The sequence below is a fragment of the Microbacterium aureliae genome (genome assembly GCF_054780155.1).
In genome coordinates this window covers 57,672-101,764 of the sequence record NZ_BAAGWW010000006.1, presented here as the reverse complement: position 1 = coordinate 101,764, position 44,093 = coordinate 57,672, and the positions used below count along the sequence as shown (strand labels likewise).

The 44,093-nt window shown below is 67.7% G+C and carries 36 protein-coding genes and 2 pseudogenes (1 of these 38 only partly in view); 29 read left to right on the top strand and 9 right to left on the bottom strand.

The features are described from left to right. Nucleotides 1-671: 671 nt before the first annotated feature. Genes ACYVF4_RS13525 through ACYVF4_RS13510 form a run of 4 tightly spaced genes read right to left on the bottom strand, consistent with a single transcriptional unit; the run spans nt 672 to nt 5,804 of the window. Entirely contained in the window at nt 672-1,514 is an 843-nt protein-coding gene (locus tag ACYVF4_RS13525) for a DUF6671 family protein (RefSeq protein ID WP_251449792.1), read from the bottom strand. Further along, nucleotides 1,511-1,828, bottom strand: a complete 318-nt coding sequence (locus ACYVF4_RS13520) for a P-II family nitrogen regulator (RefSeq protein ID WP_028495566.1) — start codon at nt 1,826-1,828, stop codon at nt 1,511-1,513. Before ACYVF4_RS13520 ends, ACYVF4_RS13525 begins: the two co-directional genes overlap by 4 nt. Continuing rightward, entirely contained in the window at nt 1,816-4,290 is a 2,475-nt protein-coding gene (locus ACYVF4_RS13515; RefSeq protein ID WP_460723644.1) for a DUF2309 domain-containing protein, read from the bottom strand. Before ACYVF4_RS13515 ends, ACYVF4_RS13520 begins: the two co-directional genes overlap by 13 nt. Then, nucleotides 4,290-5,804, bottom strand: coding sequence for a proton-conducting transporter transmembrane domain-containing protein (locus tag ACYVF4_RS13510; protein WP_155947952.1), 1,515 nt, complete (start codon nt 5,802-5,804; stop codon nt 4,290-4,292). Before ACYVF4_RS13510 ends, ACYVF4_RS13515 begins: the two co-directional genes overlap by 1 nt. Before the next feature lie 119 nt (nt 5,805-5,923). On the opposite strand from ACYVF4_RS13510, the gene ACYVF4_RS13505 reads away from it, so the two are divergent. Then, nucleotides 5,924-6,229, top strand: coding sequence for a helix-turn-helix transcriptional regulator (locus ACYVF4_RS13505; RefSeq protein ID WP_036272261.1), 306 nt, complete (start codon nt 5,924-5,926; stop codon nt 6,227-6,229). A gap of 58 nt (nt 6,230-6,287) precedes the next feature. After that, on the top strand, nt 6,288-6,566 hold the full coding sequence (locus ACYVF4_RS13500; protein ID WP_251449788.1) for a helix-turn-helix transcriptional regulator: 279 nt from the start codon (nt 6,288-6,290) through the stop codon (nt 6,564-6,566). A gap of 42 nt (nt 6,567-6,608) precedes the next feature. Here ACYVF4_RS13500 and ACYVF4_RS13495 read toward each other — a convergent pair whose 3' ends face one another. Beyond that, a complete protein-coding gene (locus ACYVF4_RS13495; protein WP_460723640.1) occupies nt 6,609-7,151 on the bottom strand; it encodes a hypothetical protein in 543 nt (180 codons plus the stop codon). A gap of 245 nt (nt 7,152-7,396) precedes the next feature. Here ACYVF4_RS13495 and ACYVF4_RS13490 point away from each other — a divergent pair, with 245 nt between their 5' ends. The 8 genes from ACYVF4_RS13490 (at nt 7,397) to ACYVF4_RS13455 (ending at nt 14,654) form a co-directional block, all read left to right on the top strand. Then, nucleotides 7,397-8,440, top strand: a complete 1,044-nt coding sequence (locus tag ACYVF4_RS13490; RefSeq protein WP_460723649.1) for a TerC family protein — start codon at nt 7,397-7,399, stop codon at nt 8,438-8,440. A 67-nt stretch (nt 8,441-8,507) separates the two neighbouring features. Continuing rightward, a complete protein-coding gene (locus ACYVF4_RS13485) occupies nt 8,508-8,894 on the top strand; it encodes a hypothetical protein (protein ID WP_251449784.1) in 387 nt (128 codons plus the stop codon). Between the two features lie 2 nt (nt 8,895-8,896). Beyond that, the gene (locus tag ACYVF4_RS13480) at nt 8,897-9,370 is read left to right on the top strand and encodes a hypothetical protein (protein ID WP_460723638.1); all 474 of its coding nucleotides are present in this window, start codon (nt 8,897-8,899) and stop codon (nt 9,368-9,370) included. A 111-nt stretch (nt 9,371-9,481) separates the two neighbouring features. Beyond that, nucleotides 9,482-10,408, top strand: coding sequence for a cation-transporting ATPase (locus ACYVF4_RS13475; RefSeq protein WP_435909511.1), 927 nt, complete (start codon nt 9,482-9,484; stop codon nt 10,406-10,408). A gap of 291 nt (nt 10,409-10,699) precedes the next feature. Next, nucleotides 10,700-11,716 carry a magnesium and cobalt transport protein CorA gene (locus ACYVF4_RS13470; protein ID WP_251451442.1) on the top strand — a complete coding sequence of 339 codons (1,017 nt, stop codon included), beginning with the start codon at nt 10,700-10,702 and terminating at the stop codon, nt 11,714-11,716. A 151-nt stretch (nt 11,717-11,867) separates the two neighbouring features. Continuing rightward, nucleotides 11,868-12,762, top strand: a protein-coding gene (locus tag ACYVF4_RS13465; RefSeq protein WP_460723635.1) for an IS5 family transposase whose coding sequence is annotated in 2 segments (ribosomal slippage) — nt 11,868-12,253 and nt 12,252-12,762 — 897 coding nt in all. Because the reading frame shifts where the segments join, the coding sequence is not laid out codon by codon here. A gap of 226 nt (nt 12,763-12,988) precedes the next feature. Next, the gene (locus tag ACYVF4_RS13460) at nt 12,989-13,744 is read left to right on the top strand and encodes a hypothetical protein (RefSeq protein WP_460723633.1); all 756 of its coding nucleotides are present in this window, start codon (nt 12,989-12,991) and stop codon (nt 13,742-13,744) included. A gap of 37 nt (nt 13,745-13,781) precedes the next feature. Further along, nucleotides 13,782-14,654, top strand: coding sequence for a tetratricopeptide repeat protein (locus ACYVF4_RS13455; protein WP_460723631.1), 873 nt, complete (start codon nt 13,782-13,784; stop codon nt 14,652-14,654). 378 nt (nt 14,655-15,032) lie between these two features. On the opposite strand, the gene ACYVF4_RS13450 is transcribed toward ACYVF4_RS13455, so the two are convergent. Further along, nucleotides 15,033-15,344 (bottom strand): hypothetical protein, encoded by a 312-nt coding sequence (locus tag ACYVF4_RS13450; RefSeq protein ID WP_460723629.1) that lies wholly within the window; start codon nt 15,342-15,344, stop codon nt 15,033-15,035. A 16-nt stretch (nt 15,345-15,360) separates the two neighbouring features. On the opposite strand from ACYVF4_RS13450, the pseudogene ACYVF4_RS13445 reads away from it, so the two are divergent. The 5 genes and pseudogenes from ACYVF4_RS13445 to lacZ form a co-directional block, all read left to right on the top strand. Continuing rightward, nucleotides 15,361-16,095, top strand: a pseudogene (locus tag ACYVF4_RS13445) (citrate/2-methylcitrate synthase); the annotation flags it as partial. Nucleotides 16,096-16,414: 319 nt separating this feature from the next. Beyond that, nucleotides 16,415-17,710: an ABC transporter substrate-binding protein gene (locus tag ACYVF4_RS13440; RefSeq protein ID WP_460723627.1), complete on the top strand. Its 1,296-nt coding sequence runs from the start codon at nt 16,415-16,417 to the stop codon at nt 17,708-17,710. 75 nt (nt 17,711-17,785) lie between these two features. Further along, nucleotides 17,786-18,754, top strand: a complete 969-nt coding sequence (locus ACYVF4_RS13435; RefSeq protein WP_375096136.1) for a carbohydrate ABC transporter permease — start codon at nt 17,786-17,788, stop codon at nt 18,752-18,754. A gap of 22 nt (nt 18,755-18,776) precedes the next feature. Next, nucleotides 18,777-19,565: a carbohydrate ABC transporter permease gene (locus ACYVF4_RS13430; RefSeq protein ID WP_253035370.1), complete on the top strand. Its 789-nt coding sequence runs from the start codon at nt 18,777-18,779 to the stop codon at nt 19,563-19,565. After that, nucleotides 19,562-22,618, top strand: a complete 3,057-nt coding sequence (gene lacZ, locus ACYVF4_RS13425) for a beta-galactosidase, LacZ type (RefSeq protein ID WP_288969875.1) — start codon at nt 19,562-19,564, stop codon at nt 22,616-22,618. Before ACYVF4_RS13430 ends, lacZ begins: the two co-directional genes overlap by 4 nt. 43 nt (nt 22,619-22,661) lie before the next feature. On the opposite strand, the gene ACYVF4_RS13420 is transcribed toward lacZ, so the two are convergent. Further along, nucleotides 22,662-23,711 carry a LacI family DNA-binding transcriptional regulator gene (locus ACYVF4_RS13420; protein ID WP_460723624.1) on the bottom strand — a complete coding sequence of 350 codons (1,050 nt, stop codon included), beginning with the start codon at nt 23,709-23,711 and terminating at the stop codon, nt 22,662-22,664. 313 nt (nt 23,712-24,024) lie between these two features. Between ACYVF4_RS13420 and ACYVF4_RS13415 the strand changes: the two genes are divergently transcribed. The 9 genes and pseudogenes from ACYVF4_RS13415 to ACYVF4_RS13375 all read left to right on the top strand — a co-directional run bounded on the left by ACYVF4_RS13415 (nt 24,025) and on the right by ACYVF4_RS13375 (nt 33,777). Then, nucleotides 24,025-24,525 carry an alcohol dehydrogenase catalytic domain-containing protein gene (locus ACYVF4_RS13415; RefSeq protein ID WP_460723622.1) on the top strand — a complete coding sequence of 167 codons (501 nt, stop codon included), beginning with the start codon at nt 24,025-24,027 and terminating at the stop codon, nt 24,523-24,525. 200 nt (nt 24,526-24,725) lie between these two features. Next, on the top strand, nt 24,726-25,670 hold the full coding sequence (locus ACYVF4_RS13410; protein WP_053546735.1) for an alpha/beta fold hydrolase: 945 nt from the start codon (nt 24,726-24,728) through the stop codon (nt 25,668-25,670). Between the two features lie 47 nt (nt 25,671-25,717). Then, nucleotides 25,718-25,909, top strand: a pseudogene (locus ACYVF4_RS13405) (integrase core domain-containing protein); the annotation flags it as partial. A gap of 834 nt (nt 25,910-26,743) precedes the next feature. Further along, nucleotides 26,744-28,216 (top strand): family 43 glycosylhydrolase, encoded by a 1,473-nt coding sequence (locus ACYVF4_RS13400; RefSeq protein WP_460723619.1) that lies wholly within the window; start codon nt 26,744-26,746, stop codon nt 28,214-28,216. Nucleotides 28,217-28,285: 69 nt separating this feature from the next. Then, nucleotides 28,286-29,623 (top strand): ABC transporter substrate-binding protein, encoded by a 1,338-nt coding sequence (locus ACYVF4_RS13395; RefSeq protein WP_460723617.1) that lies wholly within the window; start codon nt 28,286-28,288, stop codon nt 29,621-29,623. Nucleotides 29,624-29,693: 70 nt separating this feature from the next. After that, entirely contained in the window at nt 29,694-30,575 is an 882-nt protein-coding gene (locus tag ACYVF4_RS13390) for a carbohydrate ABC transporter permease (RefSeq protein ID WP_460723647.1), read from the top strand. Then, a complete protein-coding gene (locus ACYVF4_RS13385; protein ID WP_460723615.1) occupies nt 30,572-31,483 on the top strand; it encodes a carbohydrate ABC transporter permease in 912 nt (303 codons plus the stop codon). The genes ACYVF4_RS13390 and ACYVF4_RS13385 overlap by 4 nt, the downstream gene beginning before the upstream one ends. Continuing rightward, complete coding sequence (locus ACYVF4_RS13380; RefSeq protein WP_460723613.1) at nt 31,480-32,499, top strand: LacI family DNA-binding transcriptional regulator; 1,020 nt, start codon at nt 31,480-31,482, stop codon at nt 32,497-32,499. Before ACYVF4_RS13385 ends, ACYVF4_RS13380 begins: the two co-directional genes overlap by 4 nt. 39 nt (nt 32,500-32,538) lie before the next feature. Then, nucleotides 32,539-33,777 carry a glycoside hydrolase family 32 protein gene (locus tag ACYVF4_RS13375; RefSeq protein ID WP_460723611.1) on the top strand — a complete coding sequence of 413 codons (1,239 nt, stop codon included), beginning with the start codon at nt 32,539-32,541 and terminating at the stop codon, nt 33,775-33,777. A 471-nt stretch (nt 33,778-34,248) separates the two neighbouring features. On the opposite strand, the gene ACYVF4_RS13370 is transcribed toward ACYVF4_RS13375, so the two are convergent. After that, a complete protein-coding gene (locus tag ACYVF4_RS13370; RefSeq protein WP_460723609.1) occupies nt 34,249-35,019 on the bottom strand; it encodes an IclR family transcriptional regulator in 771 nt (256 codons plus the stop codon). 112 nt (nt 35,020-35,131) lie between these two features. On the opposite strand from ACYVF4_RS13370, the gene ACYVF4_RS13365 reads away from it, so the two are divergent. Beyond that, a complete protein-coding gene (locus ACYVF4_RS13365) occupies nt 35,132-36,511 on the top strand; it encodes an FAD-binding oxidoreductase (protein ID WP_460723607.1) in 1,380 nt (459 codons plus the stop codon). A 9-nt stretch (nt 36,512-36,520) separates the two neighbouring features. Next, nucleotides 36,521-38,728 carry a malate synthase G gene (locus ACYVF4_RS13360; protein ID WP_460723605.1) on the top strand — a complete coding sequence of 736 codons (2,208 nt, stop codon included), beginning with the start codon at nt 36,521-36,523 and terminating at the stop codon, nt 38,726-38,728. Nucleotides 38,729-38,756: 28 nt separating this feature from the next. Here the strand turns inward: ACYVF4_RS13360 and ACYVF4_RS13355 are convergent, their stop codons facing one another. Then, the gene (locus ACYVF4_RS13355) at nt 38,757-39,476 is read right to left on the bottom strand and encodes a FadR/GntR family transcriptional regulator (RefSeq protein WP_460723603.1); all 720 of its coding nucleotides are present in this window, start codon (nt 39,474-39,476) and stop codon (nt 38,757-38,759) included. Nucleotides 39,477-39,649: 173 nt separating this feature from the next. On the opposite strand from ACYVF4_RS13355, the gene ACYVF4_RS13350 reads away from it, so the two are divergent. From ACYVF4_RS13350 to ACYVF4_RS13340, 3 genes are all read left to right on the top strand, one after another. Beyond that, the gene (locus ACYVF4_RS13350) at nt 39,650-41,209 is read left to right on the top strand and encodes an ABC transporter substrate-binding protein (RefSeq protein WP_460723600.1); all 1,560 of its coding nucleotides are present in this window, start codon (nt 39,650-39,652) and stop codon (nt 41,207-41,209) included. A 67-nt stretch (nt 41,210-41,276) separates the two neighbouring features. Next, a complete protein-coding gene (locus tag ACYVF4_RS13345; protein ID WP_460723598.1) occupies nt 41,277-42,233 on the top strand; it encodes an ABC transporter permease in 957 nt (318 codons plus the stop codon). Nucleotide 42,234: 1 nt separating this feature from the next. After that, nucleotides 42,235-44,093 carry the 5' portion of a dipeptide/oligopeptide/nickel ABC transporter permease/ATP-binding protein gene (locus tag ACYVF4_RS13340; protein WP_460723596.1) on the top strand. The gene runs 226 nt beyond the window's last position, so the window shows 1,859 of its 2,085 coding nt (coding positions 1-1,859); it begins with the start codon at nt 42,235-42,237; its stop codon lies off the right edge, out of view.

The window sequence follows — 44,093 nt, the reverse complement described above, 5'->3', positions numbered from 1 at the left end:
GGCCCGACGAGACGCAGACGCATCCGTCACACCGACAACCAACTTCTCATTCATGTTGCACTCCTTCTCATCGAACGGGTTCTCAGCCCTGCGTCAACGGCAGATCGGCCCGACGCCGCATCCTCCGTCACGTCGGGCTCCGGGCTGGACAAAGAGGCTGCTGCGCGGTCGAAATGAAGAATCGGGGCGCCGCCGAGGCTGCGGAGCACTGTGTGCAGCGGGCCTCTGTGGAGCTGACCCGAGACACGAGTGGACGGATCCTTCGCGCGAATCTCGCCGACCAGCCGGCAAAGCTGCTCCCTGGCCTGGGAGGCGTGGCAATTCCGTTCGGCGATGGTCTCCCATGCTCGGTCTTCGACGACGCGAATGATACGGACGCCACCGCTTGTGCGAGCAGCGCCAGCCCAGGCGTCCCGAACGGTCTCCGGCGGTTCGCTCTCTCCGGTCAACAGCACGACGGCCCCGGCATCCATGGGACGAGTCGGACAGCCATCTTCAGAACGCGATCGGAGGGGTTGTCCGTGTGCAGTGCTCATGGGTCTCTGCCTCCTTCTTCTACTATCCGGGGGCCAGCCCGGCGCACGTAGGGCCGGAGGTCCTGTTGGCGGGGCCTCCAGCTGTTCCGGTCGAGCACGGCCGGCGGGCGGGATCGAGGTTGGGCTGCGAGGTGGTCAAGGATTGCAGGTCTCGCACCATTGCGGGTCGGCGAGGGTTGAGGTGCGTGGTCGGGTGTGGGTGGTGTCGCAGGTGCTGCAGGCGTGGATGTCGGCGGCGGGCAGATGCGTGGGTTGACCGCACGTGCCGCAGGGGAGTCCGGGGATGGTCTTTACTCGCCCGTATCCGGGGCTGCGGCAGCCGGGGCAAGGGGTGGAGAGGCGCCTGGCCATGCGGGAGCAGAGATCTCGGAGGATGTCGGCGCGGGCGGGTGAGCGATGCGCACGATAGTCCGGCAGCACCGACACGGGCACGTTCTGGTCGAGGAGCCGGTTGACGGTGATCTCAAGTTCGGCCGGGCTGTGGGTGTCTTTGTGGGCGTGGGATCCGTGGTCGTGGTGGGCTTGCACGATGACGCCTTGGTGGGGAAAGCCGAGGCTGGTGGCGTAGGAGAGGGCTTGCGCGCTGGTGAGGATGTGCCGGCCCGGGGGCAGGGGGAAGCTGGCGGTGCGGGATTCGACAACCTCGATCCCGCGGTCCTCGTCGAGGAAGAGGACGAGTTCGTTGTGTCGGGTACTCCACCCGTATTCGGTGGTGAAGCTGCCTTCGCTGGCCAAGCCTGCTGTGAGGCCTGCGGTGCGGATTCCGAGGCGCGCTTTGGCGCGCGCGGTTTCTCGTGGGGGGAGGGTGCGAGGAATGTCGCCGGCGAAGGTTCCGAACTGGTCAGTGTCGATTCCGGCCACGCCGAGAACTGTGGCGCCGAGGATTGTGTGGAACGGGCCACGGGCGAGATGTTCTTTGCCGTGCATGGTGGCGAACGCGATGACGGCACCGCGGTAGGGGTGCGGGGTGGGTGTCATTGGAAGTAGTCAGGTCGGCTGACGTAGGTGTCGGTGGCGAACATGACGCCGCTGCAGCTGGTGAACAATTCCCGTGCTGCGGTGATGAGCTCTTCGGCGCGGTCGGTGGGGAGGACGGTGATCAGCATGGTGAGGGTGTCGTAGTCGTTGAACAGCAGCGCACCGGAGTGTTGGCCGTGGTGGCCGATGCCGGAGACGCCGGAGACGGCGGTGTAACCGGTGGCGCCGGCAGCGGTGATCAGGGCGCGGACCGAGGGGGCGTCGCGGCCGGGGACGACGAACTCCACCTTCGTCATTTGGGTCAGTCCGTGCATGAGCGGTTCTCCTTGTTGTGTGTGTGGGCGGGTGGGCTCGACCAGCCGTAGCGGGTGTACCGGTGCCAGGGGGTGTTGGGGGAGGGGCGGGCAGTGAGGGTGATCCAGTCGTTGTCGAACAGGTCGCGCAGGACCTGGTTGCCGGAGATGATGTCGCCGATCCTTTCCAGCGGGGCTTGGATGATCACGCTCAGGCGCAACGGTTCGTGCAGGTAGTTGTCGCCGACGGCGACGGATTGCCAGGGCAGTCCGCGGCGCAGGTCGCCGCTGTGGCCGGCGAGGACGCCGATGCCGCCGATGGCGTTGTGGATGGTTTTGGTGCCGGCGGAGAGCAGGTCGGGGTTGAGGGTGGAGAAGTAGTACTGGTGGTTGATCCACTGCGCCACGATCATCGGGGCGGTCAGGATGGTTTCCAGCCCCGTCCCGCCGGGGTCCATCTCGGCGCGGTAGGAATGCAGGAACACCCGGCGATGCAGGTTCACACTGGCGGTCATTTCCCGGGGTCCGATGATCATGGCGGCGTTGCCGGCCAGTCCCAGCTCTGGGTAGACCTCTGCCCAGTCGTGTGCGCGGGCTCTCAGCCGCGCCAGGGACTGGTGCGGGTGTGCGCCGGGGAGGCCAGTGGCTCGCTCGCGGACGAGGAGATCGGCGGCGTCACGTGCGCGCGTGCTGAACTTGGCCAGTTCGGCGGCGTGGGTGCTCGGGACCAGGTGCGGGTCCAGCACGGTGATGGTGTCGGCGACGGTGTTGTGCAGTGCGGCGACGAAGATGGTGTCCTGCGGGATTGTGATCCCGCGGGGGGCGAGCGCTGCCCGGACGGTGGGGTCGTTGAAGATCGCTGCGGCTGCTCGGGCGTTGACTGCGCCTGGGTTTCCGCCGCAGGCGCCGCAGTCCAACGCTGATTGGTAGAGGTTGTTGGTGCTGGTGGATCCGTGTCCGGTGAGGACGATGAGCGGCGCGAACTGGTGCAGTCCCATCATCGTGACCGCAGCTTCGGCCAGCGTCGCACGCTCTTCGAGGCTGAAGGCATCCGAAACGGTGACCTCGCTGGAGGAGGGCGGCGCGATGAGGGTCCGCCACGTGCGGGTGAGGGTGTGGTGCAGGCCGGGGGTGAGGGTGCGGGTGAAGGTGGCGGCGCCGTAGAACCAGCCTGCGGTTTCGGCCAGCGCGAACGGGGTCGCTGTTGCGTTCTCGGTGGTGTGCAGGGCGTGTGCGGCGGCGTCGATGAATCGGAGCCCCTGGCCGCGTCGGTGGGCGCGTTGGGGGCTCGTGGGTGATTCGGTGACGGCGTGGCGGGGACGCAACAGGGCGGGAAGCGAGTCCACCGCCCCGCGGCCCTGGTGGGACGTGAACCGGACGGGGACGCCGAAGAACCCGGCGAAGCCGAGCGTCTCCACCCCCGGTTGCGTTTCCAAGTGACGGCGTACCCCTTCGGAGCGCGGGTCGATACACATCACCACCTGCACCGCCGGCCGGTCCGGTGCGGTGCTGCTCTGGGTGATCGACTGAAGCAATGCGGCCCGATAGTGGCCGTCGTAGGCGGCTTGCCAGGTGAACGGATGATCGGTAGGGGCATGCAGGATCAGGATCCGGGCCACCATCGCCACCTCGGCACGGGTGGGCGCGGTCGCCAGGGTGGCGGAGATCTGTTCGGCGCGCTCCCACAATTCCCTCCCCGGGGCTGGGGTCTCCTCGCCTGCCGGTGTGGGGTGGGCCGCGGAGGGTGACAGGGGCAGGTCGAGGGCATGGCGGAGGGCGAGGCGGACGGCGAGATATTCGGTCAAGTCGATGTCGCTGTTGTGCTCGGACCGCCATTTCAGGTAGCTGGTCCACCCCGGAAGCGCAGCCAGCTCTGCTGTGAGGGTCTCCACGGTGGTCGTGTCTCCGACCCCGAGATGAGTGAGGGTTGCCGTCAGCGCGGGCAGAGCCCGGTCGGGGAGGGAGCGGATCCGCCGTCGTGCCAGCCTGGTCAGGTGCGGGTCGTGGACGGCCAGGGCGTGCCAGGCGCGGTAGAACCCGTGCTGCCGTCCGGGTATCGGCCACTGCGGGTCGGGGTCCACGAATGCGGCCACCCACTTTGTGATGTGCTGCTCGAGCGGATCCGCCGGCGGCGATGTCCTCGGAGTCGGCGGGCGGGTGTCGGGACGGAGCAATTCCGCGACCAGGATCTCTTCTGCCGACCAGGCCATCCCGCCGAGCTCGATGACAGGTAGCCCGGCGAGTTCCCCGATCCGCTCCCGCAGAGCGGTGATCAGGTCGGCGCGCGTGATGCGGCCTGACGCGAACTGGGCGTGGTACCGCGGGAGAGTCTGGGTGAGCGCGACTCCGGGTTCGGCGATGTTCTCGAATCGGGTGCTCTCGTGTGCAGCGAGCGGGTTGAGCGCGATGAACGATCCGATCGGCCAGCTGGCCATGACGTCGTGGGCGGCTTGGGCGACATGGGCCTGGACCAGCAGACTCATCACACGGCCTCCTTCTGACGGGCACGGGCAGGGCCGATCCGGGTGGGCGCGGAGACCGTCGATTCGGCGAGGGTCCGCGCATACAGGGCGCTGTGCATCCGGCTGGCCGTGCGCGGGGAGTTAACGAGCAGCTCCAGACCAAGCAATAGGGCGGCGGGGATCAGCAGCCACCAAGGCGATGCCGGCTGGATTGACGCAGCGGGAGTGATCAGGTGTTCGAAAATGCCGAGGAAGGCGACGTACGAGAATCCCAGGACAGTGAGTCCGATCGCCGCGGCCGTGAGAGTGGCCGCTGTCATCGAGCGGCGCAGCCCGGCTGCGACGGCAACGGCGGCGGTAAAGGCGACGAATCCGAGCAGGGCCAGGCTCGCGGGGGTTGCCTGGGGGGCGAGCATTCCCTTCGCTGCCACGAGCACCGCCACAGGCAGGGCGGTGGCGAGCAGGACCGCTGCGACCGTTCGGGAGCGGGGGGATGGTTCCGGGGCGGGCCAGGTCCGCTGCTCGGCGTGGTTGGCCACTCCGGTGCCGGCGGAAAGGAACAGGGCGGACTTGTAAAGCGCGTGGGCGATCAGGTGGAAGATGGCCGCAGCGAACGCGCCCAGCCCGACAGCCATCATCATGAAGCCCATTTGACCGGCGGTGGAGAACACCAGCCGGCCCTTCACGTCAGGTTTGACCAGCCGAACCGCCGTGGCGTACACCAGCGTCGCCGCGCCGGCTGCGAAGATGACCAGCATCGCCGCAGCCACGGGCGCGATCAGCGGGGAGAACCGGATGACCAGGATGGCGCCGGCGTTCACGACCCCGGCGTGCAGCAGCGCAGAGACGGGGGTCGGGGCCGACAGTGTCGCGGGAAGCCACCGGTGGAAGGGGATCTGGGCGGACCGGCCAAGTGCCGCGACCACCAACAGCAGAGCCACCGCGACGACGATGCCCTCCGGCAGTGTCGCTGACACCGATCCCACCTCTGCGAGGCGAATATCTCTCCCGGCGGCCAGCGTCAGGACCAACACCGCCACCACCAGGGGGGCGTCCGCGATCAGGAAGCTCAGCCCAGTCCGCCGGACCCCTTGACGGGCCTGTGGCAGCGACCCATAGGTGTGCAACAGGAAGACCAGGGAAACGCCCGCCGCGATCCAGCCGATGGTGAAGGTGACCACCGTCCCCGCACACACCATCACCACGGTGCTGCCCGTCAACGCGTTCGCCCACACTGCGAACCATCGTTGCCGTAGGTCGCCGCGCAGGTAGCGGAGCGCGAACATCTGGATCACCGCGCTCAACCACAAGACCAGCGTCAGCATCAGCACCGCCACCGCGTCGCCGGCCCAGAGGCCCCCGGACGGCGGCTGCTGCCCAGCTAGTACCGCCAGCAGCCGGGCGGCGATAGCAGCGAGGGCGCCTGTTCCCGTCGCCCATGCAGCGGCCCGCGCCACGGTCCCGGCCGATGCCGGGAGCAAGGCGGCGACCACGACACCGACCCACGGTGCCGCTATCGCGATCGTGAAGACCACACTCCCCATCAACCACACCCGCTTTCACCTGTCACTGGAAACACGAAAAACATAGCACGTATTGTGATTCGGTAAATGCGTATGCGGAAACAAGTGGGGTGGAACGGTAAGATGGGGTGATGGCGCAGTGGACCTTTCTCACCAATCACGCCCATGTTCTGCTGTGCGTGGCAGCCAACCCGCAGATTCTGTTGCGGGACGTCGCGAGCCTGGTGGGGGTGACCGAGCGTGCGGCGCAACGCATCGTCAGTGAGCTTGAGCAGGAGGGGTACCTGACCCGGGAGAGGGTCGGGCGGCGCAACACCTACCGGCTCAACCCGGACCGTCCGTTGCGGCACCCCCTGGATCGGGGCCATCACATCGGCGAACTCCTGGCCGTCTTCTCGGCGTCGGATGCATCAGAACACGCGCCCAGCGCAGCCTGATCTCAGCCGCGCGTTCGCAAGGGCTCGCCGGTAGGCGCTACGCAGGAGGAGGGGAGCGATGGCCGAGTGGACGTTCTTGACGCATCACGCGCACGTATTGCTCGCGATTGAGGGTAACCCAGACGCGACCGTCCGTGATATCGCTGCGGTGGTCGGAATCTCTACACGCTCGGCGCTCACGATCCTCAACGATCTCGAGAACGCTGGGTATCTGGAGCGGGAGAAGCGCGGACGACGCAACCACTACGTCCTGTATCAGGACCGTCCGCTGCGGCATCCCGCGAACGCCGCGCATACCGTGGACGACCTGATCCGCGCACTGCTGGACATCCACTAGACCCGCTCGTTGTCGCTCGGCTGAACGGGCACCCGGACGCGGTCAGTGCACGAGTGCCTTGAGGGCGATCAGAGCGAGTCCCATTCCTGCCGTTGCGGCGGCGGTTGCCACCTTCACCACCGTGGAGGCATTGCGTTGCCGGGCCGCCCACCATCCCAATATGGCGAGGCTGACGACACCTCCCCACAGAGAAATGTCCACGGCGACATTCATCGAGAGTCCGAGGAACACGGCTACGGTCAGACAGGCGACCGGGACGATGAGTGCCCACAGGAGTCCTGCGGAGCGCTGCAGTCCTTCGCGGACCGCTTCCCGCCAGCTCATCGCACGGTTTCCGACGATCTCGGCGTAGACGTGTGCACCCCAGAACACGAGGACGGTCCCGATGGTGCGGGCGATGAGGACCGGCAGTGTCGGGTTGTAGAGAGAGTACGCGGAAATGAGACCCGCGGTCAGCACGGTCCCGTAAACGGCCTCCGCGTTCATTGCCCGAGACACCCACGGGTAGCGTCGGAGCCCCGCATCGAGGTCGAATCCTGAACCCTTCACCCACCCACCGTATTTCGCCGCGTAGCTGACGAGCAACCGGGATTCAGCGTAGTCGCGTCAGACGGCCGTCACGGCGGCCGGAACTCGTCCATGTGCAGAGCGTGGCTCCGGACCTGTTTCGCGAGCAGACTTGACATGAAGCATACTTCTCCTGTTTGATGGCTCGAGAAGGGGAGTAATCCTCGCTCCGCATCGTCAATACGTTCCCTCCGCGGGATCCGGTGCGCAGGGGCCCGCCAGGCCGATGAGACCTTCACGAATCTTTCGTGGAGGTCTTTGTCATGACTGTCCCTTTGTGGGCCTGGTTCGCCGTTCTGGGTGTGATCCTGGTCATGCTCGCCGTTGATCTGGTCGCGCACCGTAAGGCGCATGTGATCGGGGTGCGGGAAGCCGCGGTTTGGTCGATCGTCTGGGTGACGCTCGGTGTCGCGTTCGGTGTGCTGGTCTGGTCGCTGTGGGGGGCGGAGTACGGGCAGCAGTACTTCGCCGGCTACCTGATCGAGAAATCCCTCGCGGTGGACAACGTGTTCGTCTGGGCGATCATCTTCGCCGCGTTCGCCGTGCCCCGCGAGTTCCAGCACCGGGTACTGTTCCTCGGTGTCCTGGGTGCGCTGATCTTCCGCGGCATCTTCATCGCCGCCGGTGCCGCGCTGATCGAGAACTTCTCCTGGATCCTTTACGTGTTCGCCGCGTTCCTGATCTACACCGGATGGCGGATGTTCCGCTCCCGCAACGACCACATTCACCCGGAGAAGTCCAAGATTCTGAAGGTGTTCCGCCGGTTCGTGCCGATGACCGACGCGTACCACGGGCAGAAGTTCCTTATCCGCAAGGCCGGGATCGTCGTGGCCACCCCGCTGCTAGCAGTGCTGGTGCTGGTGGAGATCACCGACATCATCTTCGCCGTCGACTCCATCCCCGCGATCTTCGCCGTCACGTCCGAACCGTTCCTGGTCTTCACTGCCAACGCGTTCGCGATCCTGGGGCTGAGGGCCATGTACTTCCTCCTCGCCGACCTCATCCACCGGTTCATCTACCTCAAGGTCGGACTCGCGTTCGTCCTGATCTGGGTCGGGATCAAGATGTTGCTTCTGGACGTGCTCTACATCCCCACCACCATCAGTCTCGCCGTGGTCGCCACCATCATCACCGTCTCGATTATCGCGAGCCTCCGCGCTACCCGCGGTCAAGGCCGCCGGGAGGTGCAGACCGAAGCTGCCGGAGCGTTCCGGCTCGCCAGCGACGAGGAGCTCGCTGCGGCCGAGCCGGTCTTCCGCCGCCGGGGCAGAGTGCGCGCAGATGGGAAGGTGAGTTCCGATGACTGACCGTGACCCCTCGGCGGCCCTGGCCCCCGATTCCCAGCCGGTGAGGAGGGGTCGCCGAGGTTCGACGGTGGCAGTGGTTGTGTTGCCGCTGCTCGCGGTGACCGGGATCCTCGTAGTCGCGTGGACTGTCGGTGTCGGTGACCGCTGCGGCGGACCTCTGCCGGGGTGCGGGAGTCTGCGCAACGCGGGAGACAATCCGGTTACCTTGCGTGAGGTCACTGATCAATCAGTGACCGAAGTTGTCGTCGCGGCGGGGCAGCGGGTCTTGCTAGGCGGCAAGAGCAACGAGCTGCACGTGGGTGCTGGGCAGTGCCTCATCGTCGAGGGAGGTCCATTCTGGGACGCCCGGACAGTGATCGACCGGACTGCTGCGGCCACCGGTGTGCTGCATCCGATTGATGACTGGGGCGCGCGCGTGCAGCTACACGACGATGCCTGCCCGGATCGGAGCTGATCGTGATTACGAAAGAACACGATCTGTGCTTGCTGCGTCACGGTCAGCTCACCACCCCGATCGACCGCGTCATCGTCGAAGCGCCCGTATGGCCCAATGATTTCCGCTCGTTCGTCGGGGACTGTGATCTGTGCGTGCACATCGCCCTGCCGCGCCAAAGAGTCCGGTGGAACGGACTGTTCACCGCGGTACGGCTCCTCGCAGAGCGCACCGCCCATGTGGGAGTACACGTGCAGCCGGAGCGGGCAGGGTTCAGCCTCGACCCGGCGGTCCTGCTGCATTCTCGCGCTCGACGGCACAGCGAGATTCTCACCGCGGTGCTCGCGGATGCCGCCGCCGCGGGGGTTGAGCTGACCCCCGAGCAGGTGCGCGTCGAAGCCTACTCAGCCACACGTTCTTCCCTCCGCCTCCCACCATCCGCTGGTCGGGCCCAGGCGTGGGGAGTGATGTCCGTAGCCTGGCTCCCGCTCGCCTGACCTGCCACAGGATCGACCAACGTTCGTGAAGCAGGAGGGACGACCACCCGCCCGGAAGAGGCGCAATCACGTTCCACAGCACCCCAGCACCCACACAGAAGGAAGACGCTCATGACCATGTTTGACCGCCTCACCGGCCTGGCCCAACGGGCACTCAACAAGACCCCAGCGCCTGCGAAGACCACCGGCAGCGCACCCCGCGACTGGAAAAGCACACTGCGTGGTGCGGTGGGCCCCATCACCGGCGCCGCGCCCACCCCGCCTGCCCCGGTCAGCGGACCGGCGACACCCGTCCCGCCACCGGGACCCGAGCATCCGCTCACCCCACCTGCCGGCGCACCCGCCGGTACTGCACCCTCGAACACCGTCGGGCTGACCCCACCCCCGGCAAACGATCACGCGCCCGAGCGTGCCGCAGTGGCCCGTTACGAATACCTCCTTCATGCCGCCGAGCCTGCCCAGCTGGAGCGGATCCACGCCGCTGCGTTCCGCCGACTCACTCCCGCAGAACGAAACCAGATCCAGGCGCGACTGCGGACCGAACTCCCCCTCGCAGAGCAGCCCCGCACATCCCAACCGGCTGATCTTGCCCGCACTGCCACCCGCGCCGAGGCAGCTCGGCCGGGTGTTCTGGCAAGGATCCTCGCTCGAACCCCTCGAACAGGAAACGCCACCACCGGGCAGAAGGCCGGCGCGGCCGCCGCCGGTGCTGCCGGTGGGCTCTTGGTTGTCGTCGCCACCGGAGCGATCGGAAGTGCCCTTGCCACGCCCCTTCTTGCCGAAGCGCTCACCGCGGGCGTCGATTTCGATGCGCTTGCCGGTGCGGTCGACCTTTCCGCGCTTGCCACGGGACTGGAGGACGTCACCGCCACGGCCACCGACATTGCCGGCGGGGCGAGCGATCTAGCTGGTGGGGCGAGCGACCTCGCTGCCGGAGCCACAGACAATTTCGCGGGCTGGGGAGAGAACATCAGTGGCTTCGGGGAGCAACTCTCCAACATCGACATCCCGGGCTGGGGAAACCTCTTCGGCAGATGACTAACTACCCCGAAACGGGGCACTCGCGCCACTGAGATTGATGCCACACGGGAGCGGGCGGGTCTTTCGCGCAATCTCACGGTGACTTGGAGTCGGCATGGTCTGCCACTCTTGCTCGCAGGTTGCTAGTCGCCCTGAGCGATGTCCCACGGCTTCGCTGTGCTCGATCTCCACGTCAACTTGGCTCGTTCCTGTGGTGCCATGCTGGCTTGACCTGCATCAGCGGTGCACACTTCCAGCTCGCAGCGCAATTCGGCGCTGTGCTCAGTCTTGGACGAAGGGGGAATGATGATGGCGTTAGTTGACAACGAAGTGTACGTGAACGGCGTTCGTACAGAGAGCCCGGCGAACCTGGATGAGACCTTTGAAACGATGCGATCTCGTGGCGGGATGGCATGGATCGGGTTGTATCGGCCGAACGAGGCCGAGGTGCGCGCAGTCGCCGAGGAGTTTTCGCTGCATCCGCTCGCGGTCCAGGACGCGCTGACCTGGCATCAGCGGTCCAAACTGGAACGCTACGGTGACACCCTGTTCGTGGTTCTGCGCCCGGCCCGCTACCTCGATGCTGTGGAAAAGGTTGAGTTCGGCGAACTGCATCTGTTTGTCGGCCCGGACTTCATTGCCACTATTCGGCACGCCGAGTCCCCAAACCTGGCTCAGGTCCGTCACCGCCTGGAGAGCACGCCCGAACTGCTGTCGATGGGGCCGGAGGCGGTGCTCTACGCCATTATCGATGAAGTCGTCGATGAGTACGGACCAGTTATCGCCGGTCTGGAAAACGACATCGATGAGATTGAGAATCAGCTGTTTGCTGACGAAGACGGCGTGTCACGGCGCATCTATGAGCTCTCCCGCGAGGTGATTGACTTCCAACGCGCCTCACAGCCGCTGGTCGGCATGCTCGAGGCGCTGTTGCGCGGCTCAGAAAAGTACCAGGTTGATAGTGAACTGCAGCGCTACTTGCGGGGCGTGCTTGACCACGCCCTCCGCATCGTCGAGCGATCGGCGTCGTTCCGAACCATCCTCGAGAACGCGCTCACCGTTGACGTCACGCTGCTCGCGCAACGGCAGAACGACGAGATGCGGCGGATGACAGAACTCAACCTCGCGCAGAATGAGGAAATCAAGAAGATCTCTTCGTGGGCGGCGATCATCTTCGCCCCAACCCTGGTCGGCACCGTCTACGGGATGAACTTCGAGTACATGCCCGAACTCGGGTGGGAACTGGGCTACCCCTTCTCGCTCGTTCTGATGGTCGGTGTCGCCACCGGGCTGTACGGCGTCTTCAGGTGGAAGCGGTGGCTTTGATCGGATCATGCCGGTAGCGTTGAGTCGGCCGCAGATTGGGTATCCGCTTCGCGTAATGTCCTGGCCCAATCCTAGGAGGACCCTTGCCGGACGTCAGACCTAGGCCGTGTTGATCAAGATGTTTCGGCGTCTCGTGGGCGAGTCTTGACGGGTGACGCGACAAGAGATCTCTGACGAGGTGTGGGCTGTGCTGGAGCCGTTGATGCCGACGGTGACGGGCCGGTCTCGGCCGTGGACGGATCACCGTCTCGCCGTTGAGGGGATGGCGTGGAAGTTCCGCGCCGGCGCGCCGTGGCGGGACGTGCCCGAGCGGTTCGGGAAGTGGAACTCGATCTACAAGCGTTTCAACCGGTGGGCCGAGGACGGCACATGGGAGAAGCTGCTGGCCGAGGTGCAGAAGCAGGCGGACGCTGCCGGGAAGATCGACTGGGTGGTCTCGATTGACTCCACGATCGCGCGCGTGCATCAGCACGGTGCGACCCTCCCTCGGGACACAGGGGACTCCACCGAATCACAAGAATCCGCCGGTCGAGCCGCCTGATCACGCGATCGGGCGCTCCCGCGGCGGGCTGACAACGAAGGTGCATCTGGTCGCCGATGGGCGCGGCAGGCCGTTGGGCATGGTGCTCACCGGCGGCAACACCGCCGACACCACGATGCTCGCGGCCACGCTCGATGACATCTGCGTGCCCCGCGCGTCACGAGGGCGCCCGCGCACGCGACCTGATCGGGTACTCGCTGACAAGGGATACCCATCGAAGGCGAACCGGGCCTGGCTACGCGCGCACGGCATCGCGACGACCATCCCCGAACGCGACGATCAGATCGCGCACCGCCGGAAGAAGCCGGGCCGGCCGATCGACTTCGGCACCGATCAGAGAGAACGCTACAAAGGCCGCAACGTCGTCGAACGATGCTTCAACCGCCTCAAGCAGTGGCGCGGCATCGCAATGCGATCAGACAAACTCGCCCGAAACTACCGCGCTGCCATCTGCCTCTCCTCGACCCTCATCTGGATCAAGACCGACTTAATCAACACGCCCTAATTGCGCGCCGGCGGGCTACCGACCCGACCAGCACGCGAGTCGCAAGCGGCATTCGCGCGCGGGGAGGCGTGCGGGTGTCCGGGGCAAAGGTGAGTTCTTCGCGCGACGGTCGATCCGTCGAACTCGCGACTGACATCAGATCGGGGAAGGATGTCGACATTGAGAACATTGAGAGCCACGACGAGTGAGTGACTTTCTCGTGAATTGGGTGAAGGAGAGTACGCGCGTGCGTACCTTCGTCACCGACAAGTCTGGTGTGCTGCATGTCATTGGAGACGGCCAGTCGCGCGCAACCACCTTCATTGGACACATCATCGACATGATCGATTCGATGCAGGGCGGGTACAAGACGTGCGTAGTGGATCCTCACTACCTCGGGACAGCAAGCCCAGTCGGGGCGCTCCGAACTCTTGCCCGTGAATTGGATGTGCTTGCGCGAGCGAGAGAGCAAGGAGCAGCCGGTCGCGTCGAGTTCATCAAGAACATTCGGTCCATATTCGGAGATGTCCGAGTCGACGGAAACACCCTCGGAGCGAACTACAGCGAAGAGGAAGAGGTCACCGCCCTTATTTCTGCCTTGCAGGACGAGATTGACTCTGGCCGCAGCTTCGAGGAGGTGGTCATCGTCTTCCGGGAACTTGACGGAATGGACGCCGCCATGCGTCGGCGCTTCTACTCGACCATGTGGAAGCCAGTCATCGAGTCGATGGCCGAACAGGGCGCGTCCGTTCTCTTTCAATTCGCCGACGATCAACTTGCGGGGATCGACGGCGCTATCCCACCGCAGGCGCGGATGGCAGTTAGGCTCCCTCAGTCGTTTGCTGAGGAGGTTGTGGAGGAAATAGCGCAGTTGGCCATCGACCGTGGATGGGAAGCCAACAGAGACGCCGCGCTTGGACTCGCGCGGACAGTGATTCGCACTAGTTCGACGATCGAGGAAGCATACGCACAGATGGCCCGCCTTGAGGAGAGTGTTGCCTGAGCTAAGCGCACTTGAGGAGCTGGCGCAGCATCCAGAGGTGGTGCTGCTCGCGGCAGGCCGCGCCCACACCGACGAGTCGGCGGAGCGTGCCATCAGCGCACTCGGCTACGACGGCCGGATGATCGAGACGCTCCGCCGCTTTGGGTACCTCGTCAGGACCGGGCCGGAGTGGAGGCTCGAGTCGTCCCTGCGTGAGGCCGTGCTATCACACCACGCCGCCAGTGAGCGCGCCGCGGATCCGCTGTGGGTGAGCGCTCATCAGCACTACTTCTCGGTGGCGAGGACTGGTGGCTCGGAAGATCCTCTCCTCTTCCTGCGCGGCATGACCTACTACCGCCAGGGAAGGGTAGTTGAAGCGGTCGAGTTGTTGAGGCGGGTGAGTCGGGCTGACGACCAGACCGCAGAGGTGGCGATTGCGCAGCATCTCGTAGCGAGGATGGACTGCGAGCGCGGAGGGGCGGACGAAGTCGCGGAAGCTCGCAAGATGTTCAAGCTTAGCCTCGCGAATGCGAGGTCCCGCGGGGACAAGATCCATCAATCGCATGCCGAGCATTCACTCGCGATCTGCCTTCTATCGCAACGGCGCCCCGACACCGAGCGAGCCGTGCAGTTGCTGGAAAGCGCGCTGGCGCTGACACGAGAGACAGGGGACGAGTGGGGACAGGCCAAGGTGCTCCACACCCTTGGACAGGTGCTGTCACGCTATCCGAAGTCGCGGGGGCAGGCCTTGCAGTACCTCCAGCGAAGTCGGGACATCGGCACGCAGCTGGGCTTCACCAGGCATGTAGGTAAGGTCGACGAATCGATCGCCAGGGCGAAGGGGGTCGCGGCAGCGAGCGGGGCCGCAGAAGGCAAACTCAAGTCAAAGTCGGCTCCGAGAAGGCGTGCCCGACGCCAGAGAAGGAGCTAACTGCCTGCGAAGAAATTGCGAACAACTGAACACCCGCCATCGCTCGCGAACGTCCACGAGCACTACCGCGAACCCCGGCAAACCAGGGCAAACTCGGCTGAAGCCATGCGAGCGTCGGCGTGTGGGCGGGGTTCAAATCCCTCCGTCTCCGCCGCGAGTTCTGGCCCTCGATCCCCTGGAAACACTGGGATCGCGGGCCATAGCTTTCTCATAGGAACAGCCCCGCGAGAAAGGTGCGAGAAAACTCTGCGCGGTCCGCTACCCGCAGATCACGGATTGAGCCGCGGAACCCCGGCGTAACCGTGACGCGCCTCCGCCTGCGAGCGATACTCGGAGCGACCTCGAAGCCGCCCGGGTGAACTCAGTCGCGTGGCCGATTCACTTCATCCAAGTCGGCGGAGGAGTGAGCACCCGCACGACCAGCAGCCCGATCGAGGGCGCTGGCGACATGGTGCGAACGCCGATGAACTCGAAGCCGCCCTCGCGACGACCCTGGGTGCCCACCTGCTCCCGCCGCAGCTCGCCCTCGAGGAAGGAGTCAGCGTCGACGACGATTTTGGCCGGTGCCTCGGGAGGTGCCTCGGGCGAGCTGTACAGCTGCCCACCGTCGCCGATCACGAGGTAGCGGAAGTGGATGCCGTGCTCGAGGATCTCTTCGTCCGCGTCGTCTGGGCGGGCCGGTCGAGCCAATACCGACTTGGCGATCGCGGCCGTGCTGCCGGCGATCGTGTCGTACGGCCAGCGCCGTCGCCGCGGGCAGGAGGCGATCGAGTCGCGGGACCACCTCGACTACGCGGCGAACTTCCTCTGGCTGACCTTCGGCGACGAGCCCGAGCCCGCCGTCGTCGACGCGTTCAACCGCTCGATGATCCTGTACGCCGAGCACTCCTTCAACGCCTCGACGTTCACCGCACGCGTGATCGCGTCGACCACGGCCGACCTGTATTCGGCCGTCGTGGGTGCGATCGGCGCGCTCAAGGGGCCGCTGCACGGCGGCGCGAACGAGGCCGTGATGCACATCTTCGACGAGATCGGAGAGGCGTCGAACGTCGGGCCGTGGCTGGATGCCGCGCTCGCCGAGAAGCGCAAGATCATGGGCTTCGGTCACCGCGTGTACAAGAACGGCGACTCCCGCGTGCCCACCATGAAGGCCGCGCTCGACGTGCTTCTCGAGGAATCGGGTCGTGACGACATGGCCGAGCTGTACGACACCCTGGAGCGCGAGTTCGTCGAGCGCAAGGGCATCCACCCGAACCTCGACTACCCATCGGGACCGGCGTACAACCTGCTCGGGTTCGACACCGAGATCTTCACGCCGCTGTTCGTCGCATCACGGGTGACCGGCTGGACCGCGCACATCATGGAGCAGGCCGCATCCAATGCCCTGATCCGCCCGCTCTCGGCCTACAACGGCGTCGACGAGCGGCACGTCGCGGGCTGAGCCCCCGACCTCGCGGAGAGCGCAGAACAGCGGGCGGAACACGCGGCCGCATGGCCGGCATCCGCGTTTGCGAACCCGACCGCTCCCGCCGCCCGCACCGGCGCGGCCTCCCATCGCGGAGCCGCGGCGCAGCCGGCGGCGGGAGCGGTTCTGATCGACCCGCTGACCCGCGCCGGTAAGGTCACGATTGCGTAACAGGACTTGCCTAACGCAAAATGTTTACGTGATCATCTTGGTGATTGCCAGTGACGCCAACGTCGTGGCAGGGCCGAGGAGTCGTTCCGTGGCCACCTGAATCCCCCCGAGAGGACATGCTTCGATGAAGCGCATGACAAAGGCTGCGGCGATGGCCGCCGCGGCGATCCTTCCCCTGTTCGCGCTGACCGCATGCGGCAGCGGTGGCGACGCCGAGGGCTCCGGCGACGGCAACACCCTGACCGTCTGGGCCTGGGACCCCTCCTTCAACATCTATGCGATGAAGGAGGCCGAGAAGGTCTACCAGAAGGACCACCCCGACTTCGAGCTGAAGATCGTGGAGACGCCCTGGGACGACCTGCAGGCCAAGCTCACCACTATCGCCCAGTCGCAGCAGTTCGACGAGCTGCCCGACATCTTCCTCATGCAGAACAGCGCGTTCCAGAAGAACGTCATCAACTATCCCGACCTGTTCGGCGACTACGCCGACGCCGACATCGACTTCTCGGAGTTCCCCCAGAGCGTCACCGCCTACTCCACGATCGACGACGTCAACTACGGTGTGCCCTTCGACTCGGGCACCGCGGTCTCGGCCCTGCGCACCGACGTGCTGGAGCAGGCCGGATACACCATCGACGACTTCACCAGCACCACCTGGGACGACTTCATCACGAAGGGCAAGGACGTGCTGGCCAAGACCGGCAAGCCGCTGCTCTCCGGCATCGCCGGCTCGTCCGACCTGCTGTCGATCATCCTGCAGTCCGCCGGGGGGAGCCTGTTCGACAAGGACGGTCAGCCCACGATCGCCGGCAACGATGTGCTGATCGACGCCATCGAGGTGTACACCGAGCTGGTCGAGTCCGGCGTGTTCGTCGAGGTCAACTCGTGGGACGAGTACATCAGCAGCTTCGTCAACGGCTCTGTCGCCGGCACCATCAACGGCATCTGGATCGCCGGGTCGATCCAGACCGCTGAGGACCAGGCGGGGAAGTGGGCCGTCACCGACCTGCCGAAGCTCGACGGCGTGCCCGACGCCACGAACTACTCGGCCAACGGCGGTTCGTCCTGGGCGATCAGCTCCACCGGCGACGCGACGCTCGCCGCCGACTTCCTGGCATCCACCTTCGCGGGATCGACCGACTTCTACGACACGATCCTGCCGAAGGCCGGCGCGGTCGCGAACTGGATCCCCGCCGGCGAGAGCAGCGTGTACGCCGAGCCGAGCGCGTTCTTCAGCGGGCAGCCGATCTTCCAGAAGGTCGTCGAGTTCGGCGCCAAGGTGCCCAGCAGCAACACCGGCGTCTACTTCTTCGAAGGTCGTGACGCGGTCAGCGCGGCGATGACCAAGGTCATCGGCGGCACCAGCATCGAGGATGCGCTCGACGAGGCACAGGCCAACGTCGAGTTCGCGATGAACTGACCCTCTCCGCTCGGGCGGGGCACGACGCCCCGCCCGAGCGTCCTATTCCGAAGCAATGGAAAGCGAGTACGCATCGTGGCGACCCAGGCGATCGTGACCTCCGACGGCTCCCGCCGGCGGGGGCGGAGCACCCCTCCGCCGGACTTCACCCCGCGCGGACCGTGGCTGAACACCGCACGGCGACGCAACCTCACCGGGTGGGGGTTCCTTCTGCCGGCAGCCCTCCTGATCACGCTGCTGAGCTTCGTGCCGATGATCCAGGCATTCGTCCTCTCGTTGCAGACCGGCCGGGGATCACGGCTGAACTGGGCGGAGCCGCTGTGGTCGAACTTCGCCCGGCTGCTCGACGACGAGATCTTCAAGCTCACCATGTTCAACACGGTGTTCTACCTGGTGGTCCAGGTGCCGATCATGCTGATCCTGGCGATGGTGCTGGCCAACCTGCTGAACGACCCGAAGCTGAGGGGCAAGGCCCTCTGGCGCACGATGATCTTCCTGCCGTGCGCCGTCTCGCTGGTCTCGTACTCGCTGGTTTTCCGCACCATGTTCGCCACGGACGGACTGGTCAACGACGCCCTCATGGCGGTCGGCCTCATGCACGACCCGCTCAACTGGCTCGGCGAGCCGTGGACCGCGCGGTTCGTGATCATCATCGGCCTGCTGTGGCGGTGGACCGGCTACAACATGATCTTCTTCCTGGCGGCGCTGCAGAACGTCGACCACTCCACCCTCGAGGCCGCGCGAATCGACGGCGCCGGAGCGTTCAAGACGTTCTGGTTCGTGACCGTGCCGCAGCTGCGGCCGATGATCGTGCTCACCGCGATCATGTCGATCAACGGCACGCTGCAGCTGTTCGACGAGTCCTGGGCGCTCACCAAGGGCGGGCCGTCATACAACTCGATGTCGATGTCGCACTACCTCTACGAGCTCGCATTCCTGAAGAACCCCAACGTCGGCTACGCCTCCGCGATCTCGTACGTGATCCTGATCATGGTCGCGGTGCTGGCTCTCATCCAGATGAAGGTGGGTGACAAGCGTGACTAGTCGACGCTTTCCCTGGCGACGCGTGCCCGGCTACGCGTTCCTGACCGTGTTCGCCCTGTTCTCGGTCTTCCCGCTGTACTTCATGCTGGTCTCATCGACCAACTCGACCCGAGAGGTCCTCGGATCCCGGCTGACCCCGGGCGGCCACTTCATCGACAATCTGGTGGCGCTGACCACGCAGCAGGATCTCGGCGCCGCCATGATCAGCTCGTCCCTCATCGCCATCGGCACGACGGTGCTGTCGCTGATCGTCTGCGCGATCGCGGGCTACGGCTTCGAGATCTACCACTCCCGCGGCAAGGACGTCGTGATGGCGATCCTCATGCTGGCGATGATGATCCCGTTCGCGGCCATCATGATCCCGCTGTTCCGCATCTTCGCGCAGTTCGACATGGTCAACTCGCTGTTCGCGGTGATCATCCCCTCGATCGCCACGCCACTGCTGATCCTGCTGTTCCGGCAGGCGTCGCGCTCGTTCCCGTATGAGGTCATCGAGGCCGCCCGGATCGACGGGCTGAAGGAGCTCTCCATCTTCGCGCGCATCTACGTGCCGACGATGAAGTCCACTTTCGCCGCCGCGGCCGTCATCACCTTCATGGCCTCGTGGAACAACTTCCTCTGGCCGCGTGTGATCCTGCTCGACAACGCGGTGCAGACGATGCCCATGCTCATCGCCAACCTCACGGCCGGATACGTCACCGACTACGGCGTGCTCATGCTCGCCGTGCTGCTGACATCCCTCCCGACCATCCTCATCTTCCTCATCCTGCAGCGCGCCTTCGCACAGGGCATCACCGGAGCCATCAAGTGACATTCGATCCCGTCTTCGCCATCGACCGCATCGCCGACCCGACCTTCGTCTCGGAGAACCGCCGCCCGGCGCACTCGGACCACCGCTGGTTCGCCGACCTCGACGAGGCGCGATCGGGGGTCAGCGCGTTCGAGCAGTCGCTGAACGGCTTGTGGAAGTTCTTCTGCGCCCGCAACCAGGGGCAGGTGCTGCCCGACTTCGCCGATCCGTCGCGGGATGTGTCGGGGTGGGACGACATCCGCGTGCCTTCGCACCTGCAGCTGGAGGGCTACGACCGACCGCAGTACGTCAACGTCGGCTACGCATGGGACGGCCAGGAGGACATCGAGCCGGGGCAGGTCCCCGAGCGCGACAACCCGATCGGATGCTATGTGCGCACCTTCGCGCTCGATTGCCCGCTCGCCGAGGGCGAGCGGCTCAGCGTCACCTTCCACGGCGCGGAGAGCGCGATCGCGCTGTGGGTGAACGGCCGCTACATCGGCTACAGCACCGACAGCTTCACCCCCGCCGAGTTCGATCTCACCGACGCGCTGGTCGAGGGCGAGAACCGCATCGCCGCGCAGGTGTTCAGCTACAGCGCCGGCTCGTGGCTCGAGGACCAGGACTTCTTCCGGTTCTCGGGCATCTTCCGCGACGTCACCCTGTACCGGCGCCCCGGGGTGCACGCCGAGGACATCCGCGTGACCACCGCGGTCGCCGATGACCTGGCATCCGCCCAGGTGCGGGTCCGCGTGGAGCTCGACGGGGCGGGCGGCGCCGTCTCGGCCCGCATCGAGGGCGTCGGCGAGCTCGCGCGGGATGCCGACGGAGCCTTCGTCGTGCAGGTGGAGGAGCCCCGGCTGTGGAGCCCCGAGCATCCGCACCTGTACGACCTCGTGATCGAGGTGCGCGACGCCGCCGGAGCGCTGACCGAGGTCGTCCCGCAGCGAGTCGGCATCCGCCGGTTCGGCATCGAGAACGGCGTGCTGTCGCTCAACGGTGACCGGGTCGTCTTCAACGGCATCAACCGTCACGAGTTCGGCCTGAACGGGCGGGTGCCGTCGCGAGAGCTCACCGAGTCCGACATCCGGATGCTGAAGGCGCACAACGTCAACGCCGTGCGCACCAGCCACTACCCGAACGACTCGGCGTTCTACGCGCTCGCCGACGAGTACGGCCTGATGGTCATCGACGAGATGAACCTCGAGACGCACGCCCGGTGGAGCCGCATCCGCCTGCACGGCGAATCGCTCGACACCGCCCTGCCCGGCGACCACGACGAATGGCGCCCGGCGGCGCTGGATCGTGCCCGCAGCATGCTCGAGCGCGACAAGAACCACGCCAGCGTGGTGATCTGGTCCTGCGGCAACGAGTCCTTCGGCGGCACGGTGCTGCGCGATGTGGCCGACTGGTTCCGGTCGGTCGACGATCGCCCGGTGCACTACGAGGGCGTGCACTGGGACCCGAGGTACCCCGAGACGACCGACATCGCGAGCCAGATGTACACTCCCGCCGCGGCGGTGGAGGACTATCTGCGCACCAACCGCGACAAGCCGTTCATCGTGTGCGAGTACGCGCACGCGATGGGCAACTCCTTCGGCGGGGTCGGCGAGTACATCGAGCTCGCGTATCGTGACGAGCTGTTCCAGGGCGGATTCATCTGGGACTTCGCCGATCAGGCGATCCTCATGCGCGATCGCTACGGCCGCGAGTACTTCGGCTACGGCGGCGACAACGGCGAGGCGCCGCACGATCAGGACTTCAGCGGCAACGGCATCTTCTTCGCCGACCACACCCCCTCGCCGAAGGCGCAGGAGATGAAGCGGCTGTATCAGGGCTTCGTCGTCGACGTGTCGGAGTCGTCGTTCGCGCTGACGAACCGGCTGATGTCGACCTCGTCGGCCGAATACGAGACGCGCGTCTCGATCTCGCGGGAGGGCCGCATCCTGACCGCCGGCGTCGTCGACACGGACGTCGCGCCGGGCGGGTCGGCGGTGTACCCGCTGCCGGTCGCGATTCCCGCGGCGGCGGGCGAGTACGCGATCGTCGTCTCGCTGCACCTGCGGACCGAGACGGCGTGGGCACCCGCCGGGCACGAGGTCGCCTTCGGCGAGCACGTGCTCAGGGTCGGCGAGCCGGCCGCAGGCGCGACGGCACCGGCCGCGCAGGTCGCGGCGCCCGCGCCGCGCCTGGTCGAGGGCACGCTGAGCATCGGCGTGCACGGGCCCGGCTTCCACGTGACGTTCTCGCGGATCTTCAACGGGCTGACCTCGTACCGCTTCGGCGAGACGCGCACGGGCGGCCGCGAGCTGCTCTCGGGCGCGGTCACCCCGAACTTCTGGCATGCGCCGACCGCGAACGAGCGGGGCTGGGGCGGCCCGTTCGAAGAGGGGCAGTGGCTGCTCGCCAGCCGTTACGGCCGCGCCAGCGGGTTTCACGAGCCGGCCGACATCTCGGTCGAGCAGGTCGACGGCGGGGTGCGCATCGGCTACCGCTACGAGCTGCCGACGACGCCCGTGACGCACTGCGATCTCAGTTATCTCGTCGACGGCGCTGGCCGGGTGGAGGTCACCCAGCGGATGCACGTGCCCGAGGGTCTGCCGCAGATGCCCGAGTTCGCCACGATGCTGGCGATGCCCGCGGATTACGACCGGGTGCGCTGGTACGGCGACGGTCCCGAGGAGTGCTACGTGGACCGGCGGGAGGGTGCCCGGCTGGGCGTCTACGACCGTCACGTCCCCGACATGCTCACCCCGTACATCCGTCCGCAGGAGGCCGGCAACCGCACCGGCGTGCGCTGGGCGGAGATCACGGATGCCCGGGGCGCGGGTCTGCGCTTCGAGGGAGACCCGATCATGGAGTTCTCGGCGCTGAGCTGGACGCCGGCCGAGATCGAGAGCGCACTGCATCCGCACGAGCTGCCGCCGATCCACCGCACGATCGTGCGCCCGGCGCTGATGCGCCGGGGGGTGGCGGGAGACGACTCCTGGGGTTCGCGTCCGCTCGACCGGTACCTGCTGCCGACCGGCGACCTCGAGTTCCGGTTCGCCTTCCGGGGGATCCAGACGCGCTGATTCCGGCGAGCTGGATTCCGCCCCGGCGAGATTCCGCCCCGGGCTAGATTCCGGCCTGCGCCGCCCTAGGAACCGGGGGCGGCGCAGTGCTCGCGCGGATGATCAGCTCGGTGGGCACCGGGTCGGCGACCGTGTGGCGGTTGTGCTCGATCCGGTCGATGAGCATGCCGACCGCTGCCACCGCGACGCGGTCGAAGTACTGGTGCACGGTGGTCAGCGGCGGCTGGAAATCGGCCGAGAGCTCCATGTCGTCGAAGCCGACGACGCTCACCGATCCCGGCACGTCGCGGCCGGCTTCATGGAATGCGCGCATGGCGCCCAGGGCCATTCCGTCGTTGGATGCGAACACGGCGGTCACGCTCGGATCAGCGGCGAGTCGCCGACCGGCGGCGTAACCCGACGCCGCGCTCCAGTCGCCCGGCATGATCGGCGGCACGACCCGGCCGTGCGCGCGGAGGGTGTCGGCCCATGACTGCGCCCGGTCACGGGCGCCGTGAGAGCTCTCGGGGCCGCGGATGTGCCAGACCGTCTCGTGGCCGAGTGAGAGAAGGTGCTCGGTGGCAAGGCGCGCTCCCTGGGCCTGGTCGGTGTCGATGGCCAGGTAGGGGTGCGAGCGACCCGCGGTGACGACGACGGTCGGGATCTTGGCCACCCGCACGAGATCCGATTCCAGGAGCTCGTGCTCCTCGAGGACGACGATCAGCCCGTCGACCGGTTGATCTGCCATTCGCGTGAGCGCTCCCGTGAGGCCCGCCTGCGCGATCGTCCACAGTGGTGTCAGCGCCAGCGAGTATCCCGACCTCGACGCCGCGGTCGCGAAGCCCTCGAGCGTCCGGGTGTTCCCATAGCTGGAGAGTTCGGACATGATGACGCCCAGCGTCCGGAATCTGCCGCTCTTCAGGGCTCGCCCGGCGGAGTTCGGCCGGTAGCCCATTCTGTCCATGACGGCGAGCACCCTGTCGCGGGTGACCGGCCGGACGATGTCCATCCCGTTGGCGACGCGTGAGACGGTCTGCGCCGAGACTCCGGCTTCGCGGGCGACATCGATGATCGACGGCGCGCGCCACACGCGCGCGTCCTCCGGCTGCTCCACCACTGACCCTCCCGGCGTCCCCATGAACGATACCAATCCGCGGTCGCGCCCCCGTCCCCGGCCTTCCCTCCGGCCCTCACCCACCCACCTCCGGGTTTCGAATCGCTCATATTGCTGTGTTCTGGCCGGAAACACAGCAATATGAGCGATTCGAAACCGGTGGGGTGGTGGACAGCGGTGGGGTGGGGTGAGGGCGGGCGGCGAGGTGCACATCTGAGCACAGCCACCCCGCAAAGCGAGCGCTTCACTAGCGTGAGAAGGACGGCGACTCGGCCGTGACCCGGAGGTGAACATGTCGAACCTGGCTGCTGTGATGCCCGAACTCGGGCGCATCGAGGTGCAGGAGGTGCCGTTGCGCGAACCGGGGCCGCGCGAGGTGCGCGTGCGCGTGCGCGCCGTCGGCGTCTGCGGTTCGGACACCGCCTACTACCGCATCGGGCGCATCGGCGACTGGATCGTCGACGTGCCGATCATCCTCGGCCACGAAGCGGCCGGCGAGGTCGTCGCCGTGGGCGAGGCGGTCACCCGGGTGCAGGTCGGCGACCGCGTGGCGATCGAGCCCGGCACGCCCTGCCGGGACTGCGCGGACTGCCACGCCGGCGACTACCACCTCTGCCCCGGCCTCACCTTCCTTAGCCGCGATGCCGAGGCCTGGTCCACTTCCTTAGCCGCGATGCCGAGGCCTGGTCCACGTTCTGCGGGCCGTCCGGGCGTGGACGGGCACGCCCGGCGCCGGCACAGAGCGTCCGAAGTGCCACGGGGCGGGCCGGCAGGCATGATCCGGGCGGGACGCGGCCCCCCCCACCGGGGGTGACCCTGCCGGGCCGCCGGGTCCGGACCCGGTCACGCGGCTCTCGGGACGGGCTGGGCGCGTACCTGCCGCTCTCAGCGCCCGCGACAGGGAGTTCCGCGAGTGGGCGACGGAGGTCGGGGGCCGCACATCCCGTTGTCGGCAGGAACGGTAGGGTCATACCGTCGAGCTCCCCGCCCGAGGGGCATGACGAGGAGGTCAGCATGGCTCTGCGCGAACTCGAGTTCACGTCGCACAACGGCACCGACACCATCCAGGCCTGGGTGTACGAACCGGCGGTCACGCCGGTGGCGGTGGTCCAGCTCATCCACGGTCTCGGCGAGCACTCCCGCCGGTACCTGCACATGACGGCCGCGCTGGTGGATGCGGGGTTCGTCGTGGTCGCGGACGATCACGCGGGTCACGGTCGGACGGCGATGCAGTCGGGGACGTGGGGTGACGCCGGTGACGAGTCGGCGACGGTCATCGTGCAGGACGAGGTGACGCTGTACCGGAAGGCCAAGGAGCTGTTCCCCGACCTGCCGTACGTGGTGTTCGGCCACAGCCTGGGGTCGATGATCGCGCGGGCGCTGGTGCTGCAGCCGGGTGTCGAGGTCGACGGGCTCGCGCTGGGCGGTATCGCCGTGGGCATGCGCGGTGTCGAGTCGACGCTGGATCGCGAGGCCCTGAAGGCTGCCGTGGCGGCCGACGGTTCCGCCCCCGCTGCGGATGCGTTGGTGGGCCAGCTGTTCGACGGCTTCTACGACCGCCTCGGCCCGGACTTCGGCCCGACGGACTGGGTGGCGCGCAACGCGGACGTCGTCCGTGATCACGGCCGCGACCCCTTCAACAACTTCGGCGCCCCCTTGAGCAACCGGTTCCTGCAGGGCTTCGTCGACGTGTACGACCAGGCCAACGGCGACGACTTCTTCGACCGCCTTCCGCAGGTTCCCGTCGCGATCTTCGCGGGCGCGGAGGACCCGGTGACCAACTACGGCGAGGGTGCGCGCGAGGTCGCCCGGCGCCTGGAGGAGAAGGGCCACGACGTCGAACTCCACATCTACCCCGACGTCCGCCACGAGGTTCACAACGAGCCCGCGACCCGCGCCGAGATGGAGAACTCCCTCATCGAGTTCGTCCACCGCGCCGCCGGGCGGGACGACGCCTGACCCCCGAGGCGCACCCGGCCGCTCGCGCCCAAGCACCGTGACGGGGCTGTCCCTGGCAGAACGGCAAGGTCGAGCGCTTCAACCGCACCCTGCAGACCGAATGGGCCTACCGGCAGGTCTTCCTCACCAACGCCGACCGGACAGCCGCGCTTGCCCCCTGGCTCGAGCACTACAACACTGGACGACGCCACTCAGCCCTCGGAGGCCACCCGCCGATCACCCGACTGGCACCAACGTGATGACCCGGTACATCTAGCCGCAGTCCGTGCCTAGGTCGAAGCGTGAGGCGATGCCGTGGCGGTCCGCTCTCCTTTGTAGAACAGGTCAGTGGTGGGTTCCCTGGCGGTCTACTCGGCCCAATCCTGGAAGCGATCGTCACCTCGGCCTGACCCCGACTGAAGCTTCGCGTCTCGAACGGTAGTCGCGGCAATAGTTCCGCGCGCGGTTCGCCTCTTGATCAGTCCGACGATCAGCACCGCCACGCCTCCAAAGAGGGCAAGGACGGCTCCGGCGCCCGCTATCCACACCCATAGAGGCGCGGGTGCGATTACAGTCACCGCAATCTCGTTCTCCACAGGGGAACCGTTCTCACTGAGTCCGCTCACGACGATGTGGTGCTGGCCCCCGGGTATATCGTCCGGCACGAGGAGCGTCGCGACGACGTCGCCGTTCTGGTCGGCGATGGCGCTACCGAGGACGATCGGGTCCGAGTGGAGTGTGAAGGTGACGGGGCTACCCGCCTGGAATCCCTCCCCCTGCGGTCGGTCGCGGCCCGTCCGATCGCGCAGCCGATGCAGCTGCACGGCCTGACGCTGACGATGGCTCGGTGTTGTTCTGACGCCGGTGGAGAGGCCGGCATCGTGACCTCGCGCGCCGGGTGACACTCCGCGTCGCCGGTGATGGGCGGATCACGCCCGGGGCACCGACATGCGCGGTCTTCGAGCGAACGAGGTCCGAGAGAGATGCGAGATGATCGAACTTTGATTAACCGCTTGACCACCTGATCCTCTGGCTGTTACGGTCCTGAGTAACCGGTTAATCATCCGGTGAGGGCCGTCAGCGAAGAGGTGTTCATGGATCAGCGAGGCTTGTATCGACCGCGGAACGCGTGGGTGGGCGATGTCATCCCGTGGCAGGAGGACGGGGTGTTCCACCTCTTCTATCTGCACGAGACCCGCCGTGTGCCGAAGGAAGGTATGCCGTGGCGCCGTGTGGTGTCCGACGACCTCGTCACGTTCCGCGAGCAGGGTGTCGCGATCGACTCGGCCGGCCACGCTGCCGCGGACTTCAACATCTACACGGGCAGCATCGTCCGCGACGACCGAGGCACGCATCACGCGTTCTACACCGGGCAGAATCCTGATCGGCGCGGCGCCGACGGCAGTCCGCTGCAGGTGGTGATGCACGCCATCAGCGACGACGGCATGGGGTCCTGGACCCGGCATCCGGAAGACGCCTTCGGCGCGAGCAAAGGGTACGAGACCGGCGATTGGCGCGACCCATACGTCTTCTGGGACGGGGAGGCCGGACTGTGGCGCATGCTGATCACCGCCCGTCACGCAGACGGACCGTACCGACGCCGTGGCGTGATCGCGCAGTGCACGTCGACGGACCTGCACTCCTGGACGCCGGTCGAGCCGTTCTGGGATCCGCGTCGCTACGTCGCCCACGAGTGTCCCGAGGTGTTCGAGTGGAACGGATGGTGGTATCTCGTCTACTCCGAGTTCAGCGAGTCGTTCACCACCCGCTATCGCATGTCGCGGAGCCTCCACGGGCCCTGGACAGTGCCGGAGCACGACTCGCTCGACGGTCGGGCGTACTACGCGGCGAAGTCGGCCGCCCGCGACGGACGCCGGTTCTTCTTCGGGTGGATCGCCTCTCGCGAGGGGTCGACCGACGACGGCGCGTGGCAGTGGGCCGGAACGCTTTCCGTACTAGAGGCCGAGCAGCGTGGCGACGGCACGCTGCGCTTCCACCCGCCCCGCGAGTTCGCCGACTCTTTCGATGAGGCCGAGACCGCACTCGCCGACGGCACGGTCCTCTCGGCTCCGGACGGCTACGCCGACGCCCTCGTCCCGGTCGTGGCGCCGCCCGCATTCCGCCTTCGTGCGCGGATCCAGATCGCTCCCCAGACGACGGAGTGCGGTGTCCTGCTCCGCGCGAGCGACGACGGCGATGAAGGCTACTTTCTGCGGTTGGAGCCCCGCCGCGGTCGCATGGTCTTCGACCGGTGGCCGCGAAGGCGAACAGGAACGGAGCAGTGGCAGATCTCCGGTGACGTGCCGTTCGCCGTCGAACTGGAGCGCGCCGCCCGCATCGACCCTGGCGAGCACACTCTCGAGGTGATCGTCGACGGCGACCTCTGCGTCGCGACGCTCGACGAGTCCGTCGTCCTCAGCACGCGGCTGTACGACCGCCCGAGCGGGCGCGTCGGCGCCTTCGTCGGCGAAGGGTCGATCGTCGTCGACGAGTTCACCGTCCACTCACGACCGGAGACCGGGGCGTCGGCATCTGTGTCCTCAGAGCTCGCCGCGATCAGCCGCTGACCGCCCACCGTCGTTCCCGCCTGTTCCTCTTCCTCACCCGCCCGCGACACAATCAATGGAGATACGCACATGAACATCCCACAGCGCACCACCGCTCTCGCCGCCTTCGCTCTCGCCGCATCCCTCGTCATGACGGGGTGCTCCGGATCCTCGAGCGGCGGCGACCCGACCGACGTCAATCCTGAGGGGGAGATCACGCCTCGCGAGATCTCCTGGCTGCTCTCGCGACCGGCCGATGGCGGCGTCATCACCGCGATGCAGCAGATCGCCGACGAGTATGCCGCCGATCACCCCGGCTTCAAGCTGAACCTGATCACGACGCCCGATCGGCCGTCCTACGTCCAGAAGTACGAGACGCTCGCCGCCGCGAACAAGCTCCCCGAGCTGTTCGACACCGATGCGACACCGTTCGCGCAGAAGCTCGCGACGCAGGGCAAGATGGTCGATGTCGACCTGCTGCTCGAGGATCTGGGACTCGCCGACGACTATCGCGAGGCCGCGCTGAACTACCAGCGCTTCGACGACGGCTCCCTCTACATGGTGCCGTTCGAGTTCCAGCTGGAATTCTTCTGGTACAACAAGGCGCTGTTCGAGCAGGCCGGCGTGTCGATCCCGGCGACCCTCGACGACTTCGCCGCGACGTGCGAAGCTCTGCGCGCGGAGGGGGTCACCCCGATCGCTCTGGACGGTCAGGATCAGTGGCCGCTCGAGCGGTACATGGCCTACTACCCGTTCCGTCTCGCCGGTCCCGAGTACGTGAAGAAGCTCAAGACGGGCGACGCGTCGTTCGGAGACGAGCCCGGACGCGCGGCCGCGGAGTGGCTGTACGGCCTCGGCCAGGCGGGCTGCTTCCAGGAGGGCTTCTCGTCGACCGGTTACGCCGACGCGCAGGCCCTGTTCACCTCGGGGAAGGCGGCGATGTACAACATCGGAACGTGGGAGCTCGGCAACCTCGCTACCGATGCACTCGACGAAGGTGTGCGCGACGACGTCGACTACTTCACCCTCCCCACGATCGACGGAGCCGTCACCGCCGACAACGAGTACGTCACGCCGTCCGGCATCGGCATGGCCGTGAACGCCCAGACGTACGACCCGCTCGTGCGCGACTTCCTCGCCTACGCCCTGGAGCGCTACCCCGAGGTGTACACCGCCTCCGGAGCCCTGTCGCCGACGAACGGCGTCGATCCCGTCATCCCGGACAACGCGACCCCCTTGTATTCCCGAGCAGTGGAGCAGTCCGCCGGGGTCGGTCCGGCGATCGCGATGCCGTGGGACACGCAGCTGGACCCGGCGACCAACACCCGTCTCCAGCAGGAGCTGACGCTGCTGGTGCAGGGAGACATCACCCCCGACGAGTTCATCGAGACGATGGATGCCGCCCTGGCGGAGAACGTCGGTGACTGACATCGCCGAAGCCGGGGTGCGTGCGGACAGCCCGCGCGCCCCCCGGCGCCGCCCGCCGATGAGGTCGTCGATGCTGCCGCGCCGGTCTGCGCTGTCGGTGATCGTCTTCCTCGTCCCACCGCTCGTGCTCTACGGCGTCGCGGTGCTGCTCCCGATCCTGCAGTCGCTGGTGCTCAGTGTGTTCCGATGGGACGGCATCACCGACATGGTCTTCGTCGGGCTGGACAACTACATCAAGATGTTCACGCGCGACGACGTGTTCTGGACGGCCTTCCGCAACGCGCTCGGCTACCTTGCGATCTGCCTGGTGCTGCAGCTGGGCGGCGCGCTCGCGGTCGCCGGCCTGCTGACCGCGCTGCCGCGGGCCCGCGAACTCGTCAAGACGCTGTACCTCCTGCCGGCGGTCATCTCCACGGTCGCGATCGCGTTCCTCTTCGTGCGCATCTACTCGCTGGAACCTGTAGGCCTGCTCAATCAACTGCTGGCGTGGGTCGGACTCGAGGGCCTCCAGACGGCGTGGCTGTCGAATGTGCAGACCGTGCTCGCGGCCGTCTCTATCCCGGAGGGATGGCGCTTCACCGGGCTCTACATGCTCATCATCTACGCCGCACTGATCGCCGTGCCCTATGAGCTCGAGGAGGCCGCCCGACTGGACGGCGCATCCTGGTGGCAGACGTTCTGGCGGATCAGGTTCCCCTACATCCGCTCGGTCTGGATCACCACCACGATCATGGCCACCACCTTCGCGCTCCGCGGATTCGACATCCCGTACCTCCTCACCAACGGCGGACCCGGTCAGTCGTCGGAGCTGCTGACCACCTACATGTACAAGACCGCGTTCGTGCACACCGACTACGGCTACGCCAGCGCGATCTCGGTCTTCATCGTCGTCGAGTGCCTCGTCGCCGTCGGCCTGATCATCGCGCTCCTTCGTCGAAGGGACGAATCGTGACCGCCCCCGTCCTGGACCGCCCGACCGTGACCGACAGCGTCGGAACCCCCGCACGCCCGCCACGCGCGACCGGCTCTCATCGCCTCCGCGTGCAGCGGACGCTCCTCACCGTCACGATCGTGCTGATCGTCATCGTGCAGGTGTACCCGCTCCTGTGGCTGTTCATCACGAGCTTCCGCACGGCATCCGACTTCGCCGGGGGCAATCCGTTCGCCCTTCCCACCGAATTCACGCTCGACAACTACGTCCGCGCGTTCGCGACCGGCAATCTCGGGCTGAACATCCTCAACAGCCTGATCGTCACGCTCGGTGCGAGCGCGCTCATCGTGATCGCGGGGATGATGGCCGCCTACGCACTGCAGGTGCTCGGGTTCCGCTTCAGCAATCTCGTCCGAGCTGTGTTCCTTCTCGGCATCATCGTGCCGGTGCAGATCGCGCTCGTCCCCCTGTTCATCGACTACGCCCAGGTCGGGCTGCTCGACACCCACCTGTCGATGATCGTTCCGCTCGCCGCGTTCTCGCTGCCGATGGCGATCTACCTGTTCTCGTCGTTCTACCAGTACATCCCCCGCGAGATGTACGAGGCGGCGTCGCTCGACGGAGCCGGCCCCTACCGGATCTTCGCCCAGATCACGTTCCCGCTCTCGGCGAACACGATCATCACGGTCGTGCTGGTGAACAGCATCTTCATCTGGAACGACTTCATCTTCGCCAACACCTTCGTGCTGTCGGACGGATTGAAGACCATCCCGCTCGGCCTGCAAAACTACATCGGAGCGATGGGCAACACGGACTGGACAGCGACGTTCGCCGCCGTCTGCGTGACGGTGACACCGCTGCTGCTGGTGTTCCTCGTGCTGAACAAGGCCATGATCAACGGACTGGAGAGCGGGGCCACCAAGGGATGAGCTCGACCGGGCACGGCAGGAACGGACCTGCCGTCACCATGCGCGACGTCGCGAAGGCCGCCGGCGTCTCGGTGGCCACCGTCTCGCACGTCGTCAACGACAAGCCCGGCGCGCGGATCGGCGAAGACGCCCGCAGGCGCGTGCACGAAGCCGTGGCGAGACTCGGATACCGGCCGAACGCGCTGGCGAAGACTCTGTCCGAGGGCGGCTCGCGCTTCATCGGCCTGGTCGCCGACGCGATCGCGACGACCCCGTTCGCCGGCCAGATCATCCACGGCGCACAGGACGAGGCGTGGAAGCACGGCTACGTCCTTCTGGTCGCCAACACGGAAGGCGACCCCGCGGTGGAGAGCGATGTGATCGCGATGATGCTCGAGCACCAGGTGCGCGGCATCCTCTACTCCACCTGGTACCACCGCGAGATCGCCGTGCCGGAGATCCTGCAGCAGACCGACACCGTTCTGGTGGACTGCTTCGCACCCGACCCGACCTTTCCCGCCGTGGTCCCGGACGAGAGGCAGGGGGGTCGTACGGCGACGGAGCTGCTCATCGAGGCCGGTCATCGCCGCATCGCGTTCATCAACACCACGACACCCTCGCCGGCGCGGACCGACCGCCTCGCCGGATATCGAGACGCCCTCTCGTCCGCCGGCATCGCGTTTGACGAGTCGCTCGTGTTCTCGGCCGAACCGCAGCAGGAGGGCGGGTACGCGACAGTCGATGAGCTCGTGCGCGCAGATGTCACCGCGGTCTTCTGCCACAACGACCGCGTCGCGATGGGACTCTACGACGGACTGCGCGAACACGGTCTTCACGTGCCCGACGACATCGCCGTCGTGGGGTTCGACAACCAGGAGGTGATCGCAGCCCACCTGCGGCCACCCTTGTCCACGGTCGCTCTGCCGCACTACGAGCTCGGCGCTGCGGGGGTACGTGTCCTCCTCGGAATCGATGCCCCTCAAACCGGACCGACGCTCGTCTCGTGCCCGCCCGTTCTGCGGGCCTCGATCACCTGATCCGCCGCACGGCACCCCCCCCACCCAAGAAGGACTCGGATGCGCCCGCAGTTCCACTTCACGCCGCAGTCCGGCTGGATAAACGACCCGCACGGCATCACGTACCGTGACGGCGGGTACGACACGTTCTTCCAGTTCGTGCCGGGTCAGACCGTGTGGGGGCCGGACTGCCGTTGGGGTCATGCCCGGGGTCGCGACCTTTTCTCCCTCGAGGAGCTGCCGGTCGCGATCGCGCCGGGCGAGGGCGATGGCGGTATCTGGACCGGCTCGTTGGTCGCCGGCGTCGCTGGGGGCGCGCGTGTGTTCTACACGTCGACCTCCGAGCCGGACGTCGGGATCGGGCGGGTGCGGGTGGCGACCCCGGATGACGGGGAGTGGGTCTCGTGGACCAAGGGGGCGTTCGTCGTGGATGCTCCGGCGGGACTGCACCTGATCGCCTATCGCGACCCGTTCCTGCGGCAGGACCCCGACGGGTGGCGGATGTTCGTCGGAGCGGGTGACCGCGACGGCACGGCGATGGCCCTCAGCTACCGCTCCGACGATCTGGAGGAATGGGCGTACGAGGGGGTCGCTCTCGACCGCTCCACGAACGAGACGGCGGACGTGTGGATGGGGGCGCTGTGGGAGTGCCCGCAGATCATCGACGTCGACGGTCACGCCGTCATGATCTCCTCCGTCTGGGACGCGGACGTGCTCTACTACGCCGGCTACGCGATCGGCGGGTACGAGCGGGGCCGGTTCGTCGCCGAGCGGTGGGGGCGGCTCACGTGGGGTGACAGCTACTACGCCCCGTCGTTCTTCCGCGACGATCAGGGTCGACCCTGCCTGGTGTTCTGGATGCGGGCGATCGCGGACCTGGATGCCGGATGGGCAGGTGCCCACAGCATCCCGTTCGTCCTGTCCGTCGCCGACGGGAAGCTGGTCGCGTCGCCGCATCCGGATCTGGACAGGTACCGGGCCGGTGCCGCAGCTGCTCGGGTCGACGGGCTTGCAGCCCACCTCACCTGGACACCGAACCCGGAGCACCTCATCGTCGCCTCCGGGGGTGAGAACGTCTTCGAGCTCGCCCAGAGCGGTCCGGGGGAGCTGAGCATCATGGTGCAGGGGGCGGGAGCGGTCGTCCCGGTGGCCGGGCCGGTTCGCGTCATCGTGGACGGCCCCGTTCTCGAGGTGGTGAGCGACGCCGGTCTGTTCGGAGCAGCCATCGCCCCCTCGGGCGACGCGATCGAGATAGCGAGCGGCGCCGAGCACACCACCCTGCACCCACTTCACCGCTGACAGATCGCCCTCCTGCGACCGCCATCCCGCCGCGTAAGAATCGCGTAAACCGGAACGACTCTCAGCCTTGCCGAGCGCGACCCAGCGGAACCCCGAACCGCGCCGAATCAACGCCAACGCAACACGCCGCACCCGGGTGGTCGCCCAGATCCGGGGTTCAAATCCCTCCGTCTCCGCCATGAACCCCCGGGTCATCCGGGGGTTTTCGCGTTCCGCGCCACTCCCTCACTGGTCATCATCGAAGCCATCGACCCGTGAGAAGCCACGCGATGGTTGCGGGAGAACATGCGCGAGAAGCGTGCGGCCGCGTCTGACGCTGTGGCGCGAACGGCGCCGGGGCGCGTTTTCGCGGTGGATGCCGGTCGCCTGGCCGTGCTCGCCGTCGTGGTCGGTGCGCCACCGGATCCGAGTTCGTCGCCGACGGCGGCGTCACCGCCGGCTGACCCGACCCGAACCCCGCCGCTCGGCGCCTCAGGCGTCGTCGGCGGGGTTCGCCAGTTCTTCGGATGCCCGCGCCAGCGCCGGCACCATCCATTCCGCCGAGCCGAGCGTGACGCGGGTGTCGGGGCCCGACACCGACACGGCGGTCGGCGTCGCCGCGCCGGTGAGGGCGACGGCGAAGCAGCGGACGCCGACCTCTTGCTCGCCCTCGTCGATCGCGTACCCGCGCTGACGGATCGTCGCGAGGTCGGCCAGGAGCGACTCCTCGGTGGTGTGGGTGGAGTCGGTGAAGCGCGGCATCCCGGCTCTGCGGACGATCGCGAGGACCTCGGCGTCCGGCAGCTGCGCCAGCATCGCCTTGCCGACACCGGTGGAGTGCGCGTAGACCCGGCGCCCGACCTCGGTGAACATCCGCATCTGGTGGCGGGAGGGGACCTGCGCGACGTAGACGACCTTGTCGCCGTCGAGGATCGCCAGGTTCGCCGTCTCTTGCGAGGTCTCCTCGAGCTCCTCGAGGCTCGGTCTCGCCCACGCGGCCATGAGTCGCGTCGCCTGGTCGCCGAGGGGGATGAGGCCGGTGCCCAGCGCGTAGCGGCGGGACGGCAGCTGGCGCACGTAGCCGAGCGTCATGAGCGTGCGTACGAGCCGGTGCGCGGTGGGCAGCGCGAGCCCCATCGCCTCGGCGACCTCGCTCAGGGTCGCGCGGCCGCCGCGCTGCCCGAGGATCTCGAGGATCGCGAACGCGCGCGCGACGGACTGCACCGCGTTCTTCGGATCCGTCTCCACCGCATCGCGATTCATGCGACTCCATTTCCACTATCCGGAACAACCTACCGCACAATCCGTGACAGCCCGCCCTCGACTTTGCATCCGTTCCGAATCGTGGAACACTCGTCGCAACGAGGAGGTCCGCATGCACGCTCCCGACACTGTCGTCGAGGAACTGGCCGCCGCGCTGCCCGACGGGTCCGTCATCGTCGACCCGTCGTCGATGGACGCGTACCGCTGGGATCGTGCGCTCGACCCGGATGCCGGCATCCCGCTCGCCGTCGTCAGACCGCAGACGACCGACGAGGTCCAAGAGATCGTCCGCGCGGCCGCCCGCGCCGGCATCCCGCTGATCCCGCGTGGCGCCGGCTCGGGCCTGTCGGGCGGAAGCTCCGCGGTCGCCGGCGCCATCGTGGTGTCGCTCGACCGGATGCGGCGGATCGACATCGACCCCGCGACCCGCATGGCCACGGTCCAGCCCGGCGCCTTCAACGCCGAGGTCAAGCGCGCCGCGGCCGCCGAGGGCCTGTGGTACCCGCCGGACCCCTCCTCGTACGAGTTCTGCTCGATCGGCGGCAACGTCGCCACGAACGCCGGCGGCCTGTGCTGCGTGAAGTACGGCGTGACCACCGACTACGTCCTCGGCATGACCGTCGTCCTCGCCGACGGGCGGGCGGTGCGGCTCGGCGGCCCCCGGCTCAAGGACGTCGCGGGGCTGTCGCTGTCCAAGCTCTTCGTCGGCAGCGAGGGGACGCTCGGCATCATCACCGAGGTCATCCTGCGGCTGATCCCCGCCCAGCGCCGCCCGTCGACGCTCGTCGCGACGTTCCCGACGCTGTCGGGGGCGACGGATGCCGTGCTCGCGATCACCCGCACCATGCGGCCGTCGATGCTCGAGTTCATGGACAAGGCCTCCATCAAGGCCGTCGAGGACGAGACGCGCATGGGGCTGGACCGCGACGCCGAGGCGATGCTCATCGTCCAGTCCGACGAATCGCCCGCGGCCGCCGCGGCCGAGATCGCCGAGGTCGAGCGCATCTGCGGCGACGCCGGTGCGACCGAGTGCTACACCACCGACGACCCGGACGAGGGCGAGGCCTTCGTCGTCGCGCGGCGCATGGCGATCCCCGCCGTCGAGAAGAAGGGCACGCTGCTGCTCGAAGACGTCGGCGTGCCGCTTCCCCGCCTCGGCGACCTCGTGCTCGGCATCGAGCGGATCTCGGCGACGCACGACGTGCCCATCGCCGTCATCGCCCACGCCGGCGACGGCAACACCCACCCCCTGCTCGTCTTCGACCCCCGCGACCTCGATCAGAAGCGACGGGCCGAGACGGCGTACGGCGAGATCATGGACCTCGCGATCTCGCTCGGCGGCACCATCACCGGCGAACACGGCGTCGGCCGGCTCAAGCGGCCCTGGCTGTCCTCTTACCTCGGCGAGGACGAACTCGAGCTCAACAAGCGCATCAAGGCCGCCCTCGACCCCCACAACATCCTCAACCCGGGCGCCGTGTTCGGCGCCTGACGGAGACCCATGACCACTCAGCACCCCCTTTCCCCCGCCCGCACTGACCGCGCCGGCCTGCAGGTCGCCGACGAGCTCGTCGCCTTCATCGAGACCGAGGCCCTTGCCGGCACCGGCATCGACGCCGAGACCTTCTGGGCCGGGGCGGCGCAGATCCTCGCCGACCTGACTCCCCTCAATCGGCAGCTGCTCGCCGAGCGCGACCGGCTGCAGGCCGACCTCGACGCCTTCCACACCGCCCACCCGGGCCGTCCCGACCCGGCGGTCTACCGCCGCCACCTCGAAGAGATCGGCTATCTGCTGCCGGCGCCGGATCCGGCATCCGTCCAGGTCGTCACCGAGAACGTCGACCCCGAGATCGCCCGCATCGCCGGCCCCCAGCTCGTCGTGCCCCTGCTCAACGCCCGCTTCGCGGTGAACGCCGCGAACGCCCGGTGGGGGTCGCTGTACGACGCGCTCTACGGCACGGACGCGATCGAGGATGCCGGCGAGCTGGCCAAGACCGCGCAGTACAACCCCGCCCGCGGGGCCGCGGTGGTCGCCCGGGGCCGCGCCCTGCTCGACCAGATCGCGCCGCTCGCGGGCGCCTCGCACGCCGACGCGACCGGCTACCGCGTCGAGGACGGCGCGCTCGTCGTGACCGTCGACGGCCAGGCGCGGGCGCTCGCTGACCCGACGGGGCTGGCGGGCTACACCGGCGAGGCCGGGTCACCGGCATCCGTGCTGCTGACCCACCACGGACTGCACGTCGAGATCCTCATCGACCGCACGCACCCGATCGGCAGGACCGACCCCGCCGGCGTCGCCGATCTCATCGTGGAATCCGCGATCTCGACGATCATGGACCTCGAGGACTCCGTCGCGGCGGTGGACGCCGAAGACAAGGTGCTCGGCTACCGCAACTGGCTCGGCCTCATGCGCCGCACGCTCAGCGAGCGGGTGTCCAAGGGCGGCCAAAGCTTCCTGCGAACGATGAACCCCGACCGCACTTACACGACGCCGGACGGCGGCAGCCTGACCCTGCCCGGCCGCTCGCTGCTGCTGGTGCGCAACGTCGGCCACCTCATGACGACCGACGCCGTCCTCGACCCCGCCGGCGACGAGGTCCCCGAAGGGATCCTCGATGCGATCGTGACGGTGCTCGGCTCCCTCGCCGATCTTCGGGGGGATGCCGCCGGCGGCAACTCGCGGACCGGCTCGGTGTACATCGTCAAGCCCAAGATGCACGGGCCCGCCGAAGTCGCCTTCGCCGTCGAGCTCTTCGGCCGCGTGGAGGACCTGCTGGGCCTGCCGCGCAACACCGTCAAGATTGGGATCATGGACGAGGAGCGCCGCACGACGGTGAACCTGGCCGCGTCGATCGGCGCAGCGCGGGAGCGCGTCGCCTTCATCAACACCGGCTTCCTCGACCGGACCGGCGACGAGATCCACACGTCGCTGCGGGCGGGCGCGATGGTGCCGAAGGGCCGCATGCGCGAGCAGGCCTGGCTCACCGCGTACGAGCGCTGGAACGTCGACGTCGGCACCGCGGCGGGACTGCGCGGGCGCGGGCAGATCGGCAAGGGCATGTGGGCGATGCCCGACCTCATGCACGACATGCTCGACCAGAAGGCCGGCCACGTGCGGGCCGGCGCCACCACGGCGTGGGTGCCCTCGCCGACCGCGGCGACCCTGCACGCGCTGCACTACCACGAGGTCGACAGCGTCGACGTGGCCGCCGACCTCGCCGGCCGCGAACCGCAGACGCTCGACGACATCCTCGTCATCCCGCTCGCCGACGAGCCGCTGGCGCGCGAGATCGTCGAGGTGGAGCTCGACAACAACGTCCAGTCGATCCTCGGCTACGTGGTGCGCTGGATCGATCAGGGCGTCGGCTGCTCGAAGGTGCCCGACATCCACGGCATCGCCCTCATGGAGGACCGCGCCACGCTCCGCATCTCGAGCCAGCTGCTGGCGAACTGGCTGGCCCACGGCGTGATCGACGTCGCGCAGATCGACGACAGCCTGCGACGCCTGTCGGCCGTGGTCGACGGGCAGAACGCCGGCGATCCGCTCTACGAGCCGCTCGTCGGCGCGGACGGCCCGGGTCTGGCCTTCGACGCCGCGCGCCGCCTCATCCTCGAGGGGGCTGCGCAGCCCAACGGGTACACCGAGCCGCTGCTGCACGGCATCCGTCGCGAGAAGAAGGCGCAGGCGATCGCCGCCGCGCAGCGCTGATCAGAGCTGACGCGCGCAGCCGCGGCCCTCAGGCGGCCGCGGCTGCCGCGGCCAGCGCGCGCTGGAGCGGCTGGTAGTGCTCGATGACGGCGCGGCGGTACGCCTCGACGTCGCACGCGAGCGCGGCCTCGAGCATGTCGCCGTGCGCCTTCGCCGTCTGCCGCAGATCGGCGGGCAGCGCGAGGCCCAGCTGGGGGAGGACGGCGGTGTGCACGTCCCAGAACGCCCCGACCAGCTGCTCGGCCAGCCGATTGCCGGTCGCGGCGAACATCGTCGTATGGAAGGCGCGGTCGGCGTCCAGGAACGTCTCACCGCGCTCGGCGCGCTCGATCATCTCGGCGACCAGCTCGCGCAGTGTTCCGGCGTCGTGCGTGTCCGTGGTCGACACCACGCGCTCGGCCATCGAAAGGTCGAGGGCCAGACGCACCTCGACGACCTCGCGCAGCGCGTCCAGTGACCCGTCGGGAGCGAGAACTCCCCGGAAGACGAGCGCCTCTACCATCGGGTCCAGCGACATCCCGCCCACGTAGGTACCGTGGCCGTGTCGGACCTGCACGATATCCAGCGTCGACAGCGTGCGGATCGCCTCGCGCACCGACGACCGCGAGACGTCCAGGGTGTCGCACAGCTCCGACTCGGTGGGCAGCGGGTCGCCCGGACGGAGGTTGCGCGTGAGGATGAGCTGCTTGATCTGGTCCGCGGTGGTGTTGCGGCGCATCCGCGCGCCGCGTTTGTCGATCACAGTCATCCGGGCCTTCTTCCATCCCAAGGTCACAAATCGGCTTCGCTCATTGTGCATTGCACCGACGTGTGTTTATAGTACGTCAGACGTCTGATGTTCTCAAGGCGTCACCCCCCCGGTCCATCAACGGAGACAGACACATGACACTGCGAACCACAGCCCGCCGCAGCGCGGGTCGGATGGCGGCACTGACCGCCGGCGGCATCGCCGCCGCCCTCGTCCTCGCCGGGTGCGGCGCGGCGGCCGAGCCGGCCACCGATTCCTCGGCCGGCGGTGAGATCGACTCGGACGCCATCATCGAGGCGGGCATCTCGTACGCCCTCGGCGGCAGCTTCGATCCGCTGCTGGCCAGTGGCGCGGTCACCCTCGCCGCCAACTGGCACATCTTCGAGGGTCTCGTCGACCTTGACCCGGTGACCCGGGAGCCCTACGCCGCGCTCGCCGCCGAGATGCCCACGCAGATCGACGACACCACCTACGAGATCGACATCCGCGAGGGTGCGACGTTCCACAACGGCGAGCCGGTGACGGTCGACGACGTCGTCTACAGCTTCGAGCGCGTGCTCGACCCCGAGGCCGGCAGCCTCTTCACCAGCTTCATCGACTTCATCGACACCGTCGAGGCCGTCGACGAGGACACCGTCCGCGTCACCACCGACTACCCGTTCTCGCTCATCAACGAGCGGCTCGGCGTCGTGAAGGTCGTCCCGCAGGCCCTCGTCGAGGAGGACGCCGAGGACTTCGGCGCCAACCCCGTGGGCACGGGCCCGTACTCGCTGGTGTCGGCCGTCCCCGACGACGCGCTCGTGTTCGAGCGGTTCGATGACTACAACGGTCCGCGTCCGGCCCTGGCCGCCGGCATGAACTGGAACCTGCTGTCCGACCCGGCCGCGCGGGTCACCGCGATGTCGTCGGGCACCATCCAGGCGATGGAGGACGTCCCCTACATCGACGTGGACTCCCTCTCGGCGTCGGTCGACGTCGAGACCGTGCAGTCCTTCGGTCTGCTGTTCATGATGTTCAACACCCAGCAGGCGCCGTTCGACGACCCGCGCGTGCGCAAGGCGTTCCTCTACGCCCTGGACATGGACACCATCATCGGCACCGGCCTGCTGGGCAACGCCGAGCCGGCCACGTCCTTCCTGCCCGAGACGCACCCGAACTACAACGAGGCGTCGACGGTCTACACCTACGACCCCGAGAAGGCCGAGGAGCTCCTGGCCGAGGCGGGTGTCTCGGACCTGTCGATCACGCTGCTGACCACCGACACCGGGTGGGTCCGCGAGGTCGCCCCGCTCATCAAGGAGTCGCTGGACGCGATCGGCGTCAAGACGACCCTCGACATCGGCCAGTCGCCTGCGCAGTACGGCAAGGTGGATGCCGGTGACTACCAGGTGATGATCGCCCCCGGTGACCCGTCGGTCTTCGGAAACGACGCCGACATCCTGATGCGTTGGTGGTACGGCGACAACGTGTGGCCGAACGACCGCTACCGCTGGGCCGACAGCCCCGAGTTCGCCGAGCTCACCGACCTGCTGAACACGGCGGTCGCGCAGTCCGGTGACGAGCAGCAGCAGACGTGGAACCAGGCGTTCGACCTGCTGTCCGAAGAGGTGCCGCTGTACCCGCTGCTGCACCGCCAGCTGCCCACCGCGTGGAACGCCGACGAGCTGGTCGGGTTCGCCCCCGTCCCGACGACCGGCCTGTCGTTCCTCGACGTGGGCGTCGCCGCCAAGTAATCCCCCGGGTGCCGGGGCGCGGGTCCCCCCGCCGCGCCCCGGCACCGCTTGATCGGAAGGACAGATCGTGTCGAACACGCTCCGTCTCGTCGGCCGAAGGCTGTTGCAGCTGCCGCTGATGATCCTCGGCATCACCTTCCTGGTGTTCTTCGTGATGTCGTTCTCGAAGGTCGACCCCGCCATCACCGCCCTGGGCGAGGGCGCGTCGATCGCCGACCGCGAGGCGTACCGTGAGGCGCTCGGCCTCAACGACCCGCTGTTCGTGCGCTACCTCGCCTTCCTCGCCGGCATGTTCCGCGGCGACCTGGGAACGTACTCCGCTCGCCAGCTCCCCGTCATCGACGAGGTGGCGCGGGCCTTCCCGATCACCCTCCAGCTGACGTTCCTGGGCCTGATCATCGCGGTCATCGGCGCCGGCCTGCTCGGCATCGTCGCGGCCGTGTACCGCGACCGCTGGCCCGACCAGCTCATCCGCGTCCTGTCGATCGCGTCGCTGTCGACGCCGTCGTTCTGGCTGGCGATCTTGATGATCCAGCTGTTCACCCTGCAGCTGCGGGCCCTCCCGGCTTCCGGTGCGCTGCCCGAGCTCACGCAGGATCCCGCGGGCTGGCTCGCCCGCATGGCGCTCCCCGCCGTGGCCCTCGCGATCCCGGTGATCGGGCAGCTGTCCCGCGTCGTCCGCACCGCGATGGTCGAGGAGCTCGACCGCGACTACGTCCGCACGGCGCTCGGCGCCGGCATCCCCCGACCGATCGTCGTGGGCCGCAACGTCCTGCGCAACGCCCTCATCACGCCGGTGACGGTGCTCGGCCTGCGCGTCGGCTACCTGCTCGGCGGCGCCGTCGTCATCGAGATCATCTTCGCGCTGCCCGGCATGGGGACCCTGATCCTCAACGGCGTGACCAACAACGAACCCAATCTCGTACAGGGGGTGACGCTCGCCGTGGCCCTGGCGTTCGTCGTCATCAACATCGTCGTGGACCTGCTGTACGTCCTCATCAATCCGCGGATCAGGTCGGTGTGACATGCGTAGACGACTGACAGAACGACTCTCCCGACCGGGACTGCGACTAGGCGAGCTCTCGCTCGGGGCCCGCATCTCGCTCGGCCTCCTCGTCCTCATCGGCCTGGCCGCCGTGCTGGCGCCCCTCATCTCGCCCTACGATCCGCTGGCCTCGGGGCCGCCGGTCCAGGCGCCGAGCGCCGAGCACCTGTTCGGCACCGACCGGCAGGGCCGCGACATCCTCTCGCGGCTGCTGCACGGCGCGCAGTACTCCCTCGTCATCGGCCTGGGCGCCACCCTCGTGGCGCTCGCCGCCGCCGCCGTCCTCGGGACGATCGCCGCGACCGCCCCGAAGGCCATCGCCGAGACGCTCATGCGTGTGCTCGATGTGGTGATGTCCTTCCCCGGCATCGCGCTCGCCGCGGTCTTCGTCGCCGTGTTCGGGCAGTCCCTGCCGGTGCTGGTGCTCACGATCGCGTTCCTCTACACCCCGCAGCTGACGCGGGTCATCCGGGCGAACATCATCGACCAGTACGGCGAGGACTACGTCTCGGCCGTCCGGGTGATGGGGACCTCGACGCCGCGCATCATCGTCAAGCACGTCGCCCGCAACACCATCGCCCCCGTGCTGGTGTTCGCGACGGTGCTCGTCGCCGACGCCATCGTCTTCGAAGCGTCACTGTCGTTCATCCAGGCGGGCGTCCCCGATCCCGAGCCGTCGTGGGGCAACGTCATCGCCGCCGGCCGCAACCTCGTCATGAGCGGCGCCTGGTGGGCGACGTTCTTCCCCGGCTTGCTCATCATGCTCACCGTCCTGGCGCTGAACGTGCTGGCCGAGAGCATGACCGACGCGATGGTGTCGCCGCGCGCCCGAAAGCTCTCGGACGACGCCGCCTCGGCCGACGAGGCGACCCACGACCTCGAGGCCGCGCAGGCTCCGGCGAGCGAGGGGGCGGCGCCCCACGAGGTGGCCACCGGCGTCGACGAACTCGACGACGAGCGGATGCCGCGGCTCGGGCTCCTCGGTGAGACCGTCGCGCCCCTCGCCGCTCAGGCTGCCCCCACGGTGCCGCTCGAGCAGCGCCTGGCAGAGCTCCGCGAGCGGGAGACGGGCCGCGCCGACCGCCTGGTCTACACCGCGGACGCGCCCGCGCTCCTCGAGGTCCGCGACCTGTCCATCTCGTTCGCCCGCCACGGCGACGTCCACGTCGTCGACCACGTGAACTTCAGCGTCCGGCCCGGCGAGACGATGGCGCTGGTGGGGGAGTCCGGCTGCGGCAAGTCGATCACCTCGCTCGCCGTGATGGGGCTGCTGGACCCCCGGGCCACCGTGACCGGCCAGATCCTTTTCGACGGCCGCGACCTGCTGACGATGACTCCCGCCGAGCGCAACGCGCTGCGTGGCAACGACATCGCGATGATCTACCAGGACGCGCTGAGCTCGCTGAACCCCGCGATGAAGATCCGGGCGCAGATGAAGCAGCTCACCTCGCGCGGCGGAACGCGGTCGGCCGAGGACCTGCTCGAGCTGGTCGGCCTCGACCCGCAGCGCACGCTGGCCTCGTATCCGCACGAGCTCTCGGGCGGGCAGCGTCAGCGCGTCCTCATCGCCATGGCACTCACGCGCAACCCGCGCCTGGTCATCGCCGACGAGCCGACGACGGCCCTCGACGTGACCGTGCAGGCGCAGGTGATCGAGCTGCTCAACGGGCTGCGCGAGGAGCTCGGATTCGCGATGGTGTTCGTGTCGCACGATCTGGCCCTGGTGGCAGAGCTCGCCCACCGCATCACGGTCATGTACGCCGGACAGGTCGTCGAGCAGGCGCCGACGCGGGATCTGCTCACCCAGCCGGTCCACGAGTACACCCGCGGGCTCCTGGG

Excerpts from the sequence above, each read along its gene's own strand:
- ACYVF4_RS13525 (WP_251449792.1), bottom strand. The coding sequence starts at position 1,514 with ATGACACCCACCCCGCACCCCTACCGCGGTGCCGTCATCGCGTTCGCC.
- ACYVF4_RS13520 (WP_028495566.1), bottom strand. The coding sequence starts at position 1,828 with ATGCACGGACTGACCCAAATGACGAAGGTGGAGTTCGTCGTCCCCGGC.
- ACYVF4_RS13515 (WP_460723644.1), bottom strand. The coding sequence starts at position 4,290 with ATGAGTCTGCTGGTCCAGGCCCATGTCGCCCAAGCCGCCCACGACGTC.
- ACYVF4_RS13505 (WP_036272261.1), top strand. The coding sequence starts at position 5,924 with ATGGCGCAGTGGACCTTTCTCACCAATCACGCCCATGTTCTGCTGTGC.
- ACYVF4_RS13500 (WP_251449788.1), top strand. The coding sequence starts at position 6,288 with ATGGCCGAGTGGACGTTCTTGACGCATCACGCGCACGTATTGCTCGCG.
- ACYVF4_RS13490 (WP_460723649.1), top strand. The coding sequence starts at position 7,397 with ATGACTGTCCCTTTGTGGGCCTGGTTCGCCGTTCTGGGTGTGATCCTG.
- ACYVF4_RS13475 (WP_435909511.1), top strand. The coding sequence starts at position 9,482 with ATGACCATGTTTGACCGCCTCACCGGCCTGGCCCAACGGGCACTCAAC.
- ACYVF4_RS13470 (WP_251451442.1), top strand. The coding sequence starts at position 10,700 with ATGGCGTTAGTTGACAACGAAGTGTACGTGAACGGCGTTCGTACAGAG.
- ACYVF4_RS13440 (WP_460723627.1), top strand. The coding sequence starts at position 16,415 with ATGAAGCGCATGACAAAGGCTGCGGCGATGGCCGCCGCGGCGATCCTT.
- ACYVF4_RS13415 (WP_460723622.1), top strand. The coding sequence starts at position 24,025 with ATGCCCGAACTCGGGCGCATCGAGGTGCAGGAGGTGCCGTTGCGCGAA.
- ACYVF4_RS13410 (WP_053546735.1), top strand. The coding sequence starts at position 24,726 with ATGGCTCTGCGCGAACTCGAGTTCACGTCGCACAACGGCACCGACACC.
- ACYVF4_RS13400 (WP_460723619.1), top strand. The coding sequence starts at position 26,744 with ATGGATCAGCGAGGCTTGTATCGACCGCGGAACGCGTGGGTGGGCGAT.
- ACYVF4_RS13395 (WP_460723617.1), top strand. The coding sequence starts at position 28,286 with ATGAACATCCCACAGCGCACCACCGCTCTCGCCGCCTTCGCTCTCGCC.
- ACYVF4_RS13390 (WP_460723647.1), top strand. The coding sequence starts at position 29,694 with ATGCTGCCGCGCCGGTCTGCGCTGTCGGTGATCGTCTTCCTCGTCCCA.
- ACYVF4_RS13380 (WP_460723613.1), top strand. The coding sequence starts at position 31,480 with ATGAGCTCGACCGGGCACGGCAGGAACGGACCTGCCGTCACCATGCGC.
- ACYVF4_RS13375 (WP_460723611.1), top strand. The coding sequence starts at position 32,539 with ATGCGCCCGCAGTTCCACTTCACGCCGCAGTCCGGCTGGATAAACGAC.
- ACYVF4_RS13370 (WP_460723609.1), bottom strand. The coding sequence starts at position 35,019 with ATGAATCGCGATGCGGTGGAGACGGATCCGAAGAACGCGGTGCAGTCC.
- ACYVF4_RS13365 (WP_460723607.1), top strand. The coding sequence starts at position 35,132 with ATGCACGCTCCCGACACTGTCGTCGAGGAACTGGCCGCCGCGCTGCCC.
- ACYVF4_RS13360 (WP_460723605.1), top strand. The coding sequence starts at position 36,521 with ATGACCACTCAGCACCCCCTTTCCCCCGCCCGCACTGACCGCGCCGGC.
- ACYVF4_RS13355 (WP_460723603.1), bottom strand. The coding sequence starts at position 39,476 with ATGACTGTGATCGACAAACGCGGCGCGCGGATGCGCCGCAACACCACC.
- ACYVF4_RS13350 (WP_460723600.1), top strand. The coding sequence starts at position 39,650 with ATGGCGGCACTGACCGCCGGCGGCATCGCCGCCGCCCTCGTCCTCGCC.